The organism is Chitinophaga sedimenti, from assembly GCF_023156195.1.
Taxonomy (GTDB): Bacteria; Bacteroidota; Bacteroidia; order Chitinophagales; family Chitinophagaceae; genus Chitinophaga; species Chitinophaga sedimenti.
Genome location: NZ_JAKUKA010000001.1, coordinates 4526529 through 4581696 on the forward strand (window position 1 = coordinate 4526529; position 55168 = coordinate 4581696).

Sequence of the window (55168 nt, forward strand, 5' to 3'; positions counted from 1 at the left end):
CAGGAACTCCTCATTGCTGCGTGTACCACGCATGTGTTGCAGCATAAAATTCATGGCTTCTTCTGTATTCATATCCGCCAGGTGATTGCGCAGGATGTAAACGCGTGAAAGCATTTCTTTATCCAGCAGCAGGTCGTCGCGGCGGGTAGAGGAAGCTGTAACATCGATCGCAGGGAAGATGCGCCTGTTGGCGAGGCGGCGGTCCAGCTGCAACTCCATGTTACCAGTACCCTTAAATTCTTCGAAGATCACCTCGTCCATTTTAGAACCCGTGTCGATCAGCGCGGTAGCGAGGATGGTGAGGGAACCGCCGTTTTCGATTTTACGTGCGGCGCCGAAGAACTGTTTGGGCTTCTGCATCGCGTTTGCTTCCACACCACCGGACAATACTTTACCGGATGCAGGCGCCACGGTGTTATGCGCGCGGGCCAGGCGGGTGATGGAGTCGAGCAGGATCACTACATCGTGACCACACTCTACCAAACGTTTTGCTTTTGCAACGCGATGGCAGACACCTTTACGTGTTTCTCGGCCGGTTCGTCGAAAGTAGAAGCAATAACTTCCGCTTTCACACTACGTTCCATATCGGTAACCTCCTCCGGGCGCTCATCGATGAGCACTACCATGAGGTAGATGTCAGGGTGATTGGTGGCGATTGCATTGGCCACTTCTTTCAACAACATGGTTTTACCCACTTTCGGTTGCGCCACGATCAGGCCACGCTGGCCTTTACCGATAGGCGTAAACATATCGATGATGCGGGTGGAATAGTTGTTGGGCGCGGTAGTCAGCGTCAGCTTTTCGAAAGGGAACAGCGGTGTGAGGTAATCGAAAGGTACGCGGTCGCGTACTTCTTCCGGCGTTTTACCGTTGATGGTTTCCACTTTCAGCAAAGCGAAATATTTCTCGCCCTCTTTCGGTGGACGAACCGAGCCACGCACAGTGTCGCCGGTTTTTAAACCAAACAGTTTAATCTGCGAAGGCGATACATAAATATCATCGGGAGAACTAAGATAGTTGTAGTCGGAAGAGCGCAGGAAACCGTAGCCATCGGGCATCATTTCCAGTACACCTTCACTTACGATAATACCATCAAATTCTATATTGAAAGCAACTTCTTTTTTGTTGGTCCGCTGCGGTTGATTTTTGGGCGCAACCGGCTGCTGTACAGGTTCTTCAACTGTTACAAAGTCGTTTACAAAATCATCGTCCTCGTCATCCGGCAGCACTACTTCTTCTTCCTCTTCTTCTACCGCTTCGTCAGATAATGCAGGCAATACAATGTCGTCATCATCATCAAAAGTTAAAGAAGGAATATCAAGATCTAATTCGAGTGTGCGTTTTTTGGGAGGTTCCGGGTTGGAAGGTTTTGCGGGTGTTTCTTTCTTAGGTTCCGGCGCAGGAGTTGCGGCTGCTGCTGCCTTTTTACCTCTTTTCGGTTTGTCTTCTGTAGCTGGTTCTTCTTGTGCTGCAGGGGCTTCGTCTTTTTGGAGGATGTAACCGCTTTACGTTTTCTACCTTTCTTCTCTTCGCCGTTCTCTGCCTGATCTTCGGATGCCATTACTGCTTGTTTATCGAGGATTTTATAGATCAGGGCCTGCTTGTCGAGTTTTTTGGAATTGGGTATTTCGAGCTTCTCGGCAATGTCAAGCAATTCAGGAACGAGCATGTCGTTCAATTGTAAGATGTCGTACATCATCGTGAGTTGTCAGATTTTATTTTTGAAGTGTCTAAAGGAGGGTACCGCATACCAACATACACACAGCAATTAATAAATAATTGTTTTGAGTCAAGTAAAACTTGTTTGAAACCATTAAACTTGAGTGGAGTTTTGAGCTTGGAACTGCTGATGAAGATGGCAAAATGGAAACTTGATCAGACAGATTATAACGCAAGATTAAAACAAGTTTTACTATTATCCAAAAAAAAGTGCTTTTTAACACTTCAAAGCAGCCGCGAAATGGGATTTACACCTATTTTTGCATTCCTTTAATAAATAACAATAAAAAATATTTTATGAGCCAAAGAGTGAAGGTCAAACAGATCCTGTTGGACGACAAAGCGAACTACGAAGTTACGGTCAAAGGTTGGGTGCGAAGCTTTCGCAACAACCAATTCATAGCGCTTAACGATGGCTCAACTAATAATAATCTGCAGGTAGTAATTACCCAGGAAAATGTGGATGCCGCTACAGTAAAACGCATCACCAGCGGCGCTGCCATCAGCGTTACCGGCGAAATCATTCCTTCTTTGGGTAAAGGTCAGAAGGTGGAACTGAAGGCCGCTACATTGGAAATTCTCGGCGATTGCGATCCCGAAAAATATCCGCTGCAGTTAAAAAACAGACCCAGCCTCGAGTACCTGCGCGAAATTGCCCACCTGCGTTTCCGCACCAATACATTCGGCGCCATTTTCCGCGTGCGTCATACACTCGCTTTTGCGGTACATAAATTCTTCAACGACCGCGGCTTTGTGTATCTGCACACGCCCATTATCACGGCCTCTGATGCCGAAGGCGCCGGCGAAATGTTCCGCGTAACCACGCTCGACATGAAAAAGCCACCGCTGGACGAAGCAGGCAACATCGACTACTCACAGGACTTCTTTGCCCGCAGCACCAACCTCACCGTATCGGGCCAACTGGAAGGAGAACTCGGCGCGATGGCGTTCGGCGATATCTATACTTTCGGCCCCACTTTCCGTGCCGAAAATTCCAACACTGCCCGTCACCTGGCAGAGTTCTGGATGATTGAACCGGAGATGGCTTTCTATGAACTGAAAGACAACATGGACCTCGCGGAAGCCTTCATCAAATATGTGATCGGTTATGCACTCGAACACAATCGTGAAGACCTCGAATTCCTTGCCCAACGCACGGAAGAGGAGGAAAAACAAAAACCTCAGAACGAAAGAAGCGAGTTAAAACTGGTTGACAAACTGGAATTTGTATTGAACAACGAATTTGAGCGCCTCACTTACACCGAAGCCATCGACATTCTGAAAAACAGCAAACCCAATAAGAATAAAAATTCACTTATCTCATCGAAGAATGGGGTGCAGATCTGCAGAGCGAACATGAACGCTACCTTGTAGAAAAACATTTCAAAAAACCGGTTATCCTCACCGATTATCCGAAAGCGATTAAATCGTTCTACATGAAACAGAACGACGACGGCAAAACCGTACGCGCCATGGATATTCTCTTCCCCGGCATCGGCGAAATCGTAGGTGGTTCTCAACGTGAAGAGAACTACGACAAACTGGTGCAACGCATGGAAGAACTGCATTTGCCGGTAGAGGAAATGTCGTGGTACTGGATACCCGCCGCTTCGGGTCCGCACCGCATGCAGGCTTTGGTCTCGGCTTCGAAAGGCTTGTTCTTTTCGTAACCGGCATGACCAACATTCGCGACGTGATCGCTTTCCCAAGAACACCGGGAAGCGCAGAATTCTAGCAACATCATTCCTATTGATAACAGGCCGGCCGCAACGCCGGCCTTTTTTTTTTAAAACTACCTTATGGAAATTGATACGCACCGCATCCTTATGTCAACAAGCAATTAATTTTTCAATAAAGAATGTGTGTTTAAAAGATGTGCTGGGGGCGGGTTTTCGCGCCCGCTCCAAATCGTCTTATCCCATCAATCCAAAAATGATTTTATGGCAGAAATGAACCCTAACACAGGTAACAGCAAACATGCTAAACCGCGCAGAAAAAAATTATCTACCCGCGTAGATATGACACCCATGGTGGATCTCGGATTTCTGTTAATCACCTTCTTTATGCTGACCACTACGCTGGCGCAACCGAAAACGATGGACCTCGTGATGCCCGCCGACGGCAAAAGCATGCCTGTACCGGAAAGCAAAGCACTCACTATTTTACTCAGCGACAATAACCGCATCGCTTATTATGAAGGTGATGGCAGTGATCCCAATGCGGCAGCCAGCGTACAGTACACCACTTATTCCACCAAAACCGGCATCGGTGATGTGATCCGAAAAAGCAACAACGCGTGGCCCAAAAGTATGGTAATGAGCATGAATTGATCGTACTGATTAAAGCGGATGAAAAAGCGAAATACAATAATGTGGTAGACGTGATGGACGAAATGCTGATCAACCGCGTGGCCCGCTATGCGATCGTGGACATCACCGATAACGATAAAAGTTTTTTACACCCTATACCATAAGCTACACAACTAAAAAGCAGGAAGGCTGGCCTTTTCGGGCCGGCCTTTTTATTGCGTATGCTTTTATCGTATATTTATTTATCCAAAACAAGTTGAACTATGGCAAACGTTAATTCCATTCCTTCCGTGGACCTTGCTGATTTCATTTCGGGCGACGCCGCTAAAAAGGCCGCCTTTGTGCAGCAACTGGGCAAAGCATATGAAGAAGTAGGTTTTGTGGCAGTGAAAAATCATGGCATTCCGGATGAGCTGATTGCCGATCTGTACAAGTATGTACAGGATTTTTTCCAGCTTCCTTCTGATGTTAAACACCGCTATGAAATTCCGGAACTGGCCGGACAGCGGGGTTACACTTCTTTTGGTAAGGAACACGCGAAAGGTTTTGACGCGCCCGATCTGAAAGAGTTTTTCCAGTTCGGACAAACAGTGGCGGAGAACAGTCCGTTGAAAAATGAATATCCGGATAACGTGCAGGTTAGTGAAGTAGCGCCGTTTACGCCTACTTTGCACAAGGCCTACCAGGGCTTTGAACGTGCGGGTAAGTATTTGTTGCAGGCAATCGCCCTGTACCTTGGTTTGGACGAACATTATTTTGATGCAAAAATAGATGAGGGTAATTCCATCCTGCGCGCTATTCACTATCCGCCCATTACACAGGAACCTAAGTCCGCCATCCGCGCCGAGCAGCACGAAGACATCAACCTTATTACTTTGCTGGTAGGCGCTTCGGCCGATGGCTTGCAGATATTAGACAAGCAGGATAACTGGGTACCAGTGACCTCTTTGCCGGAACAGATCGTCGTAAATGTTGGCGACATGTTGCAACGGTTGACGAACAATCGCCTGAAGTCTACCACACACCGCGTGGTAAATCCGCCGCGCGAGAAGTGGGGCACCTCCCGATTCTCGATTCCATTCTTTTACACCCACAGTCTACCATGGACCTCACCGCACTGCCAAGTTGCGTAACGGCCGACAATCCGCTGCAATACGAACCGATCACCGCGGGCGAATACCGGATGAACGTTTGCGCGAAATCGGGTTGAAGAAGTAGACTTATAAACGGCTTGTACTTGATTCTTTTTCTTTGATCACCAGTAAACTGGCCGCGGCGGAGGACGTAATCTCTTCGCCGCGGAGCAGCCTGGAGAAATACGTAACGAGCGCTGTCGGGATGCGATACTCGTTTTGGGGAAAATTCATGAAGTAAGTATGCTTATACCGTACCGCCTCTTTGAAATTCACATAGGTGGCGTTCGGTGCTTTATCATCGCGGATCTTTTCACCCAGCTGCTTTCTCATCGTTAGCAGATGCGCTCCTTTTAGCTGAAAATCCTTCTTGTTATGATGGATGTAAATGTGATGTGCAAAGTTGATTTTTGATACCCATTCCGCGTGATCTTTCTGCGGTACACAGGCGGCATTCAGCACCAGGTTATCTATGAATGGAAAATCGTTTAACCGTGCAACATCCTGTGTCAGCATCATTTGCCTTACGATAATATTCCCCATACTGTGATTGAAAGTGGTGAACCGCACCCCGCTGATCCAGGGAGCTTCCAGCTTGCGGGCCTGTTGAATTTCGAGCAGCAGGTTATAATATTGCCCGGCCGACAGTGCCGCATTCTCCATTGCGAAGCGGAAGTTTTGGAAGGCTTATAAGTTGTATTAATGCTGGCGTAGTCGAACATTACTACGTTCACATCGTACTGAGTGCTCATCAGTTGGGCCCGCATGACGTTAGCGGTGAATATTTTCCCCATTCCTTCGGCATACAGTACAATATCGCGCTTTATGGGAAGGCGCTCCATGGCATCGCCCAAAGTAGGCTCCTGGTATACCTTCCATTTGCCCTCCTTTTTCTCCGGAAAAAATACTTAAGCGCCGTGGTATCCACAAACTCGTCTACAAACCGGAGACTATCGGGCAGCACATGACGGTTGCTCACGAACACCAGGCAGGTATCCTGTTCGCTGGCAGGTAGCTCATTGCCCGCCTGGAGCGTAAACTGCGACCATGACGCAACGCTGTTAAAATCAATGCTCTGTGCTGATACGAAGGTGTTTGCCATCACCATCATCAGTATAAAAACTACTTTCCGCATATGGGTCGGCTGTTATTAACCTAAAACGTCTAAACGAAACATTTTGTTCCCGCAGGCGCTCTCAAAGGCAAGTATATCAACTATTATGCCTGCCACCGGGGCGGCCGGCGCCTTGAATTCGCTGAGGATGAAACGCTTAAATACGGACCGGCCGCATATTTAGTTTGAATAATTCAGTATTTATTTTGAAATTCGACAACCTGAAACAGCGCATTAAGTGTTTTTACGTCATATCTCTTTTCTGAAAGCTGTCTTTTTCACAGCATTACTGCTTATGGAGGCCCGCAAGGCCACCTGGCAATGATGCTGAAAACGTTTGTACAGCAAAGAAAAGACGTAACGGAAAAGGAGCTGATGGAGTATAACTCATTTTGCCAGTTACTGCCCGGCGCCTCTTCTTCCCAAACCCTTACGCTGATTGCCTATAAACGTGGCGGCATCACCCTCGCCGTAGCCTCGCTGCTCATCTGGATCGCACCCGCGTGTATTTTGATGGGTTCCCTGAGTTTCCTGCTCCAGTTTTTTGACAAGCGCGCGCTGGACGTGGATATTTTTAAATACGTGCAGCCAATGGCCGTGGGCTTCCCGGCATATGGGGGCATGAAGGCATACACCATCAGCATCCGCAACGCTGCCAGCGTGTTCATTATGCTACTGGCGCTGGCCGTTACCTTTTTCCTGAAATCGCCGTGGACCTTCCCGATACTGATTATCATTGGCGGGGTCATCACCAACTTCACCAATAAAAACAATCCCGACTCCATAGAAAAGCCGCGCAAAATCAAATGGGCCAACCTCTGGCTGTTTGCCGCGCTGTTCATTTTAGCGGGATTACTGTCTGAACTGGCCCGCGTGTACGACTGGGACATCAAACGCCCCTTCAACATGTTCGAGCACTTTTACCGGTTTGGGACATTGGTATTCGGCGGCGGCGACATCCTCATTGCCATGATGCTGGAGCAATATGTGACCCGCGCCAAAACCCAGTTTATGAGCGCGGAGGAACTGCTTACCGGCGCGGGCATCATGCGCGCCATCCCCGGGCCCACCTTTTCGTTGTCTGCTTACGTAGGCGGCATGGTCATGCGAAACATGGGACCGGGCTTTCAGCTACTCGGTTGCATCCTGGCGCCCATAGCGATCTTCTTACCAAGCCTGCTGCTGGTATTGTTCTTTTTCCCCATCTGGAACAACCTGAAAAGTATGCGGTGATCTATCGCGCGCTGGAAGGGATTAACGCCGTGGTGGTAGGTATCATGTGGGCGGCTACATTTATTCTACTGTTTTCTATCTCGCTTACCTGGTATAACGTCCTCATTATCCTCTGGACGCTGGGCTTTCTATATCTTACCCGGGTACCGTCCCCGTTGATCGTAGTGGCGTGCCTGCTGTTGGGCTGGTTATTTTAGAACAGTTGTAGGTTATAACACAGCTTGATAATAAGTGTAGGCCAACAGCTATCCGGCAACACCACTACGAAACGTTCCACGGGTTTGTTGTACGGCCCACAATATATTAAATATTTCCAGCTCAAGGCCACTATCAAATTGTTATTGAACAGATTTTAAATATCGAACGCCGGGAGCTGTCGTCCCGGCGTTCGATATTTTATAGAAACGATGTTACTTTTTCACATCGAACTTGTACACGCAAACGTGCTTGTACGTCTGCCCGGGCTTTAACACTGTGGAAGGGAAAGAAGGCTGGTTCGGAGAATCCGGGAAATGCTGTGTTTCCAGGCACAGTGCGGTGCGGAAGTTATAAACTTTTCCGCCTTTGCCGGTGTCTTTTCCATCGATGAAGTTACCGCCATAAAACTGTACACCCGGCTCGGTTGTCCATACTTCCATAAAACGGCCGCTCTGGGGCTCCAGTACGGAAGCTGCCAGGGTCAGCGAATCGCCTTTTTGTTCAGTACCCAGTTGTGGTCGTAACCTTTACCGAATTTCAGCTGCTCGTTGTCTTCGTCGATGCGCGCGCCAATAGCGGTAGGCGTGGTGAAGTCGAACGGCGTGCCTTTTACCGGGATGTTTTTACCCAAAGGGATCAGGGTGCTGTCTACCGGCGTAAAATTATCTGCGTTCAGGTACAGCACGTGATCATTGATCGTGCCGTTACCTGCGCCATGCAGGTTAAAGAAGCTGTGGTGCGTCAGGTTTACGATAGTGGCTTTATCTGTAGTGGCGCTGTACGATACTTTAAACTCGTTATTATCGGTGAGTTCGTAAGTCATGGTAATATCTAGTGCACCTGGATAACCTTCTTCGCCATCGGGCGACAAATAATGAAATACTACGGTTTTAGGATCCTTCTGCTCCATATCCCACACCACCTCATTGTATCCTTTTTTACCGCCGTGAAGGGTATTTTTACCGTTATTGAGGAACAGCGAATACTCCTTACCGTCGAGTTTGAATTTGCCTTTGGCAATGCGGTTGCCATAACGGCCTACTACGCCGCCATAATATTCCTCGTGGCCGGTGAGGTACCCTTTCAGGTCGCTGTAACCGAGTACGATATCGTCTTTTACGCCGTTTTTGTCCGGGGTAAGCAGCGAAACCACTTTAGCGCCATAGTTGGTAACGGCCATTTCGATGCCGTTGCTGTTTTTGAGGTAGGCGATTTTCACCTGTTTACCATCGATGGTGGTGTCGAAGCCGGCGGCGGGGGCAATGGTCTCTACGGAATTGGCAACGGAGGAATTTGCGGTATTTGTGGTGTCTGCGTTGCTTTTGGTGCCACCCTGGTTACAGGCGGCTGCGCCCAGCACTGCCGTTGTTAAAAGCGGAAGGAGCTTTCTCATACGTGGGAGAATTGGTTTTTATTGGTTTAAAAAATTGATGTCAATGGTCTATAAGTGTCTAATATACATATTAGATTGCTTACAAAGAAGACAGTAATTAACAGAAAGTTCCTTAAAAAGAAAAAAAAGGGTGGGCCTGGGGCAAACAAAAAGGCCCGGTTGCCCGGACCTTTTCTATCAACATAAAGAATAATAAAGCTTACCAGCCCAATACCCATGCAAAGATCAGCGGCGCTACGATGGTCGCATCAGATTCCACGATGAACTTAGGCGTGTTGATGTCCAGTTTACCCCAGGTGATTTTTTCGTTCGGAACGGCGCCGGAGTAGGAACCGTAGGAAGTAGTAGAATCGGAGATCTGGCAGAAGTAGCTCCAGAACGGCACATCATGCCATTCCAGGTCCTGGTACATCATAGGTACTACGCAAATCGGGAAGTCTCCGGCAATACCACCTCCGATCTGGAAGAAACCAACACCTTTACCGGCGCTGTTAGCGCGGTACCATTCGGTGAGGGCTACCATGTATTCGATACCGCTCTTCATGGTAGAAGCCTGCAGTTCGCCCTTAATTACATAAGAAGCGAAGATGTTGCCCATGGTGCTGTCTTCCCAGCCTGGCACTACGATGGGAATATTACGTTCTGCGGCGGCGATCATCCAGCTGTTTTTAGGATCGATCTCGTAATGCTCTTTCATTACACCGCTCAGCAGCAGTTTGTACATGTATTCGTGCGGGAAATAACGTTCGCCGGCAGCTTCCGCATCTTTCCAGATTTTGTGGATGTGTACCGGATGCGACGGAAGGCTTCTTCTTCGGGAATGCAGGTATCGGTTACGCGGTTAAAACCCTGTTCGAGCAGATCCCATTCTTCCTGCGGACTGAGGTCGCGGTAGTTAGGCACCCTTTTATAGTGAGTATGGGCGACGAGGTTCATGATATCTTCTTCCAGGTTAGCACCTGTGCAGGAGATAATGTCCACTTTACCCTGGCGGATCATCTCGGCGAAGGAGATACCCAGCTCGGCAGTACTCATGGCGCCGGCCAGCGTCACCATCATCTTACCACCTTCCAGCAAATGCGTTTCATACCCTTTGGCAGCATCTACCAGTGCCGCCGAGTTAAAGTGGCGGTAATGATGCTGGATAAACTGTGAAATCGGTCCTTTGTTCATGTTCTATTATCTGTTTACAAATTCAGAGGGGCAAAGGTAGCCAAATTTTCAGGAAAGCGGCCGGCCTGCGCCATTGTACTATGCCGAAAATAACCGGCGCCGTAGATACGGTGTTCATCCGTCCTAAAGAAATAACATCAATATAAAAAAGGCCGCAGGTATACCTGCGGCCCTAAACACTGATCTTTAAAAAATCCGGATTGGCGGAGACTAAAACAATTATGCTTTTTTCAGCTTCCTGTAGGTACCAACCGAAGTAGCAGTAGCTCTAACGGTAGTCCAATGTGTTTCGCTTTCCAGGGTAATGATGTAGGTAGTAGCACCATCCGCATCATACTCCACTACATTATGGATGTTCTGGTCAGGGTACTTCTTCATCAGTTTGGTGATTACGTTCAGCGGCAGTTCGCTGTCGGTAATGTAGCGGGAAGTGGCGAGCAGGTTACCGTCGTTATCAAAGTGAGCGGTAACTTTTGAAGATTTGATGGTGAATTTGGCTACGTAGTTGTCCTTAGTACCTTCGTACCAGGTAACATTTGCAGCACCTGCAAATTCTCTTTCAAATGATTCGATTACTTTCTTGTTACTAATCGAGATGCCGTCGCGGGCATTAGCTGTGTTGGTTGTAAAGAACGCAACAACAGCAACTAGAATGGCGATTACTTTTTTCATGGCGGAAAAAATTTAATGTTGCTTTTGTTTGTTTGATTTGTTGAAACAAAGGTAATATGCGCCGCAAAGCTAAGTAAAGTGAATATGTAAGAGTGGTGAAGCTGCGTTAATTGATTGTGAAGTGTGTTATAACATCTACTAAAAACGGAGCAATTTAATCGCCTAAAACCCTTTCCAGCAAAGGAGTTGCGACGAATCAACGAATGTTGCAAAAATGGGTGTTAAGCTTCTGTTAAAAGCCCCTTTTGGTGACAACCGGTAAAGGCAAAAAACGCCGTTCAAATGCGTACAAGGAAAGTTCGGAATCGGACAATCTGATATTTTAGTGTATATTTGATCTCCGCTAATCCTTTGCACACAAGGGTTTCAGCGTATACGTTACATCGTTGCATATGAACTACCTGGCGCACGCATATCTTTCTTTTAACCATGAACCGTTCATTATCGGAAACATGATAGCCGATTTTGTAAAGGGCAAACAACTGCTGCAATACGCGCCGGCAGTGCAACAGGGCGTACGCCTTCATCGCGCCATCGATGCCTATACCGATCATCATCCTGCCACCGCGCGCGCCAAAGCAGCGCTCAAACCCTTTGTAGGGGCTTATTCCGCGGTATTCATCGATATTATTTACGATCACTTCCTTGCCAACGACCCCGAGCATTTTACGGCGGCATCGCTGGAAACCTTCTCCAGGCAAGTGTATTCCACTCTCGCCGTTCATCACGATGAATTGCCGCCGGTGTTTCAACAGGTGTTTTCTTACATGCGCCAGCACAACTGGCTACTGCATTACCGCGAACGCAGCGGCATCGCCAGTTCTTTTAATGGTATTGCCCGCCGCGCAAAATACCTCCAGGCCTCCGGGGCCGATGCATTCAAAGCCTTTGAAGATCATTATGATACGTTAAAGGACTGTTACGTGCAATTCTTCCCGGACCTTCTCCGTTATGTAAAAAGTTATCTTGAAGCCCCCGGATCCACTGCGCCTTCTTTTTAAGATTTTCCGTAGGTTTGGGGCATATTTACTGTCTAACAATTCTAATCCACCGTTGAATATGAGGAAATTCGTTGCATGCATCGCACTCGCCGCAGGCCTGTCCCTGCCAGCCATGGCACAAGACAAAAAGCTGCCGCCCGTCGATCCCAGTCCCATGGATATGGCCTATTACCCGGCCATGTATCCTTATGTGGTTAAAGTGAAAGGCGAACCCGGTACCCTCGTAGCCCGGGTCGTGTACAGCCGCCCGCAAAAGAAAGGACGCACCATCTTCGGCGATCTTGTCGAATATAATAAGGTATGGCGCTGCGGGGCTAACGAAGCTACCGAGGTAGAATTCTTCCGCCCCGTTACTATCGGCGGCAAAGCCATTCCCAAAGGCCGCTACACCGTTTACGCCATTCCCGGCGAAAGCAAATGGACGATGATCATCAATAAGCAAACCGATATCTGGGGCGCTTATAAATATGAGCAAACCATGGACGTAGTACGCACCGAGGTAACCGCCGATAACAATGCAGACGAAACCGAAGCCTTTACCATGGCCTTCGAAAAGCGTCGTCGGGGGGGCTAACCTGGTAATGGCGTGGGACAAAACCCGCGTAGCTCTGCCTATCAGGTGGACAGACGCCGCTCCCGCCAAACCGGCCGTTAAGAAAGCGAAGTAAAACGAACTACCTGTAAATACGAAGGGTCTGGCAATCGCCAGGCCCTTTCTTTATAAATAATAGTTAATTGGTAGTAAGAAAAAAGCGGTAAGAATACCGCCTTCAGAAATTTTAACCATATCCTATGAAAAACCTACGGTAAAGTTACCCCAATATTAAGCGCGGGAAAAACGCTTTCCGGTGAACGCATTAAAATTGTTCGTAACCGTAGCCAAACGTCCAGAATGCGTTTTTTTATCCATTTTTCGCCGCCACGTATACGTATAAACCCGCACCCGTACTATTACGCAGCCAAATGCACAGTTGTTGCAGGAGTTTATCACCGCTAAACTTTCGTGTAATCATCCAAGTGATAATTCCGTCCTCTTTTTCCGCTCCCTTCAGTGCCCCGCTATGACCACCCACTTCAGCCACCAACCGCTTTCAGCACATTTTTTGATGAAAACCAGTACATTGCATAAAACGGACATTCTATGAAACTAGGTACAAAACTTATTCACGCCGGCGTTTCCCCCGATCCATCTACCGGCGCTATCATGACACCCATCTTCCAGACTTCTACTTTTGTACAGAACGCCCCCGGCGATCACAAAGGCTACGAATATGCACGCACGCAAAACCCCACCCGCGACGCCCTGCAAAACGCCCTCGCCGCCATCGAGAATGGCAAACACGGCCTCTGTTTCGGCAGTGGGCTTGCCGCCACGGACGCAGTCATCAAACTGCTGAATCCCGGTGACGAAGTCATTGCCTCCAACGACCTTTACGGCGGCACCTACCGCATTTTTACCAAGGTATTCCAACGCTACGGCATCCATTTCCGTTTTGTGGACATGCAAAATGCCAGCAGTGTAGCTGATTATGTTACACCGCAAACAAAACTGATCTGGATCGAAACACCCACCAACCCGATGCTCAATGTTATCGACATCGCCGCCGTGGGCAAGATCGCAAAGAAAAATAATCTGCTCCTCGCAGTAGATAATACCTTCGCCTCTCCCTACCTGCAAAATCCGCTGGATCTCGGGGCCGATATCGTTGTGCATTCCGCCACCAAATACCTTGGCGGCCACAGCGACGTAGTTCACGGCGCTATCATCGTTAAAGACGACGCCCTGCACCAGCAGCTCGCCTTTATCCAGAACAGTTGCGGCGCCGTACCGGGTCCCCAGGACTGCTTTCCCGGTGCTCCGCGGCATTAAAACCCTGCACGTGCGCATGCAGCGCCACTGCGAAAACGGCGAGGCGATCGCTAAATTCCTCCGCAGCCATGCAAAAGTAGATAAGGTGTACTGGTGCGGGTTTGAAGATCATCCTAACCACGCCATTGCCCGCGAACAAATGCGCGGCTTCGGCGGCATGATCTCCTTCACCCTGAAAAATGATGATATAGATGCCGCGAAAAAGGTATTGAGCAACACTCATCTCTTCTCGCTGGCCGAAAGCCTGGGCGGCGTAGAATCGCTGATCGGACACCCGGCTTCCATGACCCATGCTTCCATTCCCCGGGAAGAAAGATTGAAGAATGGCCTGACCGACTCGCTGATCCGCCTCAGCGTAGGCATTGAAGACATTGATGACCTGATATCCGATTTAAATACCGCTATTGGATAATTTTCCGGGAAAGAAGGGGATAAACTGCTGAACTGTCGCTCAAACTCCGTATTTTTAGACCATTCCGGCCACCATAGCCGCGAAATGAACCATTACACCTATGAACCGGCGCTGACATGTACGCATGTAAGGCCAGTTTTACAACCGAAAACGTAAAATGAAGGCGCAGCTAAAACCATTCCTGGAGGCTAAAGTAGCCCACTATGATCAGCCGGCGTTTATTGACGGCGACCCTGTTTCAATACCGCACCGATACTCAACGCTGCAGGATATTGAGATTGATTGCGGGGCTATTTGCCGCCATATTGGCCTGGGGCAACCGAACCACCATCATCAATAAATGCAGGGAGCTCATGTCGCTGTTCGACGATGCCCCTTACGATTTTATCCTGAATCACCAGCCCCGCGAACGGATGCGGCTGATGTCGTTCGTCCACCGCACTTTTAACGGACTGGATCTGCTGTACTTCGTAGAATATCTGCAGCATTATTATATGAATATCAACTCGTTGGAGCATGCCTTTAGCGGGCACATGAGCCCGGACGACCCTACAGTGGAAAAAGGATTGATCGGCTTTCATAAAATGTTTTTATGCTCGAGCACCCGGATCGCACCCGGAAACACATCAGCACCCCTGCCAGAAACTCCGCCTGTAAACGCCTGAACATGTATCTCCGCTGGATGGTACGGAAAGACGAGAATGGCGTGGATTTTGGAGTATGGAGCCACATAAAACCCAGCCAGCTGGTTTGCCCCGTAGATGTTCACGTGGCAAGAGTGGCCGCCAGGCTGGGAATGATAGAAAAAGCCGAAGCCAACTGGCGTACCGCCGTACAACTCACGGAACAGCTGAAGGAACTAGACCCGGAAGATCCTGTGAAATATGATTTTGCGCTGTTTGGCCTTGGTGTTGTTGAAAAATATGTTTGATAAATAATGATGATGAAACAATTTTGGACGGCCGCCCTGCTTACACTGGGCAGCTTTGCAGCGCAGGCGCAGGAACAGAATTATGTGTCGCTGACCTACAACTTTCAGAAAGGAAACCAGTTTGAGCTGAACATGGAAAGCCGCAGCGAAACCTATATGACGGTAAATGATATCCAGCAGCGCACCACCCGCGACTTTAACGGCAAAATCAACATCGAGGCCACTACCGTAAATCCCGGCGTGAGCATCCTCACCTGGAAATACCAGGAAATCCGCTTTAATTATAATTCCAAGAACGTAAACGCACTGGTAGACGCCCGCGTGGCCAATGCAAAAGAGCCACTGGCCGCAGCCCTCGCTAAAATCGTGGACCAGCCCTTTACGGTGGAAATTCAGAATACAGGCATCATTAATAAGGTAGAAGGTCTGGACGCCCTGATCACAGAAGCGTCTAAAGCATTTTCCACTTTAAAGGATGATGAGAAAAAGCATACGAAAAGCTGCTGGCCGACCAGTTCGGCTCCCAAGCCTTTCGCTCCTGGCTGGAGCAGTTACTGGTAATTTACCCCGCGCACGGCATTAAAACCGGTACACAATGGGAAGAAAGCGTGCCATTACGCACGGGCCTGGTAGGCCGCACCGACCTTTATTGGAACCTGCAGACGTGGGACAGCCAGACCGCAAAGATCGGTGGAACGGCAAAAATCAAGACCGATAAGCTGGAAATACTTACCCCGGACGACGATATTAAAGCAACCGCGGAGATTGGCGGCGATATGCAGAGCAACTACCTGATCAACCGTGAAAGCGGCTTTCCCAGCATCAGTACACAATACACCGAAATGAAAGGCAACTACACCTACCAGATCAACAAAAAGAAGAAGATCAAAAACGAAATAAAAGTGCCGGTGAGAGTGGTGACCAACGCTTCCTACAAAATCAAGCAGATCAAATAAAATGCCCGTAGATCCTCATTTGCTGGAAGCCGGCAAACTGCTGAAAAAGGAAGCCGGCTTACGCTACCGGGGCCATGCCGACATGGAAAAACTGGAGCAATTGCTGGCCGAACGGCTGGAACAACTCATCAGCCAGGACTTCCAGCAATTCGTGGTGTTATTGTACACAGTAGACGTTTCTGAAAAAAGATAAAAGACATCCTGGCCGGGGAAGGCAACGAAGACGCCTACCTGCTCATTGCCCGCCTTATCATAGAACGGCAACTGCAAAAGGTCAAATCCCGCGCGGCCAGCCGGGAAAATAATCCCGGAGAATGGATGGACTGCTAGTATACATAAAAAAGCCCCGACGCAATGTCGGGGCTTTTTTATGTATACTTAGAAAGTTATTTCTGTTTCTTTTCGAACATCAGCTCCTGCGCTTTTTCTTTATCCTCATCAACACCAATAAAGAAAGTACCGAAAACATGGTCCCAGATAGACGAGCTTACACCGAAGCCGCGATCGTGGTCTTTGTAATGGTGCAGGTGGTGATTTCTCCATAAAGGTTTCATCCATTTAAAAGGAGGATTCCAGGCGTGGATGGCGTAGTGCATCGTCCCATAGATGAGGTACCCCAGGATAAAGCCCGGGAAGAACATAAACGTTGCCTGACGCAGGAAAATATAGTGCAGCGCGAACAATACCGCAGCCCGGGGATCAGGCTGGGCACCGGCGGCATGAACAGCCGCTGGCGGTCGCGGGGAAACTCGTGGTGGTTACCGTGCAACAGGTAGGTAAAACGCTGAACGGCTTTATTTTCACTTACCCAGTGAAACACGAAGCGGTGCAGCACATATTCTGCAAAGGACCAGAAAAAGATAGCACCGACGAACACCATCATTACGGTTTGCCAGCTATAACCATAATGGCTATTCGCATAAAAAAGGCTCCATACGATCAGCGGCAGGTACATACCCCAGATGATCAGCGGATGCGTTTTGGTCAGGATTTCCAGATATTCGCTTTCAAATAATCTTGCTTGTCCTTTGTTTTTAACTTTTGTCTCGACCTGCATGACTCAATAGTTTTTTAAAATTTGATCAATGTAAATTCCGGTGACAGTCGTAGGTTTTTACATTTTCGTTTTGCCGTAGCCCGTTGTTTCTGCGCTTGTTCTAAGGTTGCAATAACTCCGGCACGGTCAGCAATCGATAATTTTTCGACTGTAAATATCGCACCATTTTGCTCAACTTAAAATAAAATTTATCTATCCGTTCCGGCGACGTTCCTATATGCAGCAGCAGCAAAAGCCATTAAGGCCGCTTCCATGCTGCGTTTCGTACGCAATAATTGAGTCGTATATCTCTGGCTGCTACGGTAACGGCTGCCCATCTGGGGCCAGGTATAGTCGGCATTACTCCGGGTTCCGGGTGTAAAGTTAACCAGTTTTAGCCCACCGGCAAGCGTCCAGTCCGCAATCGTATCATTATACCACTCGTAAGGCGGCAGAAAATAAGGCGCCTGCTCCTTCGTTATGCCCCACCGTGCCAGGCTTCTATAGCTATCCGTAAGATCTTTATCGAACTGTTCCCGGGTAACCAGCAAACTGTCGCGCCTGTTCCAGTCGCAGTACAGTAAATGCTCGTCCGAGTGCGACCCCGGTAGTGCCCGTCCCGCTTCAACTGTCGGATAATGCCAGCAAAGGCCGGGTTCCGGTAAAAGCGGCCTGTAAAGAAGAAATTAGCCTTTACGCCGGCGGCTTTTAATGTGTTGGCGATATGTTGGCCACCATCGGCAAATTCATCGCCGGTAAATACGAGCGCCGGGGCTTTACGGGTACTATCGCCCCTGATGATGCCGCCGCGGCTGTAGCTCACATGCGGCAAGTTACCGACTATCGTTTTTTAAAATGATTTGCCTCATATTCCTGCATCGCCATCAGGTACACCAGGCTGGCAGTACCGTCCATCGTGGGCTCGTTGGTCGAATAATCGCCAAAGTCATCGTGATACACTACCAGATCGGACTGGAAAGGAGCATATTCATCGCCACCATGCAGTGTAATACCCAGCAATCCTTTATAAATGCTGGTATACACGGGGCCGTCTACCAGTCCACCCGATACCGGATAATTATGCAAATGGGTAAATGACGAATGCGGATCTTCGGGCGTGTCCCCCTTGGCAGGTAGCCCTACTACCATGCCCGTTCCCCAGGGATTACAACCATAAAGCCAGTCTATGCAGGCCTGCTCAAGCTCCCGGTAAGTTTCATCGCCGGTAGCGCGACGATACAGGCCGCACTGTATGGCAAACGAGGCCGTGAGGTTATTGGAACACCAAATGAAGGGAATACCGCGATAAAAGGCGTTGCTTTTCGCTTTTCGCCACACCGCGTCAATGCCGGTGCGGTACATGGACATATAACTGCTGGCAGGCTGACCGGTGCTACCATCAGCGCTATTGCCCGAAACATGCCCGGCACCAGCGTCAGTGGTGCTCAACTCGTAATGCCCGAAATTATGAAAGGGATACCACTGATAATGCCGCGCCGTATCGGCCCCCATCCACGGCGTTACCGGTTCGTCCTGCGCCCATTGCCGCGCCTGTGCCAATACAACGGCATCGTTGGTAAGCCGGCCGAGTTGCGCAGCGGCCAGTTCCATATCATCTTTCCAGTTATCTTCTTCGTAAAAGTAAGGTGCGCCGCAGGGAGCGGTTTGACATACGCCGGGTTGACTTAGCCCCAGCTTATAGGCCGATAGCGCGCGCTGTTTCAATTGCGCCGCGTATGTTGGATCGGCCTTTTGCAACAGATCGGCGCCCAGTGCAAACGCGCTTGTGAATTTGCCGGCCGTGGAAGCCAGGCCCGTAGACCGGTTCTTGTATTTTTAAGGCCCTGTGGTTCGCCTGTGCAGAAATACACGGGCCGCGCCGTACCGGGACCGCCATAGGTCAATGTATCCTCGTTCGGCAGGCGCATGCCGCGGTGATCGCGGTCATCGGCAATCTGGTTGAACATCTGGTCATCCTGCGGATGCATGCGGAGCAGCCAGTCCAGCCCCCAACGGGCTTCGTCGAGCACATCAGCGGTTTGATTAGCGCCCTGCAGTCCACTCGATAAATGTTGATCGGTGAACACGGGTTTAAAATCGCGGTATGCCGCCAGCAAATGGTAGGTAGCATTGGCGGAAGTGGTCACGTATTGCAGGTAGTCCGTGGCATCGTGCCAGCCGCCACGGGCATCGATGTAAGAACCATCCGGCATGGGGCCATATACGGTGAAGCCGTCTTTCGTATGACAGCTGTCTTTCAGATAAGGATTGAAGCCACAGCGTTGCTGACGCATGTATTGCAGGCAAAAATCCGCCGTGCCGTTGTACACATCCGCCGCGATGCGGAACTCGGGCGAGCGGGCGCCACCAGACTTTACATAGTACGTGCCGGGCTTCTTGAAACCGGAGAAGTTAAGACGCCAGGTGTGGACGAAGGGGCCCCAGGCGCCGAAGTCTTTACCTGTCTTCCCCTGGAAAACAATTTTATTAGTACCCACCTCGCATACGGTAAACGCGGCTGAGGCCAGCCTGCCTTTCGCGCCGAGCACCGCCACCTTTATCCCTTCGGGTGTGTATCCCAATTGGTTGATGCGCACCCAGGCGCTATCGGGGCCAGCCGATGCGAGCAGCGGACAAATCAACCCTAAAAAGATCATCAGTCTAATCATCATAACGGAATTGGAACCTGCGCAAATCGGGCGTGTATGCCCGTTTACGCGACAGTTCATACTTATAAATTATTTCGCCCACCTCCTTGAAAAACGGGTAGCCGGTTTCTTCGTACTCATACTTATTATCGTTCAGCACACCATCACGGTTCAGGTAAATAACACCACTGAGCATAAACTCCACCTTATTTTTAAAATCCACCACGTAAGCCACATCCGTTAAAAAACCGTACGACCAGCCAGTTTTATTAAACACACGGATGTAAGACGGTGGCTTAGTACGACCCGCTTTAAAGAGGAAAAATTTCGTGTAACTATCGAAATACTCCGCGGTATCGTAACGCGGAGCGACAGATTCCGGGGCAACTCAGACATATATCTGAATAAAAATCCTCATCCTTTTTAGTAAGATGAAAACGTTGCCTGGCCGGCACAGAAGCCGGAAACAACACCGATTGCAGCATTTGCTGCAGGTCCTGCAACGGTACATTATTATGCCGCGTAAAATCCATCGGCGCGTTAATGAGACTGTCGTTTTTATCCCAGTGACCGGTACCCACGAACACGGGTTTACTGTAATCGAACACTAAATTGCTGTACGCAGCTGGCTGTGTATATACCGTTTGACCATTCCGTATAAAGCGGAAGGGATTAGTATGCCGGTTGCCCTCCTCGGTCATCGGTGCAAAGCGGCGCACGATCCGCACCTCTTTATATCCCTTTGCCCACAATTTTTCGTGAATGGTTTGCTGGCCAACAAATTCATATAAACGATTGTACGCGTCATTATCACTCACCAGGAACACCTTTTTAATATAGTGAGCGATACTGGCAAAGCCGCCAACAGCCGATGTATCGCCACTCACCCGAGTTTGCCCCGTGTATGCACTATCAATGCACAATGGCGTGTTTTTGTCCAGCTTCAGGGAATTCAGTTTTTCCAGCGCCGGGAACGCCAACGGCATTTTTACGGTAGATGCGGGATTGAAATAGCGGTTCGCATCCACGTCAGGTAAAACTGCCGGAAAGCCGGTAAATTAACGGCATTCCGGTCGATGCGGGTGTAAATAAGCTGGCACTGGAAGGAGTCGGGGTGATCGAGCACCCGCATGAGTAAGGGCGACGCGTTTGCCCGCAGCAAACTGTCCAGAAATTTATCCGTGCGGGATTGTGCATGAATCTGACACACAAATACGCTCATCACCGCCATGGTTAAAATAGCTCTAAACATCATTCCAGGTTGATAAAGATGCATAAATCTAATAAACTAACCGCAGCTATCAAAGTCTATAAAAACGCAAAAACCGGCATCACAAATCTGATTATATTTGGCCCCTCATACACCACAAAAAAATTGATATGAAATTAGTCACGTATTTACGCGAGGAAGTAGACCAGTTAGCCATGTTGGTGGACGGCAAACTATACAACATGCAGGATCTGCATCCCGAGCTCCCTACCACCATGCACATGTTCCTGTTGATGTGGGATGAGGTGATTGGTCTGGCCCAAAGCATTGACCAGCGCATTAAAGAAGGTAAAAAGCCTTCCACTGCCATCGGTATTCACTATGAAGATGTGCAGGTGCTTGCACCCGTTCCGTTCCCGGCGTCGTGCCGTGATGGTTACGCGTTTCGCCAGCACGTGGCTGCTGCACGCCGCAACCGCAAAGTGGACATGATCCCAGAATTTGATCAGTACCCGATCTTTTACTTTACCAATCACAATGCCATCCAGGGTCCCGGCGACATCCAGTGCATGCCCGACCATTTCGACAAACTGGACTTTGAGCTGGAAGCCGCCATCGTGATCTGCAAACGTGGCCGCAACGTTCCTGCCGCGGAAGCCGATGAGTACATCGGCGGTTACATGATCATGAACGACATGAGTGCGCGCACCCTGCAAATGGAGGAAATGAAGCTGAACCTCGGCCCCGCGAAGGGCAAGGATTTCAGCACCGTAATAGGCCCGATGCTGGTGACACCGGACGAACTGGAGCCTTATAAAATTGATCCCAAGCCCGGCCACACCGGTAATGCCTACAACCTGAAAATGAAGTGCTGGGTAAACGGCGTACAGGTAAGCGACGGCAATATGGGCGATATGGACTGGACGTTCGCGGAAATCGTGGAACGTTGCTCGTATGGCGCAGACATCCTGCCCGGCGACGTGATCGGCTCCGGCACCGTAGGCACCGGCTGCTTCACGGAACTCAACGGCACCGGCAAACTCAATGATCCCAATTACCCCGAACAATGGCTGCAACCCGGCGACGTGGTAGAAATGGAAATCGACGGACTTGGCCGACTGTCCAACACCATTGTGGCGGAAGACAGTGACTTCAGCCTGCTGAAGATCAAGAAAAACGTGTAAGATCAAAGACCAAAACAAACCATTATGAAACTTATTCCGGGCGAAGTAAAAACCAGCGAACTGCATGCGTACCTGCTGGGCAGCATTGCACCGCGGCCCATCTGCTTTGCCAGCACGGTAGATGAAAATGGCGTCCCCAACCTTTCGCCCTTCAGCTTTTTTAACGTGTTCGGCTCCAACCCCGTTACACTCATCTTTTCGCCGGCGCGCCGTGTGCGCGACAATACGGTGAAGCATACACTGGAAAATGTGTATGCCAACAAAGAAGTCGTAATTAACGTGGTGAGTTACGATATGGTGCAACAGGCCTCGCTTTCCAGCTGCGAATATCCAAAAGGAGTGAATGAGTTCGAAAAGTCCGGCTTCACCCCATCGCTTCCGAAAAAGTAAAACCTTTCCGGGTAAAGGAAAGCCCGGTACAACTGGAATGCATTGTCCGCGAGGTAATCGAAACCGGCCAGGAAGGCGGTGCCGGCAACCTCGTGATCTGCGAACCGGTAGTGATGCACATTAACGACGAAGTGTTAAACGAGCACGGAAAAATAGATCCACATAAAATTGATCTCGTAGCCCGCATGGGCGCCGACTATTACTGCCGCGCCTCCGGTAACGCAGTATTTGAGGTGGATAAACCGCAACTGAAATTAGGTATCGGGGTAGATGCACTCCCGGCATCTATCCGCAACAGCGGCATCCTCACGGGCAATAACCTCGGACAACTCGGCAACGTGCACGAAATACCGTCCATCGATCCGGCGTTCAGCGACGATCACCTGAAAAATATCATTCAATACTACAGCATAAGTCCCGACGAAATGGAGCGGGAACTGCATACTTATGCCAAGAAATTACTGGAAAACAACCAGGTACAGGAAGCCTGGCAAATCCTGCTTGCTTCGAGTTAAAAAAGCCCCGCAAAATGCTTGCGGGGCTTTTTTATGATGATTCGTTTGCGTTACGATTTGCCGAACACCTTTTTCAGTAGCGCAGATGTTTGCGCAGCTGGATTGGCGCGGATATTTGCTTCTTCCTTTGCAATACGGTCGAACAGCGCTTTTACGGCCATGTCGGTCACATATTCGTCGAGATTCGGATTTACTTTATTCAGCGTGGTAGGCAGGCTGTTATATTTTGTTACTAACTCGCCGTAATACTTGGTAGCGCTGGTTTTTTCCAGAGATGATGCGATCACTGGTTTAAAAGAAGACCGGAGTGTATCGGTGGTTTTAACTTTGAAATAATCAGTAGCGGAGGTTTTACCACCGGTTACCAGCTTCAGCGCGTCGGTGATTGACATTTGTTTGATAGCGCCCACGAAGATCGGTGTTGCCTGTCCTACAGCTTCTTCCGCACCCCGGTTAATCTGCAGGATCGCTTTGTCTACCATGCTGCCCAGACCAATACCACGCAATGTTTTCTCTACTTTTTGCGCATCGGGCGGCAGCAATACTTTGTACAATTCACTTTTGTAAAAGCCATCCTGCTTGTTGAGCAGTGCGATACCGTTGGCCACGCCTTTGGACAGGGCTTCTTTAATACCCGCGCCGGCTTCCTCCTGTGTTACAGAGCCGGTACCTGAATTGTTAGATGCTTTATTTAATGCATCAGTGGCTTTTTTCAAAAGCTGGGCATTCGCTGCCTGGGCCGTCATAGCAGCGGCAAACAGGAAAAGGAGAGATTTCTTTAGCATAGTCTTTCGTCTGGTTTTAGTAAACTACTGGTGTATCGATAATAAAGGGATATTGGTATGAAATGCGAACCTTGATGAATGGCTGCGTTTGAAGATGCTTTCGAACAAACCATGTTTACGCGGCACGATCAGGATCAGATCGGCGTTGTTGGTTTCGGCGAAGTTGGTTACCGCCTCTACCACGTTGGTACCGTCCAGGAAATGATATTGCGGCGTATAGGCTTTCAGGAGTTCATCGAGCTGCTGGCCTTCTTTGGTCAGCGTACCGTCGTTATCTTTATTGTCTTTGCTCACGTTTACCACATGCAGTTCGGGTTGCAGGAGATCGAGCAGCTTTTTCAGCGGACCGATCGGCGTGGTTTCGACCACGTTCTTCAGGTTGCAGGCGAAAGCAATTTTTTTGATCGGCCTGAACGTTGCACCGGTAGGCACTACTACGATCGGGTAGCGGCTGTTTTTAACCACGTCCACGGTATTGGAACCCACCAGGATTTCTTCGAGCTGGCTGCCGCCCGTAATGCCCATTACCACTATATCTGCGCCCTCTTCCTGGCAAACGGCGTCGAGGTTAGCGGCAAGCAGGTGATTTTCGGCACGGGTATCGAGTACCACGCCGGCGGGCAGGCTGGCAGAAAGGGCGCTTCTCATATTTTTGAGACCGTCTTCGCTGGCGCCTTTCAGCTCATCGATGTCCACCATCGGCACTGCGGTGGGCAGGTCGGGAATGGGCACAATGAGTTCGTAGGCATGATACAGTACGATCCCTGGCTGCGCCCAGCTGCGTGGCGAGTTGTACGGCATAGCGGCCTGCATTGTAAGCTGTTTCGGAAAAGTCGGTGGGTACGATAATCGTTCTCATGGGCGTTGCAATTTTTAAATTGTTGTTAGTTCATTTCCTCGGCTGTCGATCTGTAACTTATTCTATCAGCAATAATCCTACCACATCAAAACATTAGTAAAAATAGCTATTTATTGTGATAAAAGATGTTTCGATACTACCAAAGCTAGGTTGTGAGGGTGGATTTGCCGCGTTAAAGTTTGTTAAATCTGCCAGCCCCGGAATTTGGGGGACGTAGGCCGCAAATGCGGCGGCGATTCTTCTCCTATCCTTCGATGATCCTTCGGTGTTGTTCGGTCGGCACGCGGCTTTGACGGGGTTTAACCGAAGGATGACCGAAGGATCACCGAGGGATAAGCGAAGGATTATTGAGGTTATGCCCGTTTCAGCCCCGCTTTCGAGCGCATTCACCACAATTTTGGACTGCATTCACCACCAATATCGTTGTTTACCGGTGCCGACCGGCTACTTTCGTAGTACTGCCGCTGAAGGGAGTGACCTTTAGGTTTGTGAAAAGAAACTAAAGAGAAGATATTATTACTATTACTACTATAGCTTTTTCTTTTTTGGTTCTTTTTTCTTTTTGTGAATTAACACGCAGATTGTGGATAACTGTAAGGTCAACCGGACTACGGCAGGCACTTTTAGAGTGACAAGGGTAAAACCCAGGTTGTGTTTTAATCCTGCCGTAGCCTGGTTTGAACAAAACCCAAATAGAAAATAAACGTAGAGCTTATTAAAGGTCTAGGGAAAGTTCAAACTGGTTGATCTCACTGGCTTTATTCATGGATCTTCGCGGGTCCCCAAAAGAAACAAAACCAATGAGTGTAAAATTCGTTCATTTTGCCGGAATAGATGTATCCAAGAGCAAAATAGATATCTGTGTGCTGCTGTCAGGTGATGTAAAGCACCCCTACAGCAACTGTTTTGAACAAAGTAACAAAGGGTTTGCTGACATGAAAAAGTGGCTTCGTAGTCTGATGGGCGGCACTATCAAAAAGTTATTGATCTGTGTCGAGAATACGGGGCATTATAATGAGGCACTTGTTCATTACCTGAACGGTCAGCAAATCGCCGTGAGTCTGGAAAATGCCGCTAATATCAAAAGGAGCATCCGCGATATCCGTAAGAAAAGCGATCCCAAAGACGCATTAGACATCGCTCGTTATGCCAAAAATCATAGTGATGAGTTGCGGCCAAAGAAAAAGCCCATAACCAGCAATCACCACACTTAAGCAACTACTGGCACAGCGCAGGCGATTACTGAGTGTATTAAAGGCCCTCAAACAGCCATTGGAAGAGGAAGCCTTCTACGACTGGAGTGACATGCCTAAAACCAAAGCATATACAGCGGGCATCCGGGGTCTGGAACAGGACCTTAAACAACTAAATGAGGACATTACCAAACTGGTAAAGGAGGACGCCCAAATGCGCCAGCAGGTCAGCCTGATCACCAGCATTCCTGCTTTAGGCCCTATTACGGCTTATCACCTTATCTGCTATACAGATGCATTCAAGCACGTCAAGTCAGGTAAAAACCTAGGTAGTTATTGCGGCGTGGTGCCGTTTGAACGACGAAGCGGCAGCAGTGTGCGAAAGCCTGCCAGGGTCAGTCATTTGGCTAATAGAGTGCTTAAAAGCCTCCTGCATATGTGTGCCCTGACAGCCACCAAAATGAAAAACAGCTTTGGAGACTATTTTAGGAGAAAAATAGCTGAAGGGAAGCATAAAATGCTTGTTATAAACGCTTTAAGAAACAAAATCGTCCTAACTATAACAGCCGTTGTACAAAAACAGACGAGGTTCGATAAAAATTATATCTACCAAAATTTGCAAAAACCATAGAAAACACAACGGCGGCTAAGGGAAGAAACTGCCGCTGGTTCCCTAAAACGATTATTTTTGCAAGCTATTCAATAAATACGCTGATTTAAGATACAATGAGCACCACTACACAAAACCTTTCCGAACAGGAACTGATCAGAAGGGACAAACTGAAACAGCTGCAGGAACTGGGCATTGACCCGTATCCAGCGGCGGAATACCCCGTGAACGCTGTTTCTACCGATATTAAGGCCAGGTTTAGCGAAGAAACAAAGGAGCAATTCCGGGATATCTGCCTGGCGGGCCGCGTAATGGCGGTACGCGATATGGGTAAGGCCTGCTTCGTGAAAATCCAGGATGGATCCGGCCAGATCCAGGCTTACATTCGCCGCGACGATATTTGTCCTGGCGAAGACAAGAACCTGTACGATGTGGTATTCAAAAAGCTGACCGACATCGGCGATATCGTTGGTCTGAAAGGCTACGGCTTTGTAACCAAAACCGGCGAAACCTCCATCCACGTGCGGGAGTTCGTAATGCTATCCAAAGCGCTGCGTCCTTTACCGATCGTGAAAGAAAAGGACGGCGAGACCTTTGATGCCGTTACTGACATCGAGTTCAAGTACCGCCAGCGTTATGCGGATATGATCATCAATCCGCAGGTGAAAGAGGTTTTCGTCAAACGCACGAAACTGATGCAGACCATACGCAATTATTATAACGAAATGGGCTTCCGGAAGTGGAAACGCCGATCCTGCAGCCGATCCCCGGCGGCGCGGCAGCACGTCCGTTCATTACCCATCACAACACGCTGGATATGCCACTGTACCTGCGCATTGCCAACGAGTTGTACCTGAAACGCCTGATCGTAGGCGGTTTTGAGGGGGTGTATGAGTTTGCGAAAGACTTCCGTAATGAGGGTATGGACCGTACCCACAACCCGGAATTTACCGTGATGGAGATGTACGTGGCCTACAAGGACTACGAGTGGATGATGAACGCTACTGAAACCCTGCTGGAAAAAGTGGCCATGGCGCTGCATGGTACTACCGAAGTACCTGTTGGCGACAACATCATCAACTTTAAAGCGCCTTTCCGCCGTGTTACGATGTACGAAGCCATCCAGGAACATACCGGTATCGATATCAGCAATATGAACGAAGACCAGCTGCGCGATACCTGCCGTTCACTCGGTATTCACGTAGAACCCAGCATGGGCAAAGGCAAACTGGTGGATGAGATCTTCGGCGCCAAAGCGGAAGGCCACTACATTCAGCCTACGTTCATCACTGACTACCCGGTGGAAATGAGTCCGCTTACTAAAAACACCGTAGCAAACCCGGACTGGTAGAGCGTTTTGAACTGATGGCCAACGGTAAAGAGATTGCAAACGCTTACTCCGAGTTGAACGACCCAATCGATCAACGCGAGCGCTTTGAAGAACAACTTTCACTGATGGAGCGCGGCGACGACGAGGCCATGTTCATTGACCACGACTTCTTACGTGCACTGGAATACGGTATGCCGCCAACCTCCGGTATCGGTATCGGTATTGACCGGTTAACGATGCTGATGACGAATCAGCCATCGATCCAGGACGTGCTGTTCTTCCCGCAGATGAGAATTGAAAAGGAATAACCTTTTTTAGAGATAGACAGAAGGCCTCCGAAGTGCGGGGGCCTTTTTTTTATTTTACAGCACACAAAAAAGCGACGCCCGCAGGCGCCGCTCATCTTCCTTATCTATGTAGCTTGCAAAAAATTACTTCACTAATAAATCGGGTACTGGTTTGTTCAACAGGTACTGGTAGTAAAAACGGTTCGCTTCCGCGCGGGAGTGAACACCTTTAGAGCCACCCCAACCGTGCCTTTCGCCGGGATAAAGCATAAACTCGAAGTGTTTGTTCAGGTCTTCGAATTTATCGATCAGCTGGATGCTGTTTTGCATGTGTACGTTGTCGTCCATCGTGCCGTGAACGATGCGCAGCATGCCTTTGTATTTGTCTGCATGGGTCATTACCGACGTCAGTTTGTAACCTTCCGGGTTCTCTGCAGGAGTGTCCATGTAACGCTCAGTGTAGTGGCTGTCGTAAAGCGACCAGTCCGTTACAGAGAAGTTGGCGATTCCGTAGTTAAATACTTCCGCGCCGTAAGTGAGCGCCATACAGGTAGCGTAGCCACCGAAGCTGCCGCCGGTGATACAGATCTTATCTCCATCTACACCGGGCTGGGTTTTCAGCCATTTGGCTGCGTCCATGAAATCTTCGGTTTCGTATTTACCCAGCTGGCGGTGAATGTAATTCATGCCCACTTTGCCGAGATGACCTGCCGCGCGGTTGTCCATCACCACCGGATGATGCCTTCTTTAGCGTACCATTGCGGCATCAGCGAGGGTTTCCAGGTATCGTAGATAGACCCGGCGTCCGGACCACCATATACATTGATCAGCACCGGGTATTTTTTCCCGGCCTCCATGTGCAGGGGCCACATGATGGTGATAGGTAACGTGAGGCCGTCGCGGGTTGTATAAGTGCGCAGTTCCGTGGGGGCCAGCAGGTACTCGTCGAACGCAGCGGTTCTGCTATCGCCCAGCTCGCGGATTACTTTGCCTTTATTATTGAGCAGCGCCATTTTGGATGGCGTGCGCAGGTTGGAATACGTAGTGATGAAATAACCGCCCTGGGGGCCACTTTCACGTCGTGCGAAAACTCGCCGAACGTGAGGCGGGTGATAGCGCCGCCATTCAGGCTTACCTTATACAGGTCGAAGCGGGTAGAATGCTCTTTGCGGGCGGTGAAATAAACCTCCTGTTTCTTTTCATCCACTTCCAGCAGGTCTTTTACGCGCCAGTCGCCGCTGGTCAGCTGCTTTTTCAGCGAGCCGTCCATATTCAGCAGGTACAGGTGGTCCCAACCCGATTTATCGCTCTGGACGATGAAGCCTTTATTATTCGCCAGGAAAGTGAAGGGTTTGAACCAGTCGATCCAGGTTTTCTGCTTTTCGTCATACACCTCTTTTTTGGCGCCGCTTTCCGGATTAACGGAATAAATTTTCAGGTTGTCCTGTCCGCGCGGCATCCATTGCAGCCATAGCGTACCATCGCCCGCCCAGAACGGCGTACCGAAGTACTGATCGTCTTTGGGATTAAAATCGGCCCAAACGGTGGCGCCGCCTGTTACCGGTACAATCCCCAGCTTCACTTCCGGGTTGTTATCGCCGGCTTTGGGGTAGCGGGTATTTTCGAGGTAACCATGCTGACCTACCTGGCTGTAAATGGGGAATACGGGCACCTTGGTATCGTCAAAACGCATATAGGCGATGCGACGGCTGTCGTTGCTCCACCAAAAGGCTTTATAGCGAGAAGAGCGACCTAAAATTTCCTCGTAATACACCCATGAAGCCCAACCGTTGTAAATCACGTCGGTACCGTCGGTGGTGTACTGTATTTCCCTTTTAGATGACAGTTCAATAGCGAACAGATTATTATCACGTGTAAATGCCACGTACTTACCGTCGGGCGACAGCGTAGGGTTCTTTTCCTCCGCCTTGGTATTGGTGAGTTGTGTTTCACCGCTGCCGGGCGTACTTAAGATGATATCATTATTGCGGATGGAAACAGACTGACCTGTTACAGGCGGCGGTGTGTAAGCCTCTGCTTTGCCCGAAGCAGCGTTCACTTTGAACTGCTGCACCTTGCCATTGTCACGGCGTGTTTCGAGGTAATGATCCTTATCCAGCCAGCCGGTGATGACAGGCATGGGCTTAGACAGCAGCATGGGCTGTTTCACGATCGTTTCCAGGGTAAGTTCCTTTTTTCTTGTGCATGCGCCTGCGGCATGGCGAAGGAGAACAGTACGCCGGCCAGTGCCACCGGGTACCTGTAAAGCATAAATCTCATAATACTGCAGGTTGATTTTTTCAACGGGACTAAATTAACGAACCCCAGCCATATTGTTCCGTATAATTACACAGACGTTGGCGCCGACTGATGGCTGAAAGCGGTGTCCACCGGATATTGTCAAAAAGCGACCGGTTATGAAGCCGGAGCCCGCAAATAAAAAGTGGCGTTATCAGGTGAGTTTATAGTCGGTAAATTTGACTCAGGTTTTTCATAGGATATGGTCGAAATAAGTAGGGCAGTAATCTTACTGCCCTTTTTTATATCAAAATATATAATATGAAAATGAAAAATCGTGAAGCCTATTAACCTTGGAAATATAAAACGAGAAATGGAGATGATGGCAGTGGAGGAAAAAAAAACAGGGCTGCAAGAATACAGCCCCGAAAAATTTTAACCATATCTTTATTGAAAAACCTAGAACAAATTTCTATAATTTAGAAACATCATTAATTTGGAATCTAGCGAATGATGTATTTTATCTGGTAAACGATGAAAAACTGCCAATAAACGTTTGGACCCATCTACCTCAAAAAAGTCATCTTAAGAATCTAACTATCAATTTGTTGCGTACATTAGAGAAACGCATCAATTTATCCTTGATTATGTTTGCTAATCAGGATCATTTGATTAAATTTAAAGGCAAAGATTAATTTATCGAGGGAGGGGAAAGTCGAATGCTGGAAATGGAACGGTGAAAGAAATAAAAAAGGCGGTAAGAATACCGCCTTTGTAATAATTTTAACCATATCCTATGAAAAACCTAGAACAAAGATACCCGCCACATATGTCGTTTTTTCCTGATTTCCGTGAACGTGTGATTTTTGTTTGTGAACGTTGTTTTTTTCAAAGGGACATGATGTATTAAAAATAACATCAAATTAATATTATTAATACTAAGATATCTTTAAGCCGTTTTGAGTAACCCGCTCCGGCATTAATAATGTAACCTCTTTATCATCACCCACCGCACCTAACACCAGGCATTCCGAAAAGAAATTTGCGATTTGCTTAACGGGAAAGTTAACTACTGCAACCACCTGCCGGCCGGGTAGTTCCGCTAACGTATATAACCCGGTAATTTGTGCAGATGATCGCCTTATCCCTATTTCGGGGCCAAAGTCGATTTCCAGCTGGTAAGCGGGATTACGTGCGTTAGGAAAAGGGTGTGCGGCAACGATAGTGCCCACCCGTATGTCTATCTTCTCGAAATCATTCCATTGAATCGGCTCCATATGGTTAAGTTAACACATTGAAGGGAAAAAGAAAAGGGCACCTGGAAAGGCGCCCTCAATTATTTTAACCATATCCTATGAAAAACCTTCACAAATATAGGAAGCCGCTGGTGCGCGTCAACCCAAAACCCGTGAACGTGCTTTTTTATTGGTAAACGTAACGCATGTTCTACTGTTAACGAGCATTTAACGAGCGATCTTTTTCAAGTAGAATAAACAGTATAGATGAGGCTGGCATGGTTGTTGCGTTTAGTGACCATGAAATTTTAGGTTAAAAATAGGTTAAAGCGAAAAGACCCAATCAGCTCGTTACTGATTGGGTCTTTTCGTTATGGTAATCCCGGTACTTACCTGGGAATCGTGTCTTTACGAGATTTAATACTGTCTTTGGGCGCCGAACTATCAGTAGCGGCAGAATCGCCTTCCGCCATCAGGTTATCCGGCGTATCGAACTCGCCATGGCCTTTTAAGAACATGGGATCGCTGAACTCGGAGTTGCTCGTAAATGCAGTTCCGTACATCGGCCGGCCGTTTCTGAGATAACGCACCGCCGTATCCGAAGAAAAGCGTTGTGTTTGTGCATCATATTTAAGTCGGTGGCAATCCATGCGTTCGTTGGTTTTCACGTTAATGAGCACCACGCTGTCGCGGAGGAACATGTCGCCGGAGTTTTCGAAGTACTTGCCATAAAAGGCGGTAAGGGTGCTGGTATGGTTCAGGCTATCGTCGTAAAACTTCACCTTCATGCCTTTGGAAAACTCCACATAAGCAGGATGCTGCAGGTGCCGCTCCATGTATGGTCCGGTCAGTTCGGCCTTTACGTGGCCCGACTGGCTGATGATCACACGGATATCGTCGCCTTCTTCCACGCCCACCGCGCTTTTATCCAACGCCATGATCTGCTCGATCTTATTCTCGCAGCTGCACAGCGTTAGCGCCAAAACCGTATATAACCAATACTTCTTCAAGCAATTATCTAGTCGTATTTCTGTTTGATGAACCAGCGGTCACTGAGGGTAAAGCCAAGACCTATGCGATAAAAGTTTTCCTTAAGCACGGTATTGTTGTTTCCCCTGCGGCCAATTTCGAACGACAGGTTCACCATCGAGAACTGGTTGGAGTACATCATCCTGCGCACCGGTAAACCTACACCCAGGGTGGCTGCTACTACCGGCATGTCGCTACCGCCGATAGCGATATAGTCCTGGCCGAAGTAACCACCTACACGGTAAGTTGCCCTGTTAAAGTAACCTTTCAGCGCCATCGGGTTGGGGATAAACTGTCCGCCGAATGCCAGTTTCCAGGCGTCGCGGGTAGAATCAGCCTCTCCGTAGTTGCGAAATTTAGACCAGGATCCGGTCGTGAAATCCGCGCCGAACTGCCATTTGTCTATCTTTTTAAACATGATACCACCACCTAACTGCTGGGGAAAAATAACATCGCCCCGATCACCGCTGGTGTAAGCCACCGTGTCCTGTGTACCATAATCATCCGTAGATGCGTCGTAGTACATAGTTTCACGCAGCGTTTCGCGACGGGCTTTCAGTTTTTGCTGGAAGTTGCCGGACGCGGCCAGCACCATGCTCACTTCTTTGTTCAGCTTAATCTCGTACTGCAAACCCAGGTTGTAAAAAACACTCTGGTAGCTGGTCCGTTTGCTGTGACGCGAAGGGATTACGTTTGCCTCCAAAGGATAAATGCCCTTGGTGCTGTTTTCGATATTGCCAAACAGGTAGCCCACGTTGAAACCCGCACTAAAGCCGCCAAAGCCGAAACCAGAGCCGATATAAGCCTGGTACACGCCCCCGCTGCCTTCGTACTGGTAAAGTACCGGCATCTGTAAAGTGTCAAAGAAAATGCGTTGTTCGGTACGGGTAATGTTGTACGAAACTTTGCTCATCGGTCTTAAACCAGCCACTACACCCCATTTGTTACGAATGGGAATACCCAGTTGCAGGTACGACAGGTTACCGATACCGGAACTGAACGACTGATCGTTATCGGAGATTTTCTTCATGCCGCCTTCTACAGCCACATCGAAAGTCACCAGTTTCAGATTCGAATAACTCGCCGGGTTCGTGAAGTTTACCGACTGAAAATCGCTGTAGCCAAGAGAAACGCCCCCATACCACGGTTCACGACGTGCTGGGTAGAGTATAAATCGCCAAGCCCGTAGCGCGAGTAAGGAGAATTCTCCTGTGCTTTAACATCGTTTGCTAAGCCCAGACACCCACCCAGGCAGCAAAAAATGCTAATTTTTTTCCAATGCATTTATGTCTAGTATTGAATTTAAGCCTTTATATACCAAATAAGGGTCTGCAAATATCTTATTTTTAAGACGAGAACCAAAGAATTCCAAATTCCCCCCGTTAAAAGGACGTTAAAGTTACCATACCTTTCTGTATAACGGGTAATCATTCCATCCACTTCCTCCAAAGCCCCCTGCTGCACGCCGCTTAATATCGATTGGCGCGTATTATAGCCGATCAGCGGGAATTGCGGGTCCGGCGCCACATAAGGCAATTTGTCGGTAAAGGTGTGCAGCGCCTTAAAACGCATATCCAAACCGGGACTGATGCCGCCGCCAAGGAACTGGCCGTTTTTATCCAGGAAATTGTAAGTAATGGCCGAGCCCACGGCGATCACAAGATTATGTTGACCCGGAAACTGGCTCCAGGCGCCGCATACAAGTGCAATACGATCTACACCGAGCGTTTCGGGCTTTTCGTATGCTATTTTGATGGGAAACTTCAGCTCGTGGCTCAGCTTAATAAAATAAGTCCGCTCTGCGAGCAGTTGTTCTATAGCCGGAGAATGGTGAATAACGGAAGATAAAATAGCCGCCTGCGGCTGGTATTTCGCCAATGCGGCGCTTAACCCGGCCTCCATGACTTCTTCTTCAAAAAAATTTCCTCCAGCAGCTTGCCTTGCCGCATAATGGCGCATTTGAGTCGGGAGTTGCCGAAATCCAGGCAGAAATTGGTCATGCGGCTAAAAGTTATCGACCGATAAGTTACGGAAATGACCGTTCAGCTTTACGCGGTCTTTCAGTCTCTCCATTTCCGCCATCAGCGGAATGGCTTTATACAGGTGCCGTTTCAGGTATTCGAGGCGCTGCAGCTCATGGAACAGGTGCAGCAACTCATATTCCTCGTTCAGCGAAAGACCGGCATGATGCGCCACGTCGTACGACAAAAGCGCCTCATCCTCCTTTTTAAAATCTTTATCTACCTGTAAAATTTTATGCAGCTCGCGTACTGCATGCAATACCTGCTTCAGCAGCGAAGCGTTGCTCTTAAAATCGTTATCGGGGTAAGTAACGATGGCGCCGGAATACAGTTTACCCGGGATTTCGCGGACCACTTCCAGGATGCGGAACACGCGCTGGCCGCGGGTGCGGATGTCCATTTCGCCATTCTCGTATTCTTTTTCCAGGCTCAGCACTTCTACCGCGGCGCCATACTCGGCCGCCTTTTTATCGATCACCACCGGGATGCCAAAAGGTTTCTTTTCCGCCAAACATTCGCGCACCAGCTCTTTGTAGCGGGGCTCAAAGATGTGGAGGTTCAGCGGCTCGCCGGGGTAAACCACGGTAGCCAGCGGAAATATGGGAATGAAATTGGTCATAAGGACAAAGGTAGCGAAATCGAAGCCAAGGGACTATCGCAATATTTTATAGTTGGTGTAGTCGAACAGCCGGCGGCCGGTTTGTTTTTCTATCCAGTAGAGCAAGCGGTCTTTAAAGCCGAATTTCTTGAGGCTGATGTCGTGTTCAAATTCCCAGTTGATGCGGTTTACGCGTTCCTGCATCACTTTAGGATGCGTGCCGGTAAAACGCTCCACCGAATCCACGATCGAGTAATCAAACGCGCCGGTCACTTTACGCTTTTCATACTTCTCGGTATCGTTGCCATAGTAGAGGCTCCCGGAGTTGTTTACTTTCATCGCCTGCGTTTCGGGACTTTTTACCCAACCGTAATGTGATACGGTGGCATCGACCCGCTTCACGTGCAGTTTTTGATCGTGCTTGCGGAAGCCTTGCGCATCGCGGTAAGATCGAACGTCTTTGTTATAGCGGACAATGCGGATCTCATTTTTATACCAGGTGCGGCTATCGCCCAGGTAATCGTAGCTGCCGAAGAAATGACGGTATTTGAAAAGCAATCCTTCTACCCGCAAATCATATTTGTATTGCTCCATCGCAGCGCGGATAGCGGGATAATCTTCTTCGTGCAATACTTCATCTGCACGGATATAAATGGCCCAGGTGGTGGCAGGATCCACTTTATCGTACGCTTTATCCGTTTCCACTGCGAGGATGCGGCCTCCTTCTTTCAGGCTATCGTCCCAAACAGAATGTTCGATGCGGATTTTAGGAGAGTTGATGGATTGAATCAGTTCGGTACCATCGTTGCAATCGCCCACACTTACCACCACTTCATCGCACAAAGGCAGAATGGAGCGGATGGCTTCCACAACAGGATAATCGTACTTAACGGCGTTGCGGACAAAGGTGAACCCGGATACTTTCATATTGGAAGGATATAAGGTCACAAAGATGATAAAACCGTGCTCAAATGCCAAATAGCATTTACATTTGTTGCATATGTTACCTGCATACATCAACGGCCTGCTCGAAGGCCACATCAAAACCCTGGCCCGCTGCATTTCGCTGGTAGAAAACGAAGCGCCGGGATATGAAGCGTTGCTGGAGCAATTGCCCGCCAATCCGCGTACGCGCGTGGTGGGTATTACCGGTCCTCCCGGTGCAGGCAAAAGCACGCTGGTGAATGCGCTCATCGGTGAGCTGCTGCAACAGCAAAAAAGGGTGGCGATTATCGCGGTAGATCCTTCGAGCCCATTCAACTTTGGGGCGCTGCTCGGTGATCGTATCCGCATGAGCCAGCACTTCAACAACCCGGATGTATTCATCCGCTCTATGGCCAGCCGCGGGGCGTTGGGCGGACTCAGTCCGAAAGTGATCGAAGTAAGTGATGTGATCTGCGCAGCAGGTTTCGATTACCTGTTTATAGAAACGGTGGGGGTAGGCCAAAGCGAAGTAGAAATTGCCGGCATTGCAGACAGCACCGTGGTAGTGGTAGTTCCCGAAGCAGGCGATGAAATACAAACCATGAAAGCTGGCCTGATGGAGATCGCCGATGTATTTGTCGTGAACAAAGCGGATCGTGATAACGCAGACGAGTTCGTAAAAAACCTGCGCCTGCTGGCGCATAGTCGACAGACCGCGCAGTGGGAAACACCGGTAGTAAAAACGGTAGCCACACAACACCGGGGCATACACGAATTAATAGAAGCTTTGCAGCAACATCAATCGCAACTGCAGGGTAGCCCCGTCCGGAAATCTATCCTGATGGCAGAGAAAGCGTATCAACTGGTACAGCACCGGAGAATGCGCGATGTGAACAAACGTGCGATGCAGGAAGAGATTGAGGGGATGTTGGTGAGTGGTGGATTTAATTTGTACGGATACGTGAAGCGGTTCTAATCAGCCAACGGCTTCTTTAAAAACATATACGCCGAAAAATACGCGGCCGTACAAGCCAGCGCTAAGGGCAACAATGCATTCGGCGCCCGCGTACACTCCAGCGCCAACACTACCGCAGCTACCCATGCACGTGATGTTCCCGCGAACATCGCAGCCATCCCGATGATAGCGGCAATGTGCACGTTCAATGATATCTCCCTGAAAGAAATTTGCAGCAATGCCGTTAACATGACACCCAGCGCGGCGCCCATTACCAATGTCGGGAACATATTACCGCCCGGCGTTCCCGCAGATTGTGCCATCATCCACGATAAAAATTAAATACGGTGAGTACGATCAATAAATGAAACGTAACGTTACCATTGAGGATCGTGCGTAGCTGCTGATAACCGGGGCCGAAAGTTGCGGGTTCAAAATAACCGATCACGCCAATGCCAATGGCACCAATCACCGGCCACCAATAGGTCTTCAGCGGGAGTTTAGTAAACAGGGTGCTGACGAATGTTTCTGCGCGTACAATTAACCCGGCTACTACACCGATGGCTATACCTACTATTGTATAAAAAATAAGATCGATCCACGCAGGTTCTGCTACAACAGGCATATCTATAAAAGATGCACCGCTCCACCACATTTGCCTGCACGTAGCGCCGGCGAGCGCGGCTAACAAAACAGACACACCACTGAGCAACGAGAACTCCACCATCCATATTTCCGCAGCAAGTATAACAGCGGCCACGGGGGCGCCGAACACGAACGCAACACCAGCCGTGCTGCCCGCAATACACAGCACCACCGTTTCCGGCGCACTTATCTGGAATACGGCTCCCAACCATTTGCCGATGCCAGTCCCTGCATCCATCGCCGGCCCTTCAGGACCTAAGGGCGCGCCGGTGCCTATCGAAATAAGCGAAGGGAATTGCCGCAACACCCGCAGAAAACGTTTACTGTGATTTTGCTGCAGTGGATTACTCATTACAGTATAACGTGTAACCGCAAGCGATAGTCGCTCCATTACTAAAACAAGCAATGCACCGGCGACAGGTATACCTATCACCCAAACGCCCAACTGGTGCCGGTCGGGGCGTGTAACCGAAAACGATGCTTCGCCGGTAAATGCAATATTGGTAACGAGTCGCAGCAGCCACAACATGCTCCAGGCAAGCGCGCTGGTAAACAATGCTACCATTAATGACAGCATAGCGATGTATAATACCCGCTCCAATCCCTTACCGGCAATCAAGCGCGGCGAAGCGGTATTTTTGCCGGAAGCCCCGGTGGATAAGGGTATCCCACAGTTGCGTGACTTAGAAAAATATCTCAAGTTTTGTATTTAAAGTTTTGTTCACCGGTTGAAAAGCACGGCTAACAACTATTTATCATTCAAGCCTTTGTAAATATAACAAACCATAGCAACAGTGTCAAACACAGGACGGCGGCAGATTACGAAGAGCTCGTATTAATTGTTATGTTATAAAATGTAAGAAAAAAGTTTTGTAGTTTTAGCCACTTTTCCGACTATCTTAGCCGTTCCAATATCCGCATGCGGCATGTATGGCCCATAAAAGACTATTAAGACAAACGACACAACAACACAAAAACCGTAACCTATTTTTACTATCATGGTAAAAGAATCCATCTTTAACCCGGATCACCAGGCTGGTAGTGTACCCAGTAAGGTTGTAGCCGCCATGGAACGTTTATCGGAAGCATTCAGGGTTTTGCTATGGAATGAGGCCAAGCAGCACGGAATCAGTAGTACGATTCAGATCCAAATACTTACGTTTCTATTGTATTATCCGGAATCCAAACGCACGATTACTTACCTGGCAAACTACTTCAACATGACGAAAGCGACGATCAGCGATGCTGTGAAAGCGCTCGAGTCGAAAGGCCTGGTAGTGCGAAAAGCCAATGTAACGGACACCCGCAGCCACACTTTACTTTTATCGCGTGAGGGCAAAACGATTGCACGCAAAGTAGAAAAGTTCGCGCATCCGATGCAGCAGGCCGTATTAAACCTGGCGCCGGAAAAACAGAATCTGTTGCTCGAACAACTTCTAAAATTGATTGGTCATCTGAATGAGCAGGGAGTTATTACACCACAGAGCATGTGCGGCAACTGCCAGTATTATGCTGCGAAAGGAAGAACCGGGCACTATTGCACGCTCGTGCAAATGATGCTGCGTGTGACGGATTTAAAACTGGATTGCCCGGATTTTGAACCCTTAGCCGCGAAGTATTAAGTGAGTATTGCCAGGCCTGCGCACACATCCACCGGAGAATTAAAAAGAAAACCTAAGCCTGCTGGCCTTTACGTACCTGCTGATTACTGCGATACCAACGGAATCCAAGCACTGCGATAATGGCCAGCGGCATAAAGGCCAACATCAGAATGCCATTATTCAGGCCTTTTGCAGGCCCTTCACCCAACTGCTGCGCGGTTTTAGTACAAAGCGAACACTGCGCCATCAGCGAATTACCGGTGGCGAGCAGCACCGCGCAAACGATCATTGCTACCTTCTTCATACTTGTAAAGTTAAGCTATTTATAGTAGGGAGAAATCATGATGTATACCACCACGCCGGTCACAGCTACATAGAACCACATAGGCCAGGTGATCCTGGAAATCCTGCGGTGTTTTACCAAATCATTCTGGAAAGCGCGCAACAGCGAAAACAACACAAAAGGAATGATGATCGCCGCCAGGAAAATGTGCGTGAGCAGGATAAAGTAATACAGGTATTGTATACCGCCCAAAGCTGCCTTTTCCGCAGCATCTACCACGCCGTTATGATCTATATCGCCAAACTTCGTGCTCGACTCAGGAAGTGATAAGTAACGTACGACAGCAGGAACAGGCAGGACAGCACCACCGCTGTAAGGTTCGCGATTTTGTGTGCTTTTACCTGTTTGTTTTTAATGAAATACAGACTCGCTGCCAGCAGCACCGCCGTCGCCGAATTCAGGATGGCGTGAAACAGTGGCATAATACGCACATCGAAGCCCGGTGTGTAGTTGGGATGCGGCATGTAAAACAGGATAGCCACCAACAGCGGCACCGCGACAGACACTATCGCAATAGGTACAGTCAGATTTTTATTCTGCATAAAAATTACTTTCTCATTAAGAGGATGAAAGCGCACGGGGTAAGCGCTGCAGGTTTAGTGATCCTGTCCGCTGAACAGCCTTTTCAACAGGCCGGGTTTGCGGCGGTCTTTCGCAATATTGATCGTGGCGGCATCATAAGCCAGCTTTGACATAGCGGAACTGTCCAACCCGTTGTAATAACCGCGGATGTGACGTTCTTTATCCAGCAGTACCACTTTTTCGCTGTGCACGAAATCATCGGGACCACCATCGCCCTGCGTTACTGATACATAAAACTCGTTACGCGCCAGGTCATATAATTCTTTCTTATCGCCGGTCAGCATCATCCAGTTATCCGGGTTGATCTGGTGCCTGTCTGCATAATGCTTCAAAGCCGCTACGGTATCGCGCGCCGGATCCACTGTTAAAGAAAGTATCTGGATGAGGGTATCGCTTTTATCGAACGCCTCCTGCAGTGTTTTTAAGTTCGCTGTCATTTTGGGACAGATGGCCGGGCAGCTCGTAAAGAAGAAATTTACGACTACCATTTTGCCTTTCAGGTCGCTCAGTTTTACCTGCTCACCAAACTGGTTGGTGAGCTCAAAATCGCGTACCGTATGGAATACCGAATCGTAGCGGGTCTTACCGTCCTTAAAAACAGTATCCACACGCTCGAATATGTAATATCGAGGTATGGATACTATATTTTGGCTGTAATGATCAACTATCAAGTACCCTGTTAGCGGAACAAGTATCGCTAACGCAACTCCTAATATAGCCCTTCGTGAAATGACCGATTAGTTTAGAATTACAGAATAATATTTTACTTAGTGGTGTGCACCATTGCCTGCGCCATGACCACCGCCGTGTTCAGCAGGCTTAGCCATTTCGTAGGTACGTGCTTTACCGGGAGACAGGTCCTTACGCATGTTCTTCCAGGAATCGCCATCAGCGAGAAACGCGATGATGAACCAAACGAAGAATACCAGCGGAACCAGTACACTCAGGATCAGGTTTTTGATTTCGTGACCTAAGTGCATGAACTCTGCTACGATGAAGAATGCTTTCACTACGGTAAGACCGATAAAGATAGCGTTCAGTAACAGCTTACCCGGAAAACCTGTACCGAGGTGCAGAAACGCCAGACCAATTTCCACAACGGTAATACCCAACAGGATCCAAAACGTTTTCCAGATGGTTTTAGTGGACGAGCTTGCGTGTTCTTGGGTTGTATCTACATTTGCCATGATCGACTATTTCTATAAATCTTTTCTAAAATTAATTTAATCAAAAATTGCTGTTTGCTTAACTGCTTTATTAGAGCAGGTAGAAGCAGGTGAATACGAATACCCAAACCAGGTCTACAAAGTGCCAGTAAAGACCAACTTTCTCCACCATTTCGTAGTGACCGCGTTTTTCGTAGGTGCCGTTCAGTACGTTCAGCAGGATCACGATATTCAGGATCACACCAGAGGTTACGTGCAGACCATGGAAACCGGTGATGGTAAAGAAGAAGTCTGTAAAGTTAGAGTTGGTAGCAGCAGTACCGTCAGCATTCGCAAATGGATTCAGGCTCCACCATGCGCCACTGTGATACAGGTGCGTCCATTCCCATGCCTGACAGCCGAGGAACGCAGCACCGCCGATGATGGTCCAGATGAGCCATTTGATTACAGCTTTCCTGTCGCGGTGGTGACCGGCGTGTACAGCCAGTACCATGGTTACGGAACTCATGATCAGGATAAAGGTCATCAAGCTCACGAATACCAGCGGAAGATTAGCATCGCCCATGAAAGGGAATGAATGGAATACGTGGTTGGGGTCAGGCCATGAAAGACTGCTGAAACGAACCGTACCATACGATATCAGTAATGCGCCGAAGGTAAAGGCGTCTGATAACAGGAAGTACCACATCATCAACTTGCCGTAGCTCACATTGAAGGGAGAATAACCTCCAGCCCACCATTTTTTCTTCGCTGTAACTGTTGTATCCATCTGTATTTTTTGTAGAATTTTAAACGCTTTTTAAATCAATTCAATTTTATCTCGCCAACGTAAGGAACACCAACAGGTAAATCCAAAGTATGTCTACGAAATGCCAGTACGTAGCGGCAACTTCCACCGGAACACTGCTGTAAGTGCGGATCCTGGTACGGAAGGCGCGGAAGAACATGATCATTAATGCTACCACGCCGCCAATTACGTGTAATATGTGCACCGCTACGATCACGTAAATAAATCCGGCAGAAACCGGACCGTTTACGAGTGGCAGGTTACGGTTCATCATATCCATGAAGCCGAATACCCGGCAAATGGTGAAAAGAACTCCTAATACTGCGGTTAAAGTGATGAGCTGTTTGTAGGCGCTCATGTTCCTTAACCTGAACTGCCGCAGCGCCAAATGCATGGTTAAACTGCTGGCCAGGATTACCAGGGTAGAGATCCAGAAAATACTGGGCAGTTCAAATGCCTGCCAGTTAGCCTGCGATCTTTTTACCACGTAAGCACTGGTAAAACCGATGAACATCATCGTAATACTGCCCATCGCAATCCAGAGCGAGTACTTATGTGGATGTATTTTATTTTTTTGAGCGCTCATTGCCATCATTATCCTCACATTTTTACTTTATCCGCCGCCAGCGCCAGCATTACGATCGTCAGGTAGATATACGAACTGAACATCAGTTTGCGGGCCGAAGGCACATCGGTGTTTTTGTACAACACAATCGCCTTATACAGGTAAAACAAACCGGCAGCCACTACAATAATCGCAGAAATCCAACCGGTGAGCCCGAGTACGAACGGCGCCAGTCCCGCAGGGATAAGCAGCAATGCGTACATGGCGGATTGTAAAGCGGTCCATTTGTTGGGTCCTTCGGCAGAAGGCAACAACTTGAAACCCGCTCTCATATAATCAGTATGCGCTATCCAGGCGATGGCCCAGAAGTGCGGGAACTGCCACAGGAACTGGATCGCAAACAAGGCCCAGCCTCCTTCGCTCAGTTCATTGGAACCGGCAGTCCAACCGATTAACGGCGGTAATGCTCCCGGAATCGCGCCCACCAGCACGGCCAGTGAGTTCCACTTTTTCCAGGGCGTATACACAAATCCGTAGAGAATCAGGGAAGCCAGGCTAATACCAGCGCTTAACCAGTTAAAGTTATAAGCCAGGATAAAGAGGCCTAAACCACCGGCAACGATCGCCACGATCACCGCTTCTGTCACTGTAATCCTTTGCGAGGGCAGTGGACGTGGTGCGGTACGCGCCATCAGTTTGTCGGTTTCTCTTTCCAGTATCTGGTTGATGGTATTAGCAGCGCCCGAAACCAACACGCCACCTGTAAATAACAAAAGAACTTTCAGCAAATCGAACTCAACACCGGTACAAGCAGGTAGCCTACTACACTGGAAAAAACCACCATAAACGTGAGGGTGAACTTCATTAGCTGGAAGTAATCCCTCACCCTGCTTGCTACTGCATATGAAGTCGACAACTTTATGGAATTTTCTTGAACCATTGATTTTGCTTTCCATAGGCCACAGCCTTTCAACTGTGGCCTCACTTTCTTAACTCACCCGGAAAATCAATGGCTCCGGGAACCTAATATTTTATCAGTGTGCAGACTCGTCGGGCGAAACAGGAACTGTTTGCGGGATGAAGTCTTTGCCGTCTTTGCTGTAATCGTAAGCCCAACGGTGAACTTCCGGAATTTCGCCAGGCCAGTTACCGTGACCAGGATTGATCGGCGTGGTCCACTCCAGGGTTGTTGCCAGCCATGGGTTGGTAGTAGTTACTTTACGACCTTTGAAAATGCTGTAGAAGAAGTTGATTACGAACAACAGCTGGCAGGCAAATACGATAATTACCACGATGCTGATGAAAGCGTTCAAACCATCGAACTGGTTGAAAGACGCCCAGCTGCTATAGTTGTAATACCTTCTTGGCATACCCGCCATACCTTCGTAGTGCATTGGCCAGAAGATCAGGTAAGCACCGATCAGCGTGATCCAGAAGTGAATGTAACCGATCGTCTGGTTCAGGTAGCGGCCATACATTTTCGGGAACCAGTGGTAAATCGCTGCGAACATACCGAAGAATGCAGATACACCCATTACAATGTGGAAGTGTGCAATTACAAAGTAGGTATCGTGCAGGTGAATATCGATAGAAGCGTTACCCAGCCAGATACCGGTCAGACCACCAGAGATGAAGGTGCTCACGAAACCGATAGAGAACAGCGCGCCGGGTGTGAAACGGATATTACCCTTCCAGATGGTGGTAATCCAGTTAAACACCTTGATGGCGGACGGTACGGCGATCAGCAGCGTTAACAGTACGAAGAACGCGCCGAGGAACGGATTCAGACCAGTTACGAACATGTGGTGCGCCCATACCAGGAAGGCCAGGATCGCAATCGCAAACATGGAACCCACCATTGCGAGGTAACCGAAGATCGGTTTGCGTGCGTTGATGGCCAGTACTTCGGACACCATACCCATCGCAGGCAGGATAATAATATATACTTCCGGGTGACCCAGGAACCAGAACAAGTGCTGGTACAGGATAGCGGAACCACCTTCGTTCGGCAGTACTTTACCTTTTACGAACAGTTCGCTCAGGTAGAAGCTGGTGCCTGCGTGACGGTCGAACAGCAGCAGGATGAAACCGGATAATAATACAGGGAAAGAAAGTACACCCAGTACAGCGGTGAAGAAGAACGACCAGATGGTCAGCGGCATCTTCGTCATGCTCATACCTTTAGTACGTAAGTTCAGGATGGTTGAGATATAGTTCAGACCACCGAGCAGCTGCGATACTACGAACAATGCCATAGAAACCAGCCAGAGGTCCATACCAATTTTAGAACCGATAGAAGCATCGCCCAGTGCGCTCAGCGGCGGATAAGCCGTCCAGCCACCGGAAGCAGGGCCGGTTTGTACAAAGAAAGAGGCCATCATCACCATGCTCGCCAGGAAGAAGAACCAGTAGCTCAGCATGTTCATGAAGGGAGAAGCCATATCGCGGGCGCCTACCTGCAGGGGAATGAGGAAGTTAGAGAATGTACCGCTCAAACCGGCTGTTAACACGAAGAATACCAGGATGGTACCGTGCATGGTAACCAGTGCATAATATGCCTGTGGTGTGATGCGGCCACCTTCTGCCCAATGGCCAAGGATGCTTTCCAGCCAGGGGAAAGTAGCGTCGGGGAAACCGAGCTGTAAACGGAACAGTACAGAGAATAAAGCACCAATGATCGCCCAGATGATACCTGTAATCAGGAACTGTTTCGCAATCATTTTGTGGTCCATACTGAACACATACTTCGAAATGAAGCTCTGCTCATGATGGTGGTCATGATCGTGCCCGTCATGGTGACCATGTCCCTCTCCGTGATGAATTACCTCATGTTGACCGTGCAAAGTTGCTTCGTTACTCATATTCAGTTCTGTTTATTATTAGCCGGCAGCGGGGTAATATTCGTTGTCGGCAATTTGTCTTTTTAAGTTTTCTACTTCTGATTTCGATTTTCTATAACCGCTTAGTGTGCTGCTGCAGGTGCCGCTGTGCCGGAGCTGTCACTGTTCATTACCGGGTCGGCAGGGGTTGCGCCCTGTGTACCGGTTGGAGCGGGAGAGCCTTCATGCGCCAGTTTGTATTGAGGTACCTGCTTAGCGATCCATGCATCGTATTCTTCCTGTGTTTCTACTACGATCACACCTCTCATCGAGTAGTGACCTTCACCGCACATCTGATCGCAGGAAATTTCGTATGTGAAATCAGGATTGTTCGTTTTCTTTTTCATCTCCGCAGTGGTGAACCTTGGTGTAAACCACAGGGTGGTCGGGATACCAGGCACCGCATCCATTTTCAGGCGGAAGTGGGGCAGACCAACGTCGTGTACCACGTCTTTGGAACCGATGATCAGTTTTACGGGCTTGTTCACCACCAGGTGCATTTCGCTCGCCATGAAGTCATCTTTGTTCAGATCGTCTGTCCAGATCTGGCCAACCGGGTTGGTAGCGTTATTGATCTCTTTGTAGAACCTGCTGCCGAGCTGACCGTCTTTACCCGGGTAGCGAATCAGCCAGTTAAACTGCTGACCGGTAATTTCTACGACCATTGATTCTTTCGGTGCTTCGGAAGTAAGACGGAACCAGTGTTTCAGGCCGTAGGCCACCAGGATGGTGAGCGCGATAGCCGGAACAACCGTCCAGATCAATTCCAATTTATTATTGTGCGGAAAATAATATGCTTTACGACCCTCTTTTTCCTGGTATTTGAACGAAAACCAGAACAGCAGAATCTGCGTGATAATAAACACGATACCTGTAACGGCCAATGTGGTTTTCCACATCTTATCGATATCTACACCATGATCCGAGGCAGCTTCGCCAAGAATTCTGTCTTTCAGGATGTCATTACACCACCATACGCCAATCAGCCCCAGTATCAGGAAAGCTATCAGCAGGAAACCGTTGATGCGGTTGCTCTGCTGGCGCGACTTCTTTTCCCCCTTCAAGATGGACACATATTCGCTTGCCTTCGCAATCTGAAAAATGACCACGAATATGAGGACAACAACTAAAACTGCTAAAAATCCTGACATTGTTATTTGAAATAATTAAGTTATCTAATGCTTATTCGTTGTTATTATCTTTTACATCCGCGCAACTACACCTGGTGGATGATGCTTTCTTTCAGATAAGGGTGAGTTTTTGGCGTCAGCGAAGCTTTGGTCAGCTGGTGCAACGTTACAAAAATGATGATACCCACAAAGCCGAGACCAACACCGAATTCATACCAGGGGAAGTGCAGCTCATTGTTTTGAGTGCCCGGAGCAACCATCTGGAAGAAGTCGAGCCAGTGACCGGAGATAACAACTATCGCCATAACTGTTACCAGCGTGAAGTTGCGTTTAGCAGCGCGCTTCATCAGTATCAGCAGCGGCAGTATGAAGTTGATGATCAGGTTAGCGAAGAAAATCGGCCTGAACGGTCCTTGCATACGAGGAATAAAGTAAATAGTTTCTTCAGGAATGTTCGCATACCAGATCAGCATGAACTGAGAGAACCACAGGTAAGTCCAGAAAATGCTGAACGCAAACATGAATTTACCAAGGTCGTGGATGTGTTCTTCGCTTACAAAGCTCAGGTAACCATTTCTTTTCAGGTAAATCACGAACAGTGCGATCAGAGACATACCGGAAACGAAGGTAGATGCGAAAGTATACCAGGAGTACATGGTAGAGAACCAGTGAGCATCGATACTCATCAGCCACAACCATGGAGTGGTAGAGCCTACAGACAGTGCGAATACCACGATGAAACCTGCACACCAAACGGTATTTCTCCAGATCAGTTTACGACCGGTTTCGGCATCCATTACCCAGCTATCCTGTTCAATAGACATGCGACGCAGTTTGATGGTCAGCAGGATCCAGAGGCCGATAGTGATAACGGTAGCTGTCATGAAAAAGACAGGATTGAGGAATGCGGATTTAAAAGACAGGATAGCATCATGCTTTACGTGTTCAGCATTCACCCAATGATAGATGTGTTCTTTATGGAACACGATCAAACAAGTTAATACTACAAAGGCAATTGCACCAAGCACCGGCACTACCATGGAGATAGCCTCCGGTACGCGGCGGAACGCGATCTGCCAGCCGCCGTGAGCCAGGGTGGTTGCGCTGATGAAGAAAGTGCTGGTCAACACTACCATCAAGAAGAAAGTACTGTTCTGCAGCAAACCTGCCCAAAAGCGTGTGTCTCCATGCTCGCCGCCGAGCGCAAACTTTCCGATCAATAAAGTCAGCAAGCCAACTGCCATCAGCACAATGCTGGTCGTTTTTAATCTTGCCGGTACTACAAATTGGTCCTTCATTACCTGTATATTAAAATACTTTTCTAAATGCTAGTTTTAATCAAAATTACTTCGTTGCTGCGGTATCAGCTGCAGGCGCTGCCGTAGCAGCCGCTGTGCTGTCGCCAGCCGGCGCAACTGAAGATGGCATTTTACCACCTGTTTGTACATTCTTAATGTAAGCAGCCACTTTCCAGCGTTGTTCTCGGTCCAGCTGGCTGGCATAGCTACCCATCGCGTTGTAACCATAAGTGGCTACGTGGAAAATGCGGCCTTCGCTATACGCCAGCACCTTACCGGCGATCAGGTTAGCGGGAGCCAACGGATAAGGACCGTCGCCACCTTTGTACAGCGGACCGTTACCGTCCAGTTTAGTACCGTGGCAAATGCCGCAGTAAATATTGTACAGGCGTTTACCTTCTTCCAGATCTGTTGCAGTTAGGGACAGCGGATTTTTAAACAGGTTGGCAGCTGCGGTGTCTTCTGCTTTAATATTATAAGGCAGTAATTCACCCCTCTTCACAGTTCCTTCCACCGGCTTCATATTCGCTACGGTTTTGTTATAGAACTCATATGCACGGGAGTCAACCATGTCCGGCACATAGTGCTTTCCCGGTTTCCTGTGATCTTTACTGCAAGCCACCAGGAAAGATCCGCCTGTCAGCGCTGCTGCAATCAATATGTTGGAAGTCCTTTTCATCAGTAATTTTTGTCTACTCGTTGGTCTGACTTTGCGGCTTTCGCCACTTTATAATTCGTTTGTTTCTTCTTGTTTAATTACGCTTTCACGGTTACAGGCTCGCTGTACAGGCGGCTTTCCTGGTCGTAGCGACCCAGCCACCAGCCGGTTTCAGCAGTCTGTTCGTTGATTTCTTTAGCGCCCACACTGCCCGGGAAGTTTTTGATGTCTTCCGCGCCGTTTTTACCGGTCACTTCGATCGCCATGACAAACAGATCGTCTGTCTGACGCGGGTGGAAAATGTGTTTTTCACGAAAGGAGCCAGCTGACACAGGTAGCAGAAAGTAAGCACCATGCCTACTGCTGCGAACAGTACCGTTAACTCGAATGTGATAGGAATGAACGCCGGCAATGGAAAATGCGGTTTACCACCGATGTTCATTGGCCAGTCTGTTGTAAATACCCAGCCCATTACAGATAAAGCCGTAGTAGTACCGGTGAGGCCATATACAAAACCCGCGGTGTGCAGGCTCGTTTCACGGAGCCCCATCGCATGGTCCAGACCGTGCACGGGAAAAGGCGTATAAACATCGTGGAGCTTGTAACCGGCAGCCCTTACTTTTTTAACAGCCGGGAACAATACCGCCTCGTCATCAAAACTACCTACAACAAATTTTTTACAGCCATATATTGAGAAATTCAAAGTTCAATTAATACAATCCTGTTAATCCTTGATTAGTGATGCGCCTGATCGTGAGCAAATGCATCAACATCCTGTGCTTCGTATTTGCCCATCTTTTCTTTGTAGCTCTTACCAGTGGTTTTCAATACGCTCTTGATCTCTGCTACTGCAATTACCGGGAAGTATTTGGCGAACAGGAAGAAGCAGGTAAAGAACAGACCGAAGGTACCTACGTAGAAGCCAACTTCAGGCCAGGACGGACGGTAGTAACCCCAGCTGGACGGCAGATAGTCGCGGTACAGTGAAGTACAGATGATCACGAAACGTTCGAACCACATACCGATGTTTACAATGATAGACATTACGAAAGTCACCATGATGTTTCTTCTCATTTTAGAGAACCAGAACACCTGCGGAGAAATTACGTTACAGCTCATCATGATCCAGTAAGACCAGCCCAGCGGACCCGCAGCACGGTATTTATAGAAAGTATCGAATTCGTAAGGGTTTGCACCGTACCAGGCCATGAACAGCTCGGTAAGGTAAGCCACACCTACCACAGAACCCGTCAGTACAATTACTTTGTTCATCGCTTCGATGTGACCAATAGTAATGTAATCTTCGAGGCCCAGGATTTTACGGGTGATGATCAGCAGGGTATTTACCATCGCGAACCCGGAGAAGATCGCACCCGCTACGAAGTAGGGAGGGAAGATGGTCGTGTGCCAACCGGGAATTACAGAGGTAGCAAAGTCAAAAGATACGATAGTGTGTACGGACAGTACCAGTGGAGTGGACAAACCTGCCAGTACCAGTGATAATGCTTCGTGACGCTGCCAGTGTTTGGTGGAACCGGTCCAGCCGAAAGAGGCAACACCATATAATAACTTGCGTAATTTAGTTTTAGCCCTGTCGCGAACGGTAGCAAAGTCGGGGATCAGACCAGAATACCAGAACAACAGTGATACCGTGAAATAGGTGGAGATCGCGAATACGTCCCACAACAGCGGTGAGTTGAAGTTAACCCAAACAGGACCGCGGGTGTTGGGGTAAGGCAGGATGAAGAAGCCCATCCAAACACGACCCATGTGGAAGATCGGGAACTGACCCGCACACATTACCGCGAAGATGGTCATTGCTTCAGCTGCGCGGTTTACACCTGTACGCCAGCCCTGGCGGAACAGCAACAGGATCGCGGAGATCAGCGTACCGGCGTGACCGATACCTACCCACCATACGAAGTTGGTGATGTCATAACCCCAACCGATGGTTTTGTTCAGGTTCCACACACCTGTACCGAAGTAAACCTCCCAAAATACAGAGAAGGCACCGAAGCCTAACAATACGAGAGAAATGAAAAATCCAATGTACCACAGTTTACCGGGCTTAGCCTCAATAGGACTAATAATATCCTCAGTTACCTGGTGATAATCCTTAACCCCGTCAACTAAAGGTTCTCTCAGTGTGGATTCGTACTTTAAATGCATAGTATTCTGAGCTTTGGTCAGCCAGCTTCTCAGCTGACTGACTATTTAATGCAAAACTTAACTTGATCTTCGTTTATAATTCTTATCTGTTCAATCTACACACTTAGTGGTGCGCTGCCTCCGGTTTGTGTGCACCCTCAGCGTGACCCTTAACGGAAGGAGCTGCGTCCTTGTTACGGATTTTCGCCGGGTAGTTGATGTTAGGCAGTGTGTGTGTTTCTTCCAGCACATAGTACAGACGGTCTTTCTGTTCGATGTTGCGGAGTTTGTAGATCGCACTGTCTTTATCATTCACGTTACCGAAGATGATAGAGTCAGAAGCACAAGCCTGTTGACAAGCTGTTTTCGCTTCACCATCTTTAATCGGACGACCTGCTTTTTAGCGGTCAGTTTCGCATCCTGCAAACGTTGTACGCAGAAAGAACATTTTTCCATGGTACCGCGTGCACGAACCACCACATCCGGGTTCAGCACCATACGGGTCAGGCTGTCGTTCATGTCAGCAACATCATACAGGTTATGTTCGAAGCTATCAGCGCCGTTCCAGTCTCTCCAGTTAAAACGACGAACTTTGTAAGGACAGTTGTTCGCGCAGTAACGGGTACCGATACAACGGTTGTAAGCCATCTGGTTAATACCTTCTGAGCTGTGGTTGGTAGCAGCTACCGGACAAACGTTTTCGCAGGGAGCGTTGTCACAGTGCTGGCACAGCATCGGCTGGAATACTACCTCAGGATTGTCTACATCACCGGCAAAGTAGCGGTCGATACGCAGCCAGTGCATTTCGTGCGCCTTAATTACCTGCTCTTTACCTACAACGGATACGTTGTTCTCTGCCTGACAGGCGATCGTACAAGCGCCACAGCCGAAGCAGGTGTTAAGATCGATAGACATACCCCATTTCACGCCGTTGCCCGGAACCATGTGTACATCTTTGTACATGGTAGCGTCATGTGCGAAGTCTTCACCATAGTGGTGCAGTTTCGCGCGGTCAGCGTTCACTTCTTTCGGGTTCGCAACGAACTCGGCCAAAGTAGTTTCTTTTACGATCGGACGACCTTCATAGCTGTTGTGTGTCTGTGTAAGACCAACAGGGTATTTGTCGCCGGTTGCAGTAGCGGTAGCATCAGCAGCAAAGTAGTCGAACGTCTGGCCATTGAAGCTCACGAAAGGATAAGCATTTTTACCGATGTTACCGGCAGCTTTACCGATCAGCTTCGCATCGCCACGGCCGTAACCAACTGCGATCGCGATTGTTTCGGGATGGATACCGGGAACGATCAGCAGGGGCAGTTTAACTTCTTTACCGTTAGCTTTTATTGTCAGTACTTTTCTGTCAGCGTTGATCTCGTAGTCATCACCCAGCTCTTCGTGGAAAGTTTTAGCGAGGGTGTTGGAGATACATGCGTAGTTGTCCCAGGTAGCGCGGGTGATCGGGTCGGGCATTTCCTGCAACCAGGGGTTGTTTGCCTCTTTACCGCTGCCGATCGCTACTTTCTGGTACAGCAGTTCCAGTTTACCACCTTGTTTGGTGCTGATTTTACCGGCAGCAGCCGCAGCGTCAGCAGCAAAGGTAGCACCGCCCAGGGCTGTAGCAGCCGGCTCAATGATACCATCCTGCAACACTTTGTTCCACTGGTCCAGGCCGCCAAGTTTGGCGATCCAGTTGTTTTTCAGGTAATCAACCCAGGTAGTCGTGTTACCAGCCCAGATCAGCAGGGAATCCTGCAGTGCGCGTGTTTTGAACAGGGGCGCGATCGTTGGCTGGATGAAGGAGAAGTAACCAGTCCTGCCTTCCGCATCACCCCAGCTTTCGAGGTAGTGGTGGTCAGGAGCGATGTATTTTACAAGCTGGGTAGTTTCGTCTAAGCGCTCGTTGAAGGAAACGGTCAGACCAACTTTTTGATACCCGCTTTGAATTTCTCTGCGTCGAAGTAGTCGTAAGCAGGGTTTACACCAGCGATAAGCAGGCCGCCGATAGCACCGGCGTTCATGTCATTTACCAGCTGCTGCATGTCTGCGTCAATACCCTGACGGATATTGGAGGTAGTTGCCCAGTCGATCGTGCTGCCATTGGAACCCGCCAGGTTGTTGATGGCGTTTACAATGATCTGTACGTTCACATCGTTGGAGCTGCTTACGATCAGCGATTTACCAGGATTAGCCTGGATCGCTTTCGCGGCTTTCATGATACCGGCTTTCACTTTTTCGTCGAGTGCAGGCATTGCTACGCTGCCGCCGAGTGCTGAATACAGCGCCAGGGCGACTGCGCCGGCCTGGGAAGGACGGTGGGTGAAACGCTCATCCGCATTCGCACCGGTAAGGCTCATTACGCTTTCAAACTGGAAGTGTTTGCTCATTTCCGGTTTGTCCGCCCTGATCTTACGGGTAGCGCCATACTGGCGGGTGATTTCAGCAGTGTTTAACCGGTACCGAGGAAATCGGCGCCCAGGCTCACAATTACTTTAGCGTTTTCGAAGTGGTAAACGGGCAATGCTCTTTTTCCGTAAGATGCTTCGTTAGCGAGCAGCATACCGGAGTAGGAAATTGCGTCGTATGTTACGTGACGGCTACCAGGATATTTCGCCGGGAACTCGCCGATAACTTGTTTAGTGGTAGGGCTGATGATAGTACCGGTAAGGAGCACTACGGGTTTGCCGCCCAGACCCGCCAGGGCGGACATCACTTGTTTGTCCAGCTCCGCGAAGGTCAACTCGTTTACCTTGTCTTTACCATCGAAAGTACCCGGTACACGTACGCGGGCCACATCGTACAGGCTCAGTACAGAACCTTGCACTCTTGCGGTAGTGGAGCCACCTGTAACGGTAGACATTTCGTTACCTTCTATTTTGATGGGACGGCCCTCGCGGGTTTTCACCACCACCGGTACAAAATCACCTTCGGTTACGTAAGTGGATGCATATAAGTTAGGTACGCCAGGCGTAATTTCTTCAGGCTTGTTTACATAAGGAATCGCCTTCTTGATCGGAGTTTCGCAGGAAGCAGCAATGGTAGCCGCGGCTGTGGTGAAACCCAGGTATTTCAGGAAGTCCCGTCGGGGGTAGCGGCATTCAACAGGCTCTCGCTCTCTTCAAACGGCAGATCTTCTCCGAATTCGTTCTTCACAACTTCCTGATGTTCAGGGGTGTTGTGCAACTCCTCCAAGCCTTTCCAATACTTTTTTGCTCCATGTTATATTAACGAGTTACGATTTTATAAATGATCGGTTGCATTAGCGCCGGAATGGTACAGTGTTTATTATGTTATTATACTGTTTCCCGGCAACGCCGTGTTTGAATCTAGATTATTAGTAGTGACATTTCTGACATTCGGTACCACCCACCATTTCTACAGTTACGCTGTCGATGTGGCCGTTCTTAATGTCGTTATGCAGTTTCTCGAAGATCGAGTAATAGCCGTTTTCTGCGAACTGCACTTTAGTAGTACGGTGACAGTTTACGCACCAGCCCATAGACAGGTCGGCGTGCTGAGACACCTCGTCCATTTCTGGATGTTACCGTGACAGGTTTGACACTGTACTTTACCGGCTACTACGTGCTGAGAGTGGTTGAAGTATACGTGGTCAGGCAGATTGTGAACCTTTACCCATTCTATAGGCTCGCCCTGCTGTTTTACATACTTACCTGCTTTAGCGTCCCAACCCACTGCATCGAACAGTTTCTGGATTTCTGCAGTACCATTCACTTTTTACCTTCTGCGGTAAACAGTTCGGGACCGCTGTACTCAGTAACAGCTTTGTGACAGTTCATACACACGTTTTCTGCGGGGATCATCGCGTGCTTGCTTTTCTCAGCGCCGGAGTGGCAGTAGAGACAGCTGATCTGGTTAGTGCCTGCATGCACTTTGTGAGAGTAGAATATTGGTTGCTCCGGCATGTAATCCTGTGTGCGGCCCAGGCCAATAGCGCCCTGGATGGTAAAGTAACCGCCGATCACAAACAGGATCATAATACCGATCGCGATGTAAGCTTTGTTTTTGTAGAAAGCAACTGGTTCCGGTTGATCGATACCTTCTTTTTCAGCAGCCAGTTTGTTCAGGTTGCTGTTGATCTGCAACAGGATTACCGCAACAATAGCCAGGATCAGGGTGATAATACCGAAAATCAGGCTGTTGCTACCGGAATCTTCCTTCGCAGCGCCTTCAGCACCAGCAGCCGGGGCAGC

73 protein-coding genes and 4 pseudogenes (2 of these 77 only partly in view) are annotated in these 55168 nt (G+C 48.9%); 25 read left to right on the top strand and 52 right to left on the bottom strand.

What is annotated here, in order from left to right; translation table 11 throughout:
• The 3 genes in view from MKQ70_RS43380 to MKQ70_RS25850 are tightly spaced (at most 47 nt apart) and all read right to left on the bottom strand, a layout consistent with a single transcriptional unit that may run on beyond the window.
• Positions 1 to 483, bottom strand: the 5' portion of a protein-coding gene (locus MKQ70_RS43380) for a transcription termination factor Rho (protein WP_282456712.1). 18 nt of this gene lie to the left of the window's left edge; only the first 483 of its 501 coding nucleotides appear in the window; the start codon lies at positions 481 to 483; the stop codon falls past the left edge of the window.
• The gene (gene rho, locus MKQ70_RS43385) at positions 477 to 1277 is read right to left on the bottom strand and encodes a transcription termination factor Rho (protein ID WP_282456713.1); all 801 of its coding nucleotides are present in this window, start codon (positions 1275 to 1277) and stop codon (positions 477 to 479) included. Before rho ends, MKQ70_RS43380 begins: the two co-directional genes overlap by 7 nt.
• Before the next feature lie 47 nt (positions 1278 to 1324).
• Entirely contained in the window at positions 1325 to 1699 is a 375-nt protein-coding gene (locus MKQ70_RS25850) for a Rho termination factor N-terminal domain-containing protein (protein ID WP_248075376.1), read from the bottom strand.
• Between the two features lie 317 nt (positions 1700 to 2016).
• Here MKQ70_RS25850 and asnS point away from each other — a divergent pair, with 317 nt between their 5' ends.
• The 6 genes and pseudogenes from asnS (at position 2017) to MKQ70_RS25865 (ending at position 5161) form a co-directional block, all read left to right on the top strand.
• The gene (gene asnS / locus MKQ70_RS25855; RefSeq protein WP_282456714.1) at positions 2017 to 3093 is read left to right on the top strand and encodes an asparagine--tRNA ligase; all 1077 of its coding nucleotides are present in this window, start codon (positions 2017 to 2019) and stop codon (positions 3091 to 3093) included.
• A gap of 23 nt (positions 3094 to 3116) precedes the next feature.
• Positions 3117 to 3239 (top strand): annotated as a pseudogene (locus tag MKQ70_RS43390) (amino acid--tRNA ligase-related protein); the annotation flags it as partial.
• 68 nt (positions 3240 to 3307) lie between these two features.
• Complete coding sequence (locus MKQ70_RS43395) at positions 3308 to 3454, top strand: amino acid--tRNA ligase-related protein (RefSeq protein WP_443657669.1); 147 nt, start codon at positions 3308 to 3310, stop codon at positions 3452 to 3454.
• Between the two features lie 205 nt (positions 3455 to 3659).
• Positions 3660 to 4049 carry an ExbD/TolR family protein gene (locus MKQ70_RS39540; protein WP_282456715.1) on the top strand — a complete coding sequence of 130 codons (390 nt, stop codon included), beginning with the start codon at positions 3660 to 3662 and terminating at the stop codon, positions 4047 to 4049.
• Entirely contained in the window at positions 4046 to 4192 is a 147-nt protein-coding gene (locus MKQ70_RS39545) for an ExbD/TolR family protein (RefSeq protein ID WP_282456716.1), read from the top strand. Before MKQ70_RS39540 ends, MKQ70_RS39545 begins: the two co-directional genes overlap by 4 nt.
• Before the next feature lie 99 nt (positions 4193 to 4291).
• The gene (locus MKQ70_RS25865) at positions 4292 to 5161 is read left to right on the top strand and encodes an isopenicillin N synthase family dioxygenase (RefSeq protein ID WP_248075378.1); all 870 of its coding nucleotides are present in this window, start codon (positions 4292 to 4294) and stop codon (positions 5159 to 5161) included.
• Positions 5162 to 5248: 87 nt separating this feature from the next.
• Here the strand turns inward: MKQ70_RS25865 and MKQ70_RS25870 are convergent, their stop codons facing one another.
• On the bottom strand, positions 5249 to 5824 hold the full coding sequence (locus MKQ70_RS25870; protein WP_248075380.1) for a hypothetical protein: 576 nt from the start codon (positions 5822 to 5824) through the stop codon (positions 5249 to 5251).
• A 160-nt stretch (positions 5825 to 5984) separates the two neighbouring features.
• Positions 5985 to 6296 (bottom strand): hypothetical protein, encoded by a 312-nt coding sequence (locus tag MKQ70_RS25875; protein ID WP_248075381.1) that lies wholly within the window; start codon positions 6294 to 6296, stop codon positions 5985 to 5987.
• A 303-nt stretch (positions 6297 to 6599) separates the two neighbouring features.
• On the opposite strand from MKQ70_RS25875, the pseudogene MKQ70_RS25880 reads away from it, so the two are divergent.
• Positions 6600 to 7705, top strand: a pseudogene (locus MKQ70_RS25880) (chromate transporter).
• A 213-nt stretch (positions 7706 to 7918) separates the two neighbouring features.
• Here MKQ70_RS25880 and MKQ70_RS25890 read toward each other — a convergent pair.
• The 5 genes from MKQ70_RS25890 to MKQ70_RS25905 form a co-directional block, all read right to left on the bottom strand.
• Entirely contained in the window at positions 7919 to 8146 is a 228-nt protein-coding gene (locus tag MKQ70_RS25890; protein ID WP_248075387.1) for an aldose epimerase family protein, read from the bottom strand.
• A 41-nt stretch (positions 8147 to 8187) separates the two neighbouring features.
• Positions 8188 to 9099, bottom strand: a complete 912-nt coding sequence (locus tag MKQ70_RS25895) for an aldose epimerase family protein (RefSeq protein WP_248075389.1) — start codon at positions 9097 to 9099, stop codon at positions 8188 to 8190.
• A 199-nt stretch (positions 9100 to 9298) separates the two neighbouring features.
• On the bottom strand, positions 9299 to 9823 hold the full coding sequence (locus tag MKQ70_RS39550; RefSeq protein WP_282456717.1) for a deoxyhypusine synthase family protein: 525 nt from the start codon (positions 9821 to 9823) through the stop codon (positions 9299 to 9301).
• Positions 9805 to 10272, bottom strand: coding sequence for a deoxyhypusine synthase family protein (locus tag MKQ70_RS39555; protein WP_282456718.1), 468 nt, complete (start codon positions 10270 to 10272; stop codon positions 9805 to 9807). Before MKQ70_RS39555 ends, MKQ70_RS39550 begins: the two co-directional genes overlap by 19 nt.
• Positions 10273 to 10491: 219 nt before the next feature.
• Positions 10492 to 10944, bottom strand: a complete 453-nt coding sequence (locus tag MKQ70_RS25905; protein WP_248075390.1) for a hypothetical protein — start codon at positions 10942 to 10944, stop codon at positions 10492 to 10494.
• Between the two features lie 392 nt (positions 10945 to 11336).
• On the opposite strand from MKQ70_RS25905, the gene MKQ70_RS25910 reads away from it, so the two are divergent.
• From MKQ70_RS25910 to MKQ70_RS25935, 8 genes and pseudogenes are all read left to right on the top strand, one after another.
• Positions 11337 to 11945: an acyl carrier protein phosphodiesterase gene (locus tag MKQ70_RS25910; protein WP_248075392.1), complete on the top strand. Its 609-nt coding sequence runs from the start codon at positions 11337 to 11339 to the stop codon at positions 11943 to 11945.
• A 58-nt stretch (positions 11946 to 12003) separates the two neighbouring features.
• Positions 12004 to 12519: a DUF2911 domain-containing protein gene (locus MKQ70_RS25915; RefSeq protein WP_248075395.1), complete on the top strand. Its 516-nt coding sequence runs from the start codon at positions 12004 to 12006 to the stop codon at positions 12517 to 12519.
• Between the two features lie 567 nt (positions 12520 to 13086).
• The gene (locus MKQ70_RS39560; protein WP_282456719.1) at positions 13087 to 13815 is read left to right on the top strand and encodes a trans-sulfuration enzyme family protein; all 729 of its coding nucleotides are present in this window, start codon (positions 13087 to 13089) and stop codon (positions 13813 to 13815) included.
• Complete coding sequence (locus MKQ70_RS39565) at positions 13799 to 14227, top strand: PLP-dependent transferase (protein ID WP_308199184.1); 429 nt, start codon at positions 13799 to 13801, stop codon at positions 14225 to 14227. The genes MKQ70_RS39560 and MKQ70_RS39565 overlap by 17 nt, the downstream gene beginning before the upstream one ends.
• Positions 14228 to 14430: 203 nt before the next feature.
• Positions 14431 to 14892, top strand: coding sequence for a DUF2400 family protein (locus MKQ70_RS39570; protein ID WP_282456720.1), 462 nt, complete (start codon positions 14431 to 14433; stop codon positions 14890 to 14892).
• Positions 14820 to 15158: a DUF2400 family protein gene (locus MKQ70_RS39575; RefSeq protein ID WP_282456721.1), complete on the top strand. Its 339-nt coding sequence runs from the start codon at positions 14820 to 14822 to the stop codon at positions 15156 to 15158. The genes MKQ70_RS39570 and MKQ70_RS39575 overlap by 73 nt, the downstream gene beginning before the upstream one ends.
• A 156-nt stretch (positions 15159 to 15314) precedes the next feature.
• A pseudogene (locus tag MKQ70_RS25930) lies at positions 15315 to 16114 on the top strand (DUF6263 family protein).
• 1 nt (position 16115) lies between these two features.
• Positions 16116 to 16307 carry a hypothetical protein gene (locus MKQ70_RS25935; RefSeq protein ID WP_248075396.1) on the top strand — a complete coding sequence of 64 codons (192 nt, stop codon included), beginning with the start codon at positions 16116 to 16118 and terminating at the stop codon, positions 16305 to 16307.
• Positions 16308 to 16500: 193 nt separating this feature from the next.
• Here MKQ70_RS25935 and MKQ70_RS25940 read toward each other — a convergent pair whose 3' ends face one another.
• From MKQ70_RS25940 to MKQ70_RS25970, 8 genes are all read right to left on the bottom strand, one after another.
• Complete coding sequence (locus tag MKQ70_RS25940; protein WP_248081666.1) at positions 16501 to 16755, bottom strand: sterol desaturase family protein; 255 nt, start codon at positions 16753 to 16755, stop codon at positions 16501 to 16503.
• Entirely contained in the window at positions 16665 to 17171 is a 507-nt protein-coding gene (locus tag MKQ70_RS25945) for a sterol desaturase family protein (RefSeq protein ID WP_248081894.1), read from the bottom strand. The genes MKQ70_RS25940 and MKQ70_RS25945 overlap by 91 nt, the downstream gene beginning before the upstream one ends.
• Positions 17172 to 17628: 457 nt before the next feature.
• Positions 17629 to 17973: a polysaccharide deacetylase family protein gene (locus MKQ70_RS25950; protein ID WP_248075397.1), complete on the bottom strand. Its 345-nt coding sequence runs from the start codon at positions 17971 to 17973 to the stop codon at positions 17629 to 17631.
• Between the two features lie 17 nt (positions 17974 to 17990).
• Positions 17991 to 18908, bottom strand: a complete 918-nt coding sequence (locus MKQ70_RS39580) for a glycoside hydrolase family 9 protein (RefSeq protein WP_282456722.1) — start codon at positions 18906 to 18908, stop codon at positions 17991 to 17993.
• Entirely contained in the window at positions 18872 to 19822 is a 951-nt protein-coding gene (locus MKQ70_RS39585) for a glycoside hydrolase family 9 protein (RefSeq protein ID WP_282456723.1), read from the bottom strand. Before MKQ70_RS39585 ends, MKQ70_RS39580 begins: the two co-directional genes overlap by 37 nt.
• Complete coding sequence (locus MKQ70_RS25960) at positions 19812 to 20075, bottom strand: hypothetical protein (RefSeq protein ID WP_248075398.1); 264 nt, start codon at positions 20073 to 20075, stop codon at positions 19812 to 19814. The genes MKQ70_RS39585 and MKQ70_RS25960 overlap by 11 nt, the downstream gene beginning before the upstream one ends.
• A gap of 58 nt (positions 20076 to 20133) precedes the next feature.
• Positions 20134 to 20826, bottom strand: coding sequence for a serine hydrolase (locus MKQ70_RS25965; RefSeq protein ID WP_248075399.1), 693 nt, complete (start codon positions 20824 to 20826; stop codon positions 20134 to 20136).
• Positions 20787 to 21020, bottom strand: a complete 234-nt coding sequence (locus MKQ70_RS25970; protein ID WP_248075401.1) for a hypothetical protein — start codon at positions 21018 to 21020, stop codon at positions 20787 to 20789. Before MKQ70_RS25970 ends, MKQ70_RS25965 begins: the two co-directional genes overlap by 40 nt.
• 158 nt (positions 21021 to 21178) lie before the next feature.
• Here MKQ70_RS25970 and MKQ70_RS25975 point away from each other — a divergent pair, with 158 nt between their 5' ends.
• The 3 genes from MKQ70_RS25975 (at position 21179) to MKQ70_RS25985 (ending at position 23097) form a co-directional block, all read left to right on the top strand.
• Positions 21179 to 22192 (top strand): fumarylacetoacetate hydrolase family protein, encoded by a 1014-nt coding sequence (locus MKQ70_RS25975; RefSeq protein WP_248075402.1) that lies wholly within the window; start codon positions 21179 to 21181, stop codon positions 22190 to 22192.
• A gap of 24 nt (positions 22193 to 22216) precedes the next feature.
• Entirely contained in the window at positions 22217 to 22582 is a 366-nt protein-coding gene (locus MKQ70_RS25980; RefSeq protein ID WP_248075403.1) for a flavin reductase family protein, read from the top strand.
• A 92-nt stretch (positions 22583 to 22674) separates the two neighbouring features.
• Positions 22675 to 23097 carry a hypothetical protein gene (locus MKQ70_RS25985; protein ID WP_248075405.1) on the top strand — a complete coding sequence of 141 codons (423 nt, stop codon included), beginning with the start codon at positions 22675 to 22677 and terminating at the stop codon, positions 23095 to 23097.
• 50 nt (positions 23098 to 23147) lie between these two features.
• Here the strand turns inward: MKQ70_RS25985 and MKQ70_RS25990 are convergent, their stop codons facing one another.
• Together MKQ70_RS25990 and MKQ70_RS25995 are read right to left on the bottom strand one after the other, a co-directional pair.
• Positions 23148 to 23882, bottom strand: coding sequence for a DUF4197 domain-containing protein (locus MKQ70_RS25990; protein WP_248075406.1), 735 nt, complete (start codon positions 23880 to 23882; stop codon positions 23148 to 23150).
• Positions 23883 to 23906: 24 nt separating this feature from the next.
• A complete protein-coding gene (locus tag MKQ70_RS25995) occupies positions 23907 to 24695 on the bottom strand; it encodes a universal stress protein (protein WP_248075408.1) in 789 nt (262 codons plus the stop codon).
• Positions 24696 to 25541: 846 nt separating this feature from the next.
• On the opposite strand from MKQ70_RS25995, the gene MKQ70_RS26000 reads away from it, so the two are divergent.
• The 5 genes from MKQ70_RS26000 (at position 25542) to MKQ70_RS39590 (ending at position 28182) form a co-directional block, all read left to right on the top strand.
• The gene (locus MKQ70_RS26000; protein WP_248075409.1) at positions 25542 to 25955 is read left to right on the top strand and encodes an IS110 family transposase; all 414 of its coding nucleotides are present in this window, start codon (positions 25542 to 25544) and stop codon (positions 25953 to 25955) included.
• Between the two features lie 58 nt (positions 25956 to 26013).
• Positions 26014 to 26565, top strand: coding sequence for a transposase (locus MKQ70_RS26005; RefSeq protein WP_248075411.1), 552 nt, complete (start codon positions 26014 to 26016; stop codon positions 26563 to 26565).
• A 95-nt stretch (positions 26566 to 26660) separates the two neighbouring features.
• Entirely contained in the window at positions 26661 to 27401 is a 741-nt protein-coding gene (locus MKQ70_RS26010) for an OB-fold nucleic acid binding domain-containing protein (RefSeq protein ID WP_248075414.1), read from the top strand.
• Positions 27284 to 27895, top strand: a complete 612-nt coding sequence (locus MKQ70_RS26015) for an amino acid--tRNA ligase-related protein (protein WP_308199185.1) — start codon at positions 27284 to 27286, stop codon at positions 27893 to 27895. Before MKQ70_RS26010 ends, MKQ70_RS26015 begins: the two co-directional genes overlap by 118 nt.
• Before the next feature lie 14 nt (positions 27896 to 27909).
• Complete coding sequence (locus tag MKQ70_RS39590; protein ID WP_282456724.1) at positions 27910 to 28182, top strand: amino acid--tRNA ligase-related protein; 273 nt, start codon at positions 27910 to 27912, stop codon at positions 28180 to 28182.
• Positions 28183 to 28305: 123 nt separating this feature from the next.
• Here the strand turns inward: MKQ70_RS39590 and MKQ70_RS26020 are convergent, their stop codons facing one another.
• From MKQ70_RS26020 to MKQ70_RS26060, 9 genes are all read right to left on the bottom strand, one after another.
• Positions 28306 to 28887: a prolyl oligopeptidase family serine peptidase gene (locus tag MKQ70_RS26020; RefSeq protein ID WP_248081668.1), complete on the bottom strand. Its 582-nt coding sequence runs from the start codon at positions 28885 to 28887 to the stop codon at positions 28306 to 28308.
• Positions 28887 to 29174 (bottom strand): alpha/beta hydrolase family protein, encoded by a 288-nt coding sequence (locus MKQ70_RS26025; RefSeq protein ID WP_248075416.1) that lies wholly within the window; start codon positions 29172 to 29174, stop codon positions 28887 to 28889. The genes MKQ70_RS26020 and MKQ70_RS26025 overlap by 1 nt, the downstream gene beginning before the upstream one ends.
• Positions 29144 to 30331: a beta-propeller domain-containing protein gene (locus MKQ70_RS26030; protein WP_248075418.1), complete on the bottom strand. Its 1188-nt coding sequence runs from the start codon at positions 30329 to 30331 to the stop codon at positions 29144 to 29146. Before MKQ70_RS26030 ends, MKQ70_RS26025 begins: the two co-directional genes overlap by 31 nt.
• Positions 30332 to 31337: 1006 nt before the next feature.
• Positions 31338 to 31676 (bottom strand): tRNA-binding protein, encoded by a 339-nt coding sequence (locus MKQ70_RS26035; RefSeq protein WP_248075420.1) that lies wholly within the window; start codon positions 31674 to 31676, stop codon positions 31338 to 31340.
• A gap of 347 nt (positions 31677 to 32023) precedes the next feature.
• Positions 32024 to 32617, bottom strand: coding sequence for an LPS export ABC transporter periplasmic protein LptC (lptC, locus tag MKQ70_RS26040; protein WP_248075422.1), 594 nt, complete (start codon positions 32615 to 32617; stop codon positions 32024 to 32026).
• 35 nt (positions 32618 to 32652) lie between these two features.
• Complete coding sequence (bamG, locus tag MKQ70_RS26045) at positions 32653 to 33834, bottom strand: BamG family beta-barrel-assembly machinery protein (protein ID WP_504909786.1); 1182 nt, start codon at positions 33832 to 33834, stop codon at positions 32653 to 32655.
• Between the two features lie 131 nt (positions 33835 to 33965).
• On the bottom strand, positions 33966 to 34565 hold the full coding sequence (locus MKQ70_RS26050; protein ID WP_248075426.1) for a type III pantothenate kinase: 600 nt from the start codon (positions 34563 to 34565) through the stop codon (positions 33966 to 33968).
• 102 nt (positions 34566 to 34667) lie between these two features.
• Positions 34668 to 35303, bottom strand: a complete 636-nt coding sequence (locus tag MKQ70_RS26055; RefSeq protein WP_248075428.1) for an LON peptidase substrate-binding domain-containing protein — start codon at positions 35301 to 35303, stop codon at positions 34668 to 34670.
• Between the two features lie 33 nt (positions 35304 to 35336).
• Positions 35337 to 36260 (bottom strand): glycosyltransferase family 2 protein, encoded by a 924-nt coding sequence (locus tag MKQ70_RS26060; protein WP_248075430.1) that lies wholly within the window; start codon positions 36258 to 36260, stop codon positions 35337 to 35339.
• Positions 36261 to 36282: 22 nt separating this feature from the next.
• Between MKQ70_RS26060 and meaB the strand changes: the two genes are divergently transcribed.
• Positions 36283 to 37182: a methylmalonyl Co-A mutase-associated GTPase MeaB gene (gene meaB / locus MKQ70_RS26065; protein ID WP_248075432.1), complete on the top strand. Its 900-nt coding sequence runs from the start codon at positions 36283 to 36285 to the stop codon at positions 37180 to 37182.
• Here the strand turns inward: meaB and MKQ70_RS39600 are convergent.
• Positions 37179 to 38383: pseudogene (locus tag MKQ70_RS39600) on the bottom strand (chloride channel protein). The gene meaB and the pseudogene MKQ70_RS39600 sit on opposite strands and share 4 nt — an antisense overlap.
• A gap of 421 nt (positions 38384 to 38804) precedes the next feature.
• Between MKQ70_RS39600 and MKQ70_RS26075 the strand changes: the two are divergent.
• Complete coding sequence (locus MKQ70_RS26075) at positions 38805 to 39428, top strand: MarR family winged helix-turn-helix transcriptional regulator (RefSeq protein WP_248075434.1); 624 nt, start codon at positions 38805 to 38807, stop codon at positions 39426 to 39428.
• Between the two features lie 52 nt (positions 39429 to 39480).
• On the opposite strand, the gene MKQ70_RS26080 is transcribed toward MKQ70_RS26075, so the two are convergent.
• From MKQ70_RS26080 to MKQ70_RS26175, 22 genes are all read right to left on the bottom strand, one after another.
• Positions 39481 to 39711 (bottom strand): CAMCR motif-containing small membrane protein, encoded by a 231-nt coding sequence (locus MKQ70_RS26080; protein WP_248075436.1) that lies wholly within the window; start codon positions 39709 to 39711, stop codon positions 39481 to 39483.
• 15 nt (positions 39712 to 39726) lie between these two features.
• Positions 39727 to 39969, bottom strand: coding sequence for a DUF420 domain-containing protein (locus tag MKQ70_RS39605; RefSeq protein ID WP_308199186.1), 243 nt, complete (start codon positions 39967 to 39969; stop codon positions 39727 to 39729).
• A gap of 11 nt (positions 39970 to 39980) precedes the next feature.
• Complete coding sequence (locus MKQ70_RS39610) at positions 39981 to 40292, bottom strand: DUF420 domain-containing protein (RefSeq protein WP_282456727.1); 312 nt, start codon at positions 40290 to 40292, stop codon at positions 39981 to 39983.
• Between the two features lie 54 nt (positions 40293 to 40346).
• Entirely contained in the window at positions 40347 to 40940 is a 594-nt protein-coding gene (locus MKQ70_RS26090) for an SCO family protein (RefSeq protein ID WP_248075438.1), read from the bottom strand.
• A 159-nt stretch (positions 40941 to 41099) separates the two neighbouring features.
• Positions 41100 to 41519, bottom strand: coding sequence for a cytochrome C oxidase subunit IV family protein (locus MKQ70_RS26095; RefSeq protein WP_248075440.1), 420 nt, complete (start codon positions 41517 to 41519; stop codon positions 41100 to 41102).
• Between the two features lie 70 nt (positions 41520 to 41589).
• Positions 41590 to 42267 carry a cytochrome c oxidase subunit 3 gene (locus tag MKQ70_RS26100; protein WP_248075442.1) on the bottom strand — a complete coding sequence of 226 codons (678 nt, stop codon included), beginning with the start codon at positions 42265 to 42267 and terminating at the stop codon, positions 41590 to 41592.
• Between the two features lie 46 nt (positions 42268 to 42313).
• Entirely contained in the window at positions 42314 to 42871 is a 558-nt protein-coding gene (locus tag MKQ70_RS26105) for a cytochrome c oxidase subunit 3 (protein ID WP_248075446.1), read from the bottom strand.
• Between the two features lie 14 nt (positions 42872 to 42885).
• On the bottom strand, positions 42886 to 43638 hold the full coding sequence (gene cyoE / locus MKQ70_RS26110; protein ID WP_248075447.1) for a heme o synthase: 753 nt from the start codon (positions 43636 to 43638) through the stop codon (positions 42886 to 42888).
• Positions 43639 to 43884: 246 nt separating this feature from the next.
• Positions 43885 to 45711 (bottom strand): cytochrome c oxidase subunit I, encoded by a 1827-nt coding sequence (locus tag MKQ70_RS26115; protein WP_248075449.1) that lies wholly within the window; start codon positions 45709 to 45711, stop codon positions 43885 to 43887.
• 101 nt (positions 45712 to 45812) lie between these two features.
• Positions 45813 to 46802, bottom strand: coding sequence for a cytochrome c oxidase subunit II (locus MKQ70_RS26120; RefSeq protein WP_248075451.1), 990 nt, complete (start codon positions 46800 to 46802; stop codon positions 45813 to 45815).
• 143 nt (positions 46803 to 46945) lie between these two features.
• Complete coding sequence (locus MKQ70_RS26125) at positions 46946 to 48157, bottom strand: quinol:cytochrome C oxidoreductase (protein ID WP_248075453.1); 1212 nt, start codon at positions 48155 to 48157, stop codon at positions 46946 to 46948.
• 46 nt (positions 48158 to 48203) lie between these two features.
• Positions 48204 to 48836 (bottom strand): c-type cytochrome, encoded by a 633-nt coding sequence (locus MKQ70_RS26130; protein WP_248075455.1) that lies wholly within the window; start codon positions 48834 to 48836, stop codon positions 48204 to 48206.
• Positions 48837 to 48913: 77 nt separating this feature from the next.
• Positions 48914 to 49081, bottom strand: coding sequence for a hypothetical protein (locus MKQ70_RS26135; RefSeq protein ID WP_248075457.1), 168 nt, complete (start codon positions 49079 to 49081; stop codon positions 48914 to 48916).
• Positions 49066 to 49518, bottom strand: a complete 453-nt coding sequence (locus tag MKQ70_RS26140) for a DUF3341 domain-containing protein (RefSeq protein WP_248075459.1) — start codon at positions 49516 to 49518, stop codon at positions 49066 to 49068. Before MKQ70_RS26140 ends, MKQ70_RS26135 begins: the two co-directional genes overlap by 16 nt.
• 32 nt (positions 49519 to 49550) lie before the next feature.
• The gene (nrfD, locus tag MKQ70_RS26145; protein WP_248075461.1) at positions 49551 to 50984 is read right to left on the bottom strand and encodes an NrfD/PsrC family molybdoenzyme membrane anchor subunit; all 1434 of its coding nucleotides are present in this window, start codon (positions 50982 to 50984) and stop codon (positions 49551 to 49553) included.
• A gap of 103 nt (positions 50985 to 51087) precedes the next feature.
• On the bottom strand, positions 51088 to 51279 hold the full coding sequence (locus MKQ70_RS26150; protein ID WP_248075463.1) for a hypothetical protein: 192 nt from the start codon (positions 51277 to 51279) through the stop codon (positions 51088 to 51090).
• On the bottom strand, positions 51276 to 52610 hold the full coding sequence (locus MKQ70_RS26155) for a 4Fe-4S dicluster domain-containing protein (protein ID WP_248075464.1): 1335 nt from the start codon (positions 52608 to 52610) through the stop codon (positions 51276 to 51278). Before MKQ70_RS26155 ends, MKQ70_RS26150 begins: the two co-directional genes overlap by 4 nt.
• A 263-nt stretch (positions 52611 to 52873) precedes the next feature.
• Positions 52874 to 53344, bottom strand: coding sequence for a molybdopterin-binding domain-containing protein (locus MKQ70_RS26160; RefSeq protein ID WP_248075466.1), 471 nt, complete (start codon positions 53342 to 53344; stop codon positions 52874 to 52876).
• Positions 53345 to 53406: 62 nt separating this feature from the next.
• Positions 53407 to 53868, bottom strand: coding sequence for a molybdopterin-binding domain-containing protein (locus MKQ70_RS26165; RefSeq protein WP_248075468.1), 462 nt, complete (start codon positions 53866 to 53868; stop codon positions 53407 to 53409).
• Positions 53869 to 54026: 158 nt separating this feature from the next.
• Positions 54027 to 54149, bottom strand: coding sequence for a TAT-variant-translocated molybdopterin oxidoreductase (locus tag MKQ70_RS42730; protein ID WP_372490037.1), 123 nt, complete (start codon positions 54147 to 54149; stop codon positions 54027 to 54029).
• Positions 54150 to 54291: 142 nt separating this feature from the next.
• Complete coding sequence (locus MKQ70_RS26170; protein WP_248075470.1) at positions 54292 to 54489, bottom strand: hypothetical protein; 198 nt, start codon at positions 54487 to 54489, stop codon at positions 54292 to 54294.
• A gap of 196 nt (positions 54490 to 54685) precedes the next feature.
• Positions 54686 to 55168, bottom strand: partial view of a c-type cytochrome gene (locus MKQ70_RS26175; protein WP_308199188.1) — the 3' portion only. 396 nt of this gene lie beyond the right edge of the window; 483 of the gene's 879 nt are visible here — the last part of the coding sequence; the start codon falls outside the window, past its right edge — the gene reads right to left on this strand; it ends in the stop codon at positions 54686 to 54688.

Bases quoted from the DNA above. Each gene is read 5' to 3' on its own strand.
- MKQ70_RS25980 (WP_248075403.1), top strand. From the start codon at position 22,217: ATGAAACTTATTCCGGGCGAAGTAAAAACCAGCGAACTGCATGCGTAC.
- MKQ70_RS25975 (WP_248075402.1), top strand. From the start codon at position 21,179: ATGAAATTAGTCACGTATTTACGCGAGGAAGTAGACCAGTTAGCCATG.
- MKQ70_RS25935 (WP_248075396.1), top strand. From the start codon at position 16,116: ATGCCCGTAGATCCTCATTTGCTGGAAGCCGGCAAACTGCTGAAAAAG.
- MKQ70_RS25895 (WP_248075389.1), bottom strand. From the start codon at position 9,099: ATGAGAAAGCTCCTTCCGCTTTTAACAACGGCAGTGCTGGGCGCAGCC.
- MKQ70_RS39555 (WP_282456718.1), bottom strand. From the start codon at position 10,272: ATGAACAAAGGACCGATTTCACAGTTTATCCAGCATCATTACCGCCAC.
- MKQ70_RS25915 (WP_248075395.1), top strand. From the start codon at position 12,004: ATGAGGAAATTCGTTGCATGCATCGCACTCGCCGCAGGCCTGTCCCTG.
- MKQ70_RS26105 (WP_248075446.1), bottom strand. From the start codon at position 42,871: ATGAGCGCTCAAAAAAATAAAATACATCCACATAAGTACTCGCTCTGG.
- MKQ70_RS26080 (WP_248075436.1), bottom strand. From the start codon at position 39,711: ATGAAGAAGGTAGCAATGATCGTTTGCGCGGTGCTGCTCGCCACCGGT.
- nrfD (WP_248075461.1), bottom strand. From the start codon at position 50,984: ATGCATTTAAAGTACGAATCCACACTGAGAGAACCTTTAGTTGACGGG.
- MKQ70_RS26125 (WP_248075453.1), bottom strand. From the start codon at position 48,157: ATGAAGGACCAATTTGTAGTACCGGCAAGATTAAAAACGACCAGCATT.
- MKQ70_RS26055 (WP_248075428.1), bottom strand. From the start codon at position 35,303: ATGACCAATTTCATTCCCATATTTCCGCTGGCTACCGTGGTTTACCCC.
- asnS (WP_282456714.1), top strand. From the start codon at position 2,017: ATGAGCCAAAGAGTGAAGGTCAAACAGATCCTGTTGGACGACAAAGCG.
- MKQ70_RS25945 (WP_248081894.1), bottom strand. From the start codon at position 17,171: ATGCAGGTCGAGACAAAAGTTAAAAACAAAGGACAAGCAAGATTATTT.
- MKQ70_RS39560 (WP_282456719.1), top strand. From the start codon at position 13,087: ATGAAACTAGGTACAAAACTTATTCACGCCGGCGTTTCCCCCGATCCA.
- MKQ70_RS39585 (WP_282456723.1), bottom strand. From the start codon at position 19,822: ATGATGATTAGACTGATGATCTTTTTAGGGTTGATTTGTCCGCTGCTC.
- MKQ70_RS26010 (WP_248075414.1), top strand. From the start codon at position 26,661: ATGAGCACCACTACACAAAACCTTTCCGAACAGGAACTGATCAGAAGG.
- MKQ70_RS25970 (WP_248075401.1), bottom strand. From the start codon at position 21,020: ATGAGCGTATTTGTGTGTCAGATTCATGCACAATCCCGCACGGATAAA.
- MKQ70_RS39590 (WP_282456724.1), top strand. From the start codon at position 27,910: ATGGCCAACGGTAAAGAGATTGCAAACGCTTACTCCGAGTTGAACGAC.
- MKQ70_RS39550 (WP_282456717.1), bottom strand. From the start codon at position 9,823: ATGTACAAACTGCTGCTGAGCGGTGTAATGAAAGAGCATTACGAGATC.
- MKQ70_RS26035 (WP_248075420.1), bottom strand. From the start codon at position 31,676: ATGGAGCCGATTCAATGGAATGATTTCGAGAAGATAGACATACGGGTG.
- MKQ70_RS26075 (WP_248075434.1), top strand. From the start codon at position 38,805: ATGGTAAAAGAATCCATCTTTAACCCGGATCACCAGGCTGGTAGTGTA.
- MKQ70_RS39610 (WP_282456727.1), bottom strand. From the start codon at position 40,292: ATGCAGAATAAAAATCTGACTGTACCTATTGCGATAGTGTCTGTCGCG.
- meaB (WP_248075432.1), top strand. From the start codon at position 36,283: ATGTTACCTGCATACATCAACGGCCTGCTCGAAGGCCACATCAAAACC.
- MKQ70_RS39570 (WP_282456720.1), top strand. From the start codon at position 14,431: ATGATCAGCCGGCGTTTATTGACGGCGACCCTGTTTCAATACCGCACC.
- MKQ70_RS39540 (WP_282456715.1), top strand. From the start codon at position 3,660: ATGGCAGAAATGAACCCTAACACAGGTAACAGCAAACATGCTAAACCG.
- MKQ70_RS26050 (WP_248075426.1), bottom strand. From the start codon at position 34,565: ATGGAGGCCGGGTTAAGCGCCGCATTGGCGAAATACCAGCCGCAGGCG.
- MKQ70_RS25865 (WP_248075378.1), top strand. From the start codon at position 4,292: ATGGCAAACGTTAATTCCATTCCTTCCGTGGACCTTGCTGATTTCATT.
- MKQ70_RS25870 (WP_248075380.1), bottom strand. From the start codon at position 5,824: ATGGAGAATGCGGCACTGTCGGCCGGGCAATATTATAACCTGCTGCTC.
- MKQ70_RS25850 (WP_248075376.1), bottom strand. From the start codon at position 1,699: ATGATGTACGACATCTTACAATTGAACGACATGCTCGTTCCTGAATTG.
- MKQ70_RS25910 (WP_248075392.1), top strand. From the start codon at position 11,337: ATGAACTACCTGGCGCACGCATATCTTTCTTTTAACCATGAACCGTTC.
- MKQ70_RS25990 (WP_248075406.1), bottom strand. From the start codon at position 23,882: ATGCTAAAGAAATCTCTCCTTTTCCTGTTTGCCGCTGCTATGACGGCC.
- MKQ70_RS26115 (WP_248075449.1), bottom strand. From the start codon at position 45,711: ATGAGTAACGAAGCAACTTTGCACGGTCAACATGAGGTAATTCATCAC.
- MKQ70_RS26000 (WP_248075409.1), top strand. From the start codon at position 25,542: ATGAGTGTAAAATTCGTTCATTTTGCCGGAATAGATGTATCCAAGAGC.
- MKQ70_RS25905 (WP_248075390.1), bottom strand. From the start codon at position 10,944: ATGAAAAAAGTAATCGCCATTCTAGTTGCTGTTGTTGCGTTCTTTACA.
- MKQ70_RS26135 (WP_248075457.1), bottom strand. From the start codon at position 49,081: ATGGCGATCGAAGTGACCGGTAAAAACGGCGCGGAAGACATCAAAAAC.
- MKQ70_RS25890 (WP_248075387.1), bottom strand. From the start codon at position 8,146: ATGGAAGTATGGACAACCGAGCCGGGTGTACAGTTTTATGGCGGTAAC.
- MKQ70_RS25940 (WP_248081666.1), bottom strand. From the start codon at position 16,755: ATGTTCTTCCCGGGCTTTATCCTGGGGTACCTCATCTATGGGACGATG.
- MKQ70_RS25875 (WP_248075381.1), bottom strand. From the start codon at position 6,296: ATGCGGAAAGTAGTTTTTATACTGATGATGGTGATGGCAAACACCTTC.
- MKQ70_RS26025 (WP_248075416.1), bottom strand. From the start codon at position 29,174: ATGGCGCTGCTCAATAATAAAGGCAAAGTAATCCGCGAGCTGGGCGAT.
- MKQ70_RS26170 (WP_248075470.1), bottom strand. From the start codon at position 54,489: ATGGACGAGGTGTCTCAGCACGCCGACCTGTCTATGGGCTGGTGCGTA.
- MKQ70_RS26100 (WP_248075442.1), bottom strand. From the start codon at position 42,267: ATGGATACAACAGTTACAGCGAAGAAAAAATGGTGGGCTGGAGGTTAT.
- MKQ70_RS26095 (WP_248075440.1), bottom strand. From the start codon at position 41,519: ATGGCAAATGTAGATACAACCCAAGAACACGCAAGCTCGTCCACTAAA.
- MKQ70_RS26020 (WP_248081668.1), bottom strand. From the start codon at position 28,887: ATGGACAACCGCGCGGCAGGTCATCTCGGCAAAGTGGGCATGAATTAC.
- MKQ70_RS39575 (WP_282456721.1), top strand. From the start codon at position 14,820: ATGCTCGAGCACCCGGATCGCACCCGGAAACACATCAGCACCCCTGCC.
- MKQ70_RS26160 (WP_248075466.1), bottom strand. From the start codon at position 53,344: ATGAGCAAACACTTCCAGTTTGAAAGCGTAATGAGCCTTACCGGTGCG.
- MKQ70_RS25995 (WP_248075408.1), bottom strand. From the start codon at position 24,695: ATGCAGGCCGCTATGCCGTACAACTCGCCACGCAGCTGGGCGCAGCCA.
- MKQ70_RS26130 (WP_248075455.1), bottom strand. From the start codon at position 48,836: ATGAAAAGGACTTCCAACATATTGATTGCAGCAGCGCTGACAGGCGGA.